At 69.2% G+C, this 49,564-nt stretch carries 57 protein-coding genes and 1 tRNA gene; 37 read left to right on the top strand and 21 right to left on the bottom strand.

Features of this window, described 5'->3' with window-relative positions; genetic code table 11:
• Positions 1-106 precede the first annotated feature (106 nt).
• A complete protein-coding gene (locus tag ACFWN2_RS43795; RefSeq protein ID WP_382436606.1) occupies positions 107-1,606 on the bottom strand; it encodes a diguanylate cyclase in 1,500 nt (499 codons plus the stop codon).
• Positions 1,607-1,650: 44 nt separating this feature from the next.
• On the bottom strand, positions 1,651-2,283 hold the full coding sequence (bluB, locus tag ACFWN2_RS43790) for a 5,6-dimethylbenzimidazole synthase (protein ID WP_382436605.1): 633 nt from the start codon (positions 2,281-2,283) through the stop codon (positions 1,651-1,653).
• Between the two features lie 84 nt (positions 2,284-2,367).
• Here bluB and ACFWN2_RS43785 point away from each other — a divergent pair, with 84 nt between their 5' ends.
• Positions 2,368-2,724 (top strand): hypothetical protein, encoded by a 357-nt coding sequence (locus ACFWN2_RS43785; RefSeq protein WP_382436604.1) that lies wholly within the window; start codon positions 2,368-2,370, stop codon positions 2,722-2,724.
• Here the strand turns inward: ACFWN2_RS43785 and rpsR are convergent.
• From rpsR to rpmB, 4 genes are read right to left on the bottom strand one after another with little or no spacing between them, the layout of a single operon-like run.
• Positions 2,672-2,902: a 30S ribosomal protein S18 gene (gene rpsR / locus ACFWN2_RS43780; protein ID WP_236220495.1), complete on the bottom strand. Its 231-nt coding sequence runs from the start codon at positions 2,900-2,902 to the stop codon at positions 2,672-2,674. The two genes, ACFWN2_RS43785 and rpsR, sit on opposite strands and share 53 nt — an antisense overlap.
• Positions 2,902-3,195, bottom strand: a complete 294-nt coding sequence (gene rpsN / locus ACFWN2_RS43775; RefSeq protein WP_382436603.1) for a 30S ribosomal protein S14 — start codon at positions 3,193-3,195, stop codon at positions 2,902-2,904. The genes rpsR and rpsN overlap by 1 nt, the downstream gene beginning before the upstream one ends.
• Positions 3,195-3,362: a 50S ribosomal protein L33 gene (rpmG, locus tag ACFWN2_RS43770; RefSeq protein ID WP_191303664.1), complete on the bottom strand. Its 168-nt coding sequence runs from the start codon at positions 3,360-3,362 to the stop codon at positions 3,195-3,197. Before rpmG ends, rpsN begins: the two co-directional genes overlap by 1 nt.
• Complete coding sequence (gene rpmB, locus ACFWN2_RS43765) at positions 3,362-3,628, bottom strand: 50S ribosomal protein L28 (RefSeq protein WP_382436602.1); 267 nt, start codon at positions 3,626-3,628, stop codon at positions 3,362-3,364. The genes rpmG and rpmB overlap by 1 nt, the downstream gene beginning before the upstream one ends.
• A gap of 14 nt (positions 3,629-3,642) precedes the next feature.
• Between rpmB and ACFWN2_RS43760 the strand changes: the two genes are divergently transcribed.
• From ACFWN2_RS43760 to rpmF, 3 genes are read left to right on the top strand one after another with little or no spacing between them, the layout of a single operon-like run.
• Positions 3,643-4,527, top strand: coding sequence for a GTP-binding protein (locus ACFWN2_RS43760; protein ID WP_382436601.1), 885 nt, complete (start codon positions 3,643-3,645; stop codon positions 4,525-4,527).
• Entirely contained in the window at positions 4,524-4,775 is a 252-nt protein-coding gene (locus ACFWN2_RS43755; protein ID WP_382436600.1) for a type B 50S ribosomal protein L31, read from the top strand. Before ACFWN2_RS43760 ends, ACFWN2_RS43755 begins: the two co-directional genes overlap by 4 nt.
• A complete protein-coding gene (gene rpmF, locus ACFWN2_RS43750; RefSeq protein WP_382436599.1) occupies positions 4,775-4,936 on the top strand; it encodes a 50S ribosomal protein L32 in 162 nt (53 codons plus the stop codon). Before ACFWN2_RS43755 ends, rpmF begins: the two co-directional genes overlap by 1 nt.
• Here the strand turns inward: rpmF and ACFWN2_RS43745 are convergent.
• The gene (locus tag ACFWN2_RS43745; protein WP_382436598.1) at positions 4,933-5,580 is read right to left on the bottom strand and encodes a histidine phosphatase family protein; all 648 of its coding nucleotides are present in this window, start codon (positions 5,578-5,580) and stop codon (positions 4,933-4,935) included. The genes rpmF and ACFWN2_RS43745 overlap by 4 nt on opposite strands.
• 74 nt (positions 5,581-5,654) lie before the next feature.
• Between ACFWN2_RS43745 and ACFWN2_RS43740 the strand changes: the two genes are divergently transcribed.
• From ACFWN2_RS43740 to lepB, 8 genes are all read left to right on the top strand, one after another.
• The gene (locus ACFWN2_RS43740; RefSeq protein WP_382436597.1) at positions 5,655-5,975 is read left to right on the top strand and encodes an EthD family reductase; all 321 of its coding nucleotides are present in this window, start codon (positions 5,655-5,657) and stop codon (positions 5,973-5,975) included.
• Complete coding sequence (locus ACFWN2_RS43735) at positions 5,972-6,793, top strand: 3-hydroxyacyl-CoA dehydrogenase family protein (RefSeq protein WP_382436596.1); 822 nt, start codon at positions 5,972-5,974, stop codon at positions 6,791-6,793. Before ACFWN2_RS43740 ends, ACFWN2_RS43735 begins: the two co-directional genes overlap by 4 nt.
• Before the next feature lie 10 nt (positions 6,794-6,803).
• Positions 6,804-7,961, top strand: a complete 1,158-nt coding sequence (eis, locus tag ACFWN2_RS43730; protein WP_382436594.1) for an enhanced intracellular survival protein Eis — start codon at positions 6,804-6,806, stop codon at positions 7,959-7,961.
• A 55-nt stretch (positions 7,962-8,016) separates the two neighbouring features.
• Positions 8,017-9,000 (top strand): nucleotidyltransferase domain-containing protein, encoded by a 984-nt coding sequence (locus ACFWN2_RS43725; RefSeq protein WP_382436593.1) that lies wholly within the window; start codon positions 8,017-8,019, stop codon positions 8,998-9,000.
• A gap of 19 nt (positions 9,001-9,019) precedes the next feature.
• Positions 9,020-9,631: a trimeric intracellular cation channel family protein gene (locus tag ACFWN2_RS43720; protein ID WP_382436592.1), complete on the top strand. Its 612-nt coding sequence runs from the start codon at positions 9,020-9,022 to the stop codon at positions 9,629-9,631.
• A 69-nt stretch (positions 9,632-9,700) separates the two neighbouring features.
• A complete protein-coding gene (locus tag ACFWN2_RS43715; RefSeq protein ID WP_382436591.1) occupies positions 9,701-10,396 on the top strand; it encodes a response regulator transcription factor in 696 nt (231 codons plus the stop codon).
• Complete coding sequence (locus ACFWN2_RS43710; RefSeq protein WP_382436590.1) at positions 10,393-11,781, top strand: sensor histidine kinase; 1,389 nt, start codon at positions 10,393-10,395, stop codon at positions 11,779-11,781. Before ACFWN2_RS43715 ends, ACFWN2_RS43710 begins: the two co-directional genes overlap by 4 nt.
• 10 nt (positions 11,782-11,791) lie before the next feature.
• Positions 11,792-12,652 carry a signal peptidase I gene (gene lepB / locus ACFWN2_RS43705; RefSeq protein ID WP_382436589.1) on the top strand — a complete coding sequence of 287 codons (861 nt, stop codon included), beginning with the start codon at positions 11,792-11,794 and terminating at the stop codon, positions 12,650-12,652.
• Positions 12,653-12,709: 57 nt separating this feature from the next.
• Here the strand turns inward: lepB and ACFWN2_RS43700 are convergent, their stop codons facing one another.
• The 3 genes from ACFWN2_RS43700 to ACFWN2_RS43690 are packed head-to-tail and all read right to left on the bottom strand — an operon-like array spanning position 12,710 to position 15,806.
• Positions 12,710-13,615 (bottom strand): carbohydrate ABC transporter permease, encoded by a 906-nt coding sequence (locus ACFWN2_RS43700; RefSeq protein WP_382436588.1) that lies wholly within the window; start codon positions 13,613-13,615, stop codon positions 12,710-12,712.
• Positions 13,612-14,565, bottom strand: a complete 954-nt coding sequence (locus ACFWN2_RS43695) for a carbohydrate ABC transporter permease (protein ID WP_382436587.1) — start codon at positions 14,563-14,565, stop codon at positions 13,612-13,614. Before ACFWN2_RS43695 ends, ACFWN2_RS43700 begins: the two co-directional genes overlap by 4 nt.
• Positions 14,562-15,806 (bottom strand): ABC transporter substrate-binding protein, encoded by a 1,245-nt coding sequence (locus ACFWN2_RS43690; protein WP_382436585.1) that lies wholly within the window; start codon positions 15,804-15,806, stop codon positions 14,562-14,564. The genes ACFWN2_RS43695 and ACFWN2_RS43690 overlap by 4 nt, the downstream gene beginning before the upstream one ends.
• Positions 15,807-16,112: 306 nt before the next feature.
• On the opposite strand from ACFWN2_RS43690, the gene ACFWN2_RS43685 reads away from it, so the two are divergent.
• From ACFWN2_RS43685 to ACFWN2_RS43670, 4 genes are read left to right on the top strand one after another with little or no spacing between them, the layout of a single operon-like run.
• Positions 16,113-18,095 carry a beta-galactosidase gene (locus ACFWN2_RS43685; protein ID WP_382436584.1) on the top strand — a complete coding sequence of 661 codons (1,983 nt, stop codon included), beginning with the start codon at positions 16,113-16,115 and terminating at the stop codon, positions 18,093-18,095.
• A gap of 1 nt (position 18,096) precedes the next feature.
• Positions 18,097-18,894, top strand: coding sequence for a DeoR/GlpR family DNA-binding transcription regulator (locus tag ACFWN2_RS43680; protein ID WP_065914902.1), 798 nt, complete (start codon positions 18,097-18,099; stop codon positions 18,892-18,894).
• The gene (gene galT / locus ACFWN2_RS43675; RefSeq protein WP_382436583.1) at positions 18,891-19,979 is read left to right on the top strand and encodes a galactose-1-phosphate uridylyltransferase; all 1,089 of its coding nucleotides are present in this window, start codon (positions 18,891-18,893) and stop codon (positions 19,977-19,979) included. The genes ACFWN2_RS43680 and galT overlap by 4 nt, the downstream gene beginning before the upstream one ends.
• A gap of 51 nt (positions 19,980-20,030) precedes the next feature.
• Positions 20,031-21,674: a trypsin-like peptidase domain-containing protein gene (locus tag ACFWN2_RS43670; RefSeq protein WP_382436582.1), complete on the top strand. Its 1,644-nt coding sequence runs from the start codon at positions 20,031-20,033 to the stop codon at positions 21,672-21,674.
• A 130-nt stretch (positions 21,675-21,804) separates the two neighbouring features.
• On the opposite strand, the gene ACFWN2_RS43665 is transcribed toward ACFWN2_RS43670, so the two are convergent.
• On the bottom strand, positions 21,805-22,221 hold the full coding sequence (locus tag ACFWN2_RS43665; protein ID WP_382436581.1) for a hypothetical protein: 417 nt from the start codon (positions 22,219-22,221) through the stop codon (positions 21,805-21,807).
• A 158-nt stretch (positions 22,222-22,379) separates the two neighbouring features.
• On the opposite strand from ACFWN2_RS43665, the gene ACFWN2_RS43660 reads away from it, so the two are divergent.
• Genes ACFWN2_RS43660 through ACFWN2_RS43645 form a run of 4 tightly spaced genes read left to right on the top strand, consistent with a single transcriptional unit; the run spans position 22,380 to position 24,625 of the window.
• On the top strand, positions 22,380-23,066 hold the full coding sequence (locus tag ACFWN2_RS43660) for a response regulator transcription factor (protein ID WP_382436580.1): 687 nt from the start codon (positions 22,380-22,382) through the stop codon (positions 23,064-23,066).
• Positions 23,067-23,089: 23 nt separating this feature from the next.
• Positions 23,090-23,950, top strand: a complete 861-nt coding sequence (locus tag ACFWN2_RS43655) for a sensor histidine kinase (protein ID WP_382436623.1) — start codon at positions 23,090-23,092, stop codon at positions 23,948-23,950.
• Between the two features lie 5 nt (positions 23,951-23,955).
• Entirely contained in the window at positions 23,956-24,456 is a 501-nt protein-coding gene (locus ACFWN2_RS43650) for a molybdenum cofactor biosynthesis protein B (protein WP_089909148.1), read from the top strand.
• Positions 24,443-24,625 (top strand): hypothetical protein, encoded by a 183-nt coding sequence (locus ACFWN2_RS43645; protein WP_382436579.1) that lies wholly within the window; start codon positions 24,443-24,445, stop codon positions 24,623-24,625. The genes ACFWN2_RS43650 and ACFWN2_RS43645 overlap by 14 nt, the downstream gene beginning before the upstream one ends.
• Positions 24,626-24,945: 320 nt before the next feature.
• On the opposite strand, the gene mscL is transcribed toward ACFWN2_RS43645, so the two are convergent.
• The 4 genes from mscL to ACFWN2_RS43625 form a co-directional block, all read right to left on the bottom strand.
• Complete coding sequence (gene mscL / locus ACFWN2_RS43640) at positions 24,946-25,383, bottom strand: large-conductance mechanosensitive channel protein MscL (RefSeq protein ID WP_382436578.1); 438 nt, start codon at positions 25,381-25,383, stop codon at positions 24,946-24,948.
• Positions 25,383-25,937 (bottom strand): SAF domain-containing protein, encoded by a 555-nt coding sequence (locus tag ACFWN2_RS43635; protein WP_382436577.1) that lies wholly within the window; start codon positions 25,935-25,937, stop codon positions 25,383-25,385. Before ACFWN2_RS43635 ends, mscL begins: the two co-directional genes overlap by 1 nt.
• A gap of 72 nt (positions 25,938-26,009) precedes the next feature.
• Complete coding sequence (locus ACFWN2_RS43630) at positions 26,010-26,339, bottom strand: FmdB family zinc ribbon protein (RefSeq protein WP_382436576.1); 330 nt, start codon at positions 26,337-26,339, stop codon at positions 26,010-26,012.
• Positions 26,340-26,433: 94 nt separating this feature from the next.
• Positions 26,434-27,000: a 5-formyltetrahydrofolate cyclo-ligase gene (locus ACFWN2_RS43625; protein ID WP_382436575.1), complete on the bottom strand. Its 567-nt coding sequence runs from the start codon at positions 26,998-27,000 to the stop codon at positions 26,434-26,436.
• Positions 27,001-27,038: 38 nt separating this feature from the next.
• Between ACFWN2_RS43625 and ACFWN2_RS43620 the strand changes: the two genes are divergently transcribed.
• The 5 genes from ACFWN2_RS43620 to ACFWN2_RS43600 all read left to right on the top strand — a co-directional run bounded on the left by ACFWN2_RS43620 (position 27,039) and on the right by ACFWN2_RS43600 (position 30,815).
• A complete protein-coding gene (locus tag ACFWN2_RS43620; RefSeq protein WP_382436574.1) occupies positions 27,039-27,923 on the top strand; it encodes a UTP--glucose-1-phosphate uridylyltransferase in 885 nt (294 codons plus the stop codon).
• Positions 27,924-27,940: 17 nt separating this feature from the next.
• A complete protein-coding gene (glp, locus tag ACFWN2_RS43615; protein WP_382436573.1) occupies positions 27,941-29,164 on the top strand; it encodes a gephyrin-like molybdotransferase Glp in 1,224 nt (407 codons plus the stop codon).
• Positions 29,161-29,814: a GNAT family N-acetyltransferase gene (locus ACFWN2_RS43610; RefSeq protein WP_382436572.1), complete on the top strand. Its 654-nt coding sequence runs from the start codon at positions 29,161-29,163 to the stop codon at positions 29,812-29,814. The genes glp and ACFWN2_RS43610 overlap by 4 nt, the downstream gene beginning before the upstream one ends.
• Positions 29,815-29,969: 155 nt before the next feature.
• Positions 29,970-30,683, top strand: a complete 714-nt coding sequence (gene glpR / locus ACFWN2_RS43605; RefSeq protein WP_382436570.1) for a gephyrin-like molybdotransferase receptor GlpR — start codon at positions 29,970-29,972, stop codon at positions 30,681-30,683.
• Between the two features lie 59 nt (positions 30,684-30,742).
• Positions 30,743-30,815, top strand: a tRNA-Ala gene (locus tag ACFWN2_RS43600).
• A gap of 73 nt (positions 30,816-30,888) precedes the next feature.
• Here ACFWN2_RS43600 and ACFWN2_RS43595 read toward each other — a convergent pair.
• Positions 30,889-31,650 carry an oxidoreductase gene (locus tag ACFWN2_RS43595; protein WP_382436569.1) on the bottom strand — a complete coding sequence of 254 codons (762 nt, stop codon included), beginning with the start codon at positions 31,648-31,650 and terminating at the stop codon, positions 30,889-30,891.
• Between the two features lie 94 nt (positions 31,651-31,744).
• Here ACFWN2_RS43595 and ACFWN2_RS43590 point away from each other — a divergent pair, with 94 nt between their 5' ends.
• The 6 genes from ACFWN2_RS43590 to ACFWN2_RS43565 all read left to right on the top strand — a co-directional run bounded on the left by ACFWN2_RS43590 (position 31,745) and on the right by ACFWN2_RS43565 (position 37,964).
• Entirely contained in the window at positions 31,745-32,326 is a 582-nt protein-coding gene (locus tag ACFWN2_RS43590; protein WP_382436568.1) for a TetR/AcrR family transcriptional regulator, read from the top strand.
• Between the two features lie 64 nt (positions 32,327-32,390).
• Entirely contained in the window at positions 32,391-33,113 is a 723-nt protein-coding gene (locus ACFWN2_RS43585) for a hypothetical protein (RefSeq protein WP_382436567.1), read from the top strand.
• 95 nt (positions 33,114-33,208) lie between these two features.
• Complete coding sequence (locus ACFWN2_RS43580; RefSeq protein ID WP_382436566.1) at positions 33,209-33,583, top strand: cupin domain-containing protein; 375 nt, start codon at positions 33,209-33,211, stop codon at positions 33,581-33,583.
• 68 nt (positions 33,584-33,651) lie between these two features.
• Positions 33,652-34,206, top strand: coding sequence for a hypothetical protein (locus ACFWN2_RS43575; protein WP_382436565.1), 555 nt, complete (start codon positions 33,652-33,654; stop codon positions 34,204-34,206).
• A 255-nt stretch (positions 34,207-34,461) separates the two neighbouring features.
• On the top strand, positions 34,462-36,474 hold the full coding sequence (locus ACFWN2_RS43570) for a protein kinase (RefSeq protein ID WP_382436563.1): 2,013 nt from the start codon (positions 34,462-34,464) through the stop codon (positions 36,472-36,474).
• 98 nt (positions 36,475-36,572) lie between these two features.
• Positions 36,573-37,964, top strand: coding sequence for a hypothetical protein (locus ACFWN2_RS43565; RefSeq protein WP_382436562.1), 1,392 nt, complete (start codon positions 36,573-36,575; stop codon positions 37,962-37,964).
• Between the two features lie 306 nt (positions 37,965-38,270).
• On the opposite strand, the gene ACFWN2_RS43560 is transcribed toward ACFWN2_RS43565, so the two are convergent.
• The gene (locus ACFWN2_RS43560; RefSeq protein WP_382436561.1) at positions 38,271-38,864 is read right to left on the bottom strand and encodes a hypothetical protein; all 594 of its coding nucleotides are present in this window, start codon (positions 38,862-38,864) and stop codon (positions 38,271-38,273) included.
• Between the two features lie 64 nt (positions 38,865-38,928).
• On the opposite strand from ACFWN2_RS43560, the gene ACFWN2_RS43555 reads away from it, so the two are divergent.
• Both ACFWN2_RS43555 and ACFWN2_RS43550 read left to right on the top strand, forming a co-directional pair.
• The gene (locus ACFWN2_RS43555) at positions 38,929-39,450 is read left to right on the top strand and encodes an RNA polymerase sigma factor (RefSeq protein ID WP_382436560.1); all 522 of its coding nucleotides are present in this window, start codon (positions 38,929-38,931) and stop codon (positions 39,448-39,450) included.
• The gene (locus ACFWN2_RS43550; protein ID WP_382436559.1) at positions 39,440-40,099 is read left to right on the top strand and encodes a hypothetical protein; all 660 of its coding nucleotides are present in this window, start codon (positions 39,440-39,442) and stop codon (positions 40,097-40,099) included. The genes ACFWN2_RS43555 and ACFWN2_RS43550 overlap by 11 nt, the downstream gene beginning before the upstream one ends.
• On the opposite strand, the gene ACFWN2_RS43545 is transcribed toward ACFWN2_RS43550, so the two are convergent.
• Entirely contained in the window at positions 40,086-41,624 is a 1,539-nt protein-coding gene (locus ACFWN2_RS43545) for a dolichyl-phosphate-mannose--protein mannosyltransferase (protein ID WP_382436558.1), read from the bottom strand. The two genes, ACFWN2_RS43550 and ACFWN2_RS43545, sit on opposite strands and share 14 nt — an antisense overlap.
• Positions 41,625-41,648: 24 nt before the next feature.
• On the opposite strand from ACFWN2_RS43545, the gene rsmI reads away from it, so the two are divergent.
• Positions 41,649-42,494, top strand: a complete 846-nt coding sequence (rsmI, locus tag ACFWN2_RS43540) for a 16S rRNA (cytidine(1402)-2'-O)-methyltransferase (RefSeq protein ID WP_382436557.1) — start codon at positions 41,649-41,651, stop codon at positions 42,492-42,494.
• On the opposite strand, the gene ACFWN2_RS43535 is transcribed toward rsmI, so the two are convergent.
• Genes ACFWN2_RS43535 through ACFWN2_RS43525 form a run of 3 tightly spaced genes read right to left on the bottom strand, consistent with a single transcriptional unit; the run spans position 42,486 to position 44,731 of the window.
• On the bottom strand, positions 42,486-43,199 hold the full coding sequence (locus ACFWN2_RS43535) for an ABC transporter permease (RefSeq protein WP_382436555.1): 714 nt from the start codon (positions 43,197-43,199) through the stop codon (positions 42,486-42,488). The two genes, rsmI and ACFWN2_RS43535, sit on opposite strands and share 9 nt — an antisense overlap.
• Positions 43,189-44,121: an ATP-binding cassette domain-containing protein gene (locus tag ACFWN2_RS43530; RefSeq protein ID WP_382436554.1), complete on the bottom strand. Its 933-nt coding sequence runs from the start codon at positions 44,119-44,121 to the stop codon at positions 43,189-43,191. The genes ACFWN2_RS43535 and ACFWN2_RS43530 overlap by 11 nt, the downstream gene beginning before the upstream one ends.
• A 58-nt stretch (positions 44,122-44,179) precedes the next feature.
• A complete protein-coding gene (locus ACFWN2_RS43525) occupies positions 44,180-44,731 on the bottom strand; it encodes a PadR family transcriptional regulator (RefSeq protein WP_382436553.1) in 552 nt (183 codons plus the stop codon).
• A 54-nt stretch (positions 44,732-44,785) separates the two neighbouring features.
• Here ACFWN2_RS43525 and metG point away from each other — a divergent pair, with 54 nt between their 5' ends.
• The 3 genes from metG (at position 44,786) to ACFWN2_RS43510 (ending at position 49,113) form a co-directional block, all read left to right on the top strand.
• The gene (gene metG / locus ACFWN2_RS43520) at positions 44,786-46,579 is read left to right on the top strand and encodes a methionine--tRNA ligase (RefSeq protein WP_382436552.1); all 1,794 of its coding nucleotides are present in this window, start codon (positions 44,786-44,788) and stop codon (positions 46,577-46,579) included.
• A 26-nt stretch (positions 46,580-46,605) separates the two neighbouring features.
• Positions 46,606-47,400: a TatD family hydrolase gene (locus ACFWN2_RS43515; protein ID WP_382436550.1), complete on the top strand. Its 795-nt coding sequence runs from the start codon at positions 46,606-46,608 to the stop codon at positions 47,398-47,400.
• A 303-nt stretch (positions 47,401-47,703) separates the two neighbouring features.
• Positions 47,704-49,113 carry a transglycosylase family protein gene (locus ACFWN2_RS43510; protein ID WP_382436549.1) on the top strand — a complete coding sequence of 470 codons (1,410 nt, stop codon included), beginning with the start codon at positions 47,704-47,706 and terminating at the stop codon, positions 49,111-49,113.
• The last annotated feature ends 451 nt before the right edge of the window (positions 49,114-49,564 follow it).

Genomic DNA, 49,564 nt, shown 5'->3' with positions numbered 1-49,564 from the left:
CGGCGCGTACACCCGCGTGCCGGCCCCACTGTTGGCCTAGCGCGGGGGCCTGATCGCATTGTACTCGAAGCCGGAGCCGCCCGCCGCGACGTCGCGGCGGACGTTTCTAGTTGCCCGACACGCTCTCGGGCACCTCGTCCACCGACGGCTCGACCTCGACCCTGTTGCGGCCGTGCCGCTTCGCCCGGTACAGCGCCATGTCGGCGGCCGCGAACAGCTGGTCCAGCTTCGCAGGCCCCGCCGCGACACCGATGCTGACAGTCGGGCGGCGCACCGCGCCGAGCACCATCGTCCAGTCGTGCCCGTCGACGGCCGCGCGGATCCGCTCCGCCACGTTCGGGCCGACGTCCCTGTTCGTCCCGGTGTCGCCCAGCAGCACCACGAACTCGTCACCGGCCCAGCGCGCCACCAGGTCGTCCGCGCGGCACTCGCGCCGCAGCAACGCCGCGATCTCGCGCAGCGCCGCATCGCCCGTCGCGTGCCCGGCGTCGTCGTTGACGTTCTTGAACCAGTCGACGTCGACCAGCACCAGCCACGGCACCCGCCCGCGGGCCGCCGTCGACTCCAGCAGTGTCGCCGCCGCGCGTTCCAGTCCGAGCCGGTTCGCCAGGCCCGTCAACGGATCGCGCGCCGCGGCCTCCTGCGCCGCCACCGCGAGCCGCTGGGCCTGCACGGCCACCCTGCGTTGTTCCAAGGCCTGACCCAGGCCCTCCTGCAACGTCTCCGTGGCCGTGCGGGAGGCCTGCATCGACCGGCGCAACGCCGCCGCCTCGCCCTCGGCGTCACCCAGGGCCTGGCAGATGTCCGCGAGCTCCGTGGAGAACCGCAGCAGCAGTGAGGTGTCGTTGATGCGTTCGGCGTTCGTCACCGCACGGGACGCGAGTGTTCGCGCCTCGTCGAGATCGTCCTGCTCGCGGCGCACGACCGCGAGAACCCAGTTGCCGACCGAGATGCCCCACAGGTCGTCGGCGTCCACCGACAGCCGCAGGGTCTCCTCGCCCATCTCCTCGGCCTTGTCCAGCTGACCGACGCCGGCGAGGGACCGTCCGCACGCACCGAGCAACGCGCGCCGGTGCCCCTCGTCCTTGACGATGCCGATGCCCTCGTCGAGGTACGCCAGGGCTTCCTCGAAGATCGCCGGTGCCGCGGCGGGAGAACCGGCGCAGGCGCGGAAGTTGAGCGAGCCGCCGAGACGTTGCAGGCACTGCGCCAGCACGTCGGTGTTGCCCGCCCGTCGCGCCACCTGGACGGACATCCGCAGCATGTCCAGCGCCGCGCGCCGGTTGCCGATGCCCTCCATCAGATAACCGAGGGAGCCCATCGTGTGGGCGACGGCCGGGCTGTCGGAACGGTCGGTGTCGAGGTCGGTCCACCCCTCGGCGGCCAGTTCCAGTGCCAGCGGTATGCGGCCGAGGCGCCACGCCATGACCGCCCGGTTGACCAGCACCGCTGATCGAACCCAGCGGTCGGCACCGGGGGACACCTTGGTGACCACCTCGTCGAAGAGGCTGTTCGCCTCCGGTACGCGGCCAGAGTTGTACAACGCGCGGACCTCAAGGTCCAGCCGCGGAATCTGGCCCGCTACCAGCGGTTCGCGCTGATCCACTCGATCATCGACTCCGTTCCGACTCGCCGAGCGGCCCGCACAGGCTACCGGGTCGGTCGCGCCCCGTACCGATCGTGGTGCAGGACGTCATCAAGGGGTAGTCGGTTGCGCCAACCGTGACGTTCCAGATCGGGCGTATCGGGCAGTGATCGAACCGGACCGACGCACAACCACGCAACCGGACGGACCCTTGTGGGGATGTCCAGCAGTCGGCGGAGCACATCTTCTCGGTAGAAGCTCACCCAGCCAACACCGAGTCCCTCTTCCGTCGCGGCGAGCCACAGGTTCTGGATGGCCAGGCACACGGAGTACAAACCCGCGTCGGCGATCGCGTGCCTGCCGAGCACCGCCGGCGAGCCCCTGTCCGGGTCGTAGGTGACGACGATGCCGAGGGACGACTCCATGACCCCCTCGACCTTGATCCGGGCGAACGTCCTCGCCTGTTCCTCGTCGAGTTGAGCCGCGAAGACGCTGCGTTCGGCCTGGACGTGGTCGCGGAACGCCCTCCGGATCGATTCATCCCGCACCAGAACGAAGTCCCACGGCTGGGAAAGGCCGACGCTGGGCGCGGCGTGCGCGGCCGTCAGCACCCTGCGCAGCACGTCGGAAGGGATTTCTTCGCCGGAGAACTCGGCGCGGGTGTCCCTGCGGCGGTGGACCACGTCGTACAGGTTCATTTGATCGATCGTGCCTCACTCGAAAGCACCAACTTCACGCTCGGGAGGTGGCGCTGATCTCACCTGAGGCGATACACCGATCGGATGCGAAGAATGAAAGGTGGTTATGGCTCCGCGCTCGGATTCGGCGGCGGAGTCGGCGTGACCACGTTCACCGGGGCCTGGCCGCTGGTCGCCCTCGTCCTGCTCGCGGCGGTCGTCGTGATCGTCTCCCTGCGGACGACCATCGTCGGTGCCGGCTTGGCGGCGTTGCAGTGCTGGGGCCTCTACGCGACCTTCTTGGTGGGTGTTCGTGGCGACCTCACGGTCGATGAACACACGACCTGGGCGCTCGCGTTGCTGGTGCAGCTCGCCGCGCTGGCTTTGCTGGCCAGCGCGGCGATCCGCGTCATCGCCCTTGTGACGGGTACGGCAGCAAGGCCATCTCCCGTGCGTTCTTGATCGCCGTGGCGACCTGGCGCTGCTGCTGCGGCGTCAGGCCGGTCACCCGGCGGGACCGGATCTTGCCCCGGTCCGAGATGAACTTGCGCAGCAGCGTGACGTCCTTCCAGTCGACGACGGCCACGCCCTCCTTCGCGAGCAGGTTGACCCTGCGCTTCAACGGCCTCTTCTCGCGCATCACCAGCTCGCCTTCGAGACTCCGGGGAGCTCACCGCGGTGGGCCATCTCCCTCAGCCGGACGCGGGACAGGCCGAACTTCCGGTTGAACGCGCGCGGCCGTCCGTCCACGGTGTCCCGGTTGCGCAACCGGGTCGGCGACGCGTCCCGCGGCAGCTTCTGCAGGCCTCGCAACGCTTCCGCGCGCGTCTCCGGGTGGCGCAGCATCTCCTTGAGCTCCGCGCGGCGTTCCGCGTACCGGGCCACGACCTCACGCCGGCGCAGGTCCGCGGCGATCTTCGACTTCTTCGCCATCAGCGCTCTTCCTTGAACTCGACGTGCCTGCGCGCCACCGGGTCGTACTTGCGCAGCACCAGGCGATCCGGGTCGTTGCGCCGGTTCTTGCGGGTCACGTAGGTGTAGCCGGTTCCCGCGGTCGACCTCATCTTGATGATCGGCCGGACGTCCGTGCTCTTGGCCATCAGACCTTCACCCCCTGGGCGCGCAGGCGGGCCACGGCGGCCTCGACGCCGAGCTTGTCGACGGTCTTGATGCCCTTCGCCGACAGCGTCAGCGTCACGAACCTGTTCAGCGACGGCACCCAGTACCGCTTGCGCTGGACGTTCGGGTTCCACCTGCGGCGCGTCTTGCGTTGGGAGTGCGAGACGCGGTTGCCGAAGCCCGGCTCCCGGCCGGTCAGCTGGCAGCGCACTGAATACCTCCAGATTGAAACGACTTTCGTTTTCATTTACGGTACCTCACATGAAAACCGTTGTCGTCATGGTGGCGGGGCTGGTCGAGCACGACGTCGCCGTGCGGGTGTGGCGCGACCGGCCCGGTTCGGTGCTCGTCCGGCACGAGGCCGCGGAGACGTGCGTGCGGCGCTGGGTCGACGGCATCGCGACCGACGTGGACCTGCTGCACAACTGCGTGTCGTGCACCGTCCGCGAAGACCTGCGGGACCTGCTCGCCGGTCTGGAGGGGCACACGGTCGTGCTGCACCTCGACCCGTTGCTGGAACCGGACGCGGTGCGGCGCAACCTCGGCGTCGACGTCGAGTGCGTGATCACCGTGCTCGACGCGGCGACCTGGCTGGACGACGCGCTGAGCGACGCGTCCATGGTCAGCGACCAGCGCACGGTGGCCCAGGTCGTCGTCGCGCAGGCCGAAGCGGCGGATGTGCTGGTGCTGAAGGGAGATGCGGACGAACGGACGTTGGCCGTGCTCGACCGGCTGGCTCCTGGCGCGCACCGCTGCACGCCCGAGACGGTCGTGGCGCGTCCGTCCACCAGGCCGCGCATGCTGCCCCTGGCACCCGAATGCGGTGTCTCGACAGCGGTCTTCACGGCGGACCGGCCGTTCCACCCCGCCCGGCTGAACGACGCGCTCGACTCGTTGCTGGACGGCACCGTTGTGCGCTCGCGCGGCCGGCTCTGGGTCGCCGACGAGCCGGACGTCGCGCTGCACCTGGAATCCGCCGGGTGCGGGCTGCACGTCGGCACGGGCGGGCCGCGCGGCGGCAAGACCACCCAGATCGTGGCGATCACCCTCGGCGAGCCGGACGCCATCACGGCGGCCTTCGAGGGCGCGCTCCTCACCGACGACGAACTGTCCTTCGTGGACTCGATCCGAAAGCTGGCGTCATGAAACCCGGAATCCACCCCGACTACCACCCCGTCGTCTTCCAGGACGCGTCCACGGGCAAGACGTTCCTGACCCGCTCGACCGCGACGTCGGCGAAGACGGTCGAGTGGGAGGACGGCAACACCTACCCGCTGCTGGTCGTCGACATCACCGCCGACTCGCACCCGTTCTGGACGGGCACGCAACGGGTCATGGACACCGCAGGCCGGGTCGAGAAGTTCAACCGCCGCTACGGAAAGCGAGAGCGCTGATGGCCGTTCCCAAGCGCAAGACGTCTCGATCCAACACCCGGCACCGCCGGTCGCAGTGGAAGGCCACCGCGCCGGACCTCGTGCGCATGCGGACGTTGGACGGCAAGGAGCTCCTCGTTCCCCGTCGTCTCGTCGCCGCCTGCAAGCGGGGACTGATCTAGTGCGGGAGCTGGACCGTTCCGTCCGGTGAGTCGCGCCACTGGTCGAAGGGGCGGTCCAGCCTCCAGCCCGTGCCGTCGTGGTCGAGCACGCGGTTCTCGCACGTGTCCGGATTGGACAGTGACTCGAACAGGTCGATGCTCCAGTCGAAGAACCTGCGGCACAGCAACCTGATCGTCAGTCCGTGCGAGACGACCAACACCGTCTTCGGGTGCTCCTCGTCCTTGTGCATCCGCACGGTCAGGCCGTCGAGGAACGCCGCCACCCGGTCGTCCACGTCCGCGCCGGACTCCCCGTTGGGCAGCCGGAAGAAGAAGTGGCCGAACGCGTGCCGCTGGTGCTTGAGCACCTCCTGCTGCACCGGGTCCTGCAGGTTGCCCCAGTCCTGCTCGCGCACCCTCGGTTCGGTGACGATCCGTTCGGCGTTGATGCCCAGCAGCTCGAACGTCCGCTTCGTGCGCGTGTACGGCGAGACGTAGGCCGCGACCGGGCCGTCGCCGATCAGCTCCTTGATCGTCGGGCCGGCGGCACGGGCCTGCTCCTCGCCCGTTCTCGTGAGCGGGAGGGCGTGGTCGGGGATGCGGCAGTAGGCGAGCTCGTCGACGTTGCCGAGGCTCTGTCCGTGGCGCAGCAGGATGATCCGCACCTCACCATCGTGCCTCAGCTCCGCGAGTGCTCTGAGCGTTACAGTGCTCGGCGAGTCGAGGAGGATGCTGTCACATGATCAAGTACATCGCGCTCTACAAGAAGCCCGCCGACCCCGAGGGCTTCGACGAGAAGTACTTCGAGACGCACCTGCCGATCGTGGAGTCGGTTCCCGGCATCGTCCGGGCCGAGGTCGCCAGGGTGCAGCGGGTGTTCCTGGGCGGATTCCTCGGTGAGACCGAGCTGCACCTGGTCGCGGAGATGTACTTCGAGTCCGAGGAGTCGTTCAAGGCCGCCCTGCAGTCGCCGGAGTGGGCCACGTCGGGCGCCAACCTCGCCGAGATCGGCGGGATGGAGCTCGTCGCGATGTTCAGCGCCGAGGTGGTCGGGAAGTGAAGGCCGTCGTCATCGGCGGCGGCACGATGGGCGCGGGCATCGCGCACCTCCTGCTCGCGCACGACCACCAGGTCTGGGTGGTCGAGGCCGACGCCGAACGGTCGCGCGCCGCGTTCGCGGGGGTCAAGGCGTCGCTGCACCGGGCGGAGGCGAAGGGCAAGCTCGGCGGTCGTGAGGCCGACGAGCTCCTGGTGAACCTGACCCTGGCCGAGCCGCCCGCCGACGCCGAGCTCGTCGTCGAGGCCGTGCCGGAGAACGTCCCGCTGAAGCAGAAGGTGCTGGGAGACGCGGCGGCGAAGTGCCCGGACGCCATCCTCGCGTCCAACACGTCGTCGCTCTCGATCGCCGACATCGCCGAGGGACTGCCCGGCGAACGCGTGCTGGGCATGCACTTCTTCAACCCGGTTCCCGTGCAGCAGCTCGTCGAGCTCGTGCACCACGAGGGTGTGGACCCGGCGAACGTGGCGAAGGCGCGAGCGCTGGCCGAGTCGATGGGCAAGACCGTCATCGAGGTGCGCGACTCGCCGGGGTTCGCGACCTCACGACTGGGCGTCGCCGTCGGCATGGAGGCGATCCGCATGGTGGAGGAGGGCGTCGCCTCCGCCGCCGACATCGACACCGGCATGAAGCTCGGCTACCGCTGGCCGATGGGACCGCTGGAGCTCACCGACCTGGTCGGGCTCGACGTCAGGCTCGCCATCGCCGAGAACCTCGCGGCGGAGCTGGGGCCGCGGTTCGAGCCGCCGCGGCTGCTGCGGGACAAGGTCGCCCGCGGTGAGCTGGGCAAGAAGTCGGGCGAGGGCTTCTTCTCCTGGTAGATAGTTGTCCGTGCGCATCCGTGAGTTCACCGAGGACGACCGCGACGCCGTGTTCCGCCTGCGCAAGGTGGCGTTCAACGGGACGCCGCCGCCAGGGCCGTTGCTGAAGCCGGGGTCGCACGGGATCCTCGCCGAGATCGACGGACGGGTCGCGGGTGCGCTGACCATCGGTGAGTTCGCGCAGTTCTACGGCGGCGCCGCGGTGCCGATGGGTGGCATCGGCGGTGTCGCCGTCGACGGGGCCTACCGGGGCCGCGGCATCGCGAACGCGTTGCTGGACGCCGCAACGACCACGATGAGGGAGCACGGCCAGCCGATCTCGGCGCTCTACCCGACCGTGCCGAACCTGTACCGCAAGCGCGGCTGGGAACGTGCGGGCGTCTTCGAGTGGGTCGAGCTGCCGATGGACAGGCTGCTGTCGGTGCCGAAGCCCTCCGAGCGGATCGAGTCGCGCCCGGCGGTCGAGAGCGACCTGCCCGCGCTGCACGAGTGCTACCTGGAGGTGGCGCGGACGGTCGACGGCATGGCCGACCGGCGCCCGCCGCGGATCGAGCTCGACAAGGTCCTGGAAATGGACCTGGTGACCGTGCTGCCCGGCCCGAACGGCCTGCGCGGGTACCTCACCGCCACTCGCGAGTCCGGTGGCGACCTGGGGCGGCTCAAGGTCCACGACCTCATCGGCGTCGACGTCGAGGCCCAGCTGACCCTGCTCGCGTCGCTGGCGTCGTGGGCGGGCCTGCTCGAAGCGGTCGACCTGCGGATCACCGACCCGGCGACGGTGAACCTGCTGGGCGGCACGCCGTTGCGGTACTCGGTGTGGACCTCGACGTGGATGCAGCGGGTCGTCGACCTGCCCGCCGCCGTGGCCGCGCGGGGCTGGCCGCGCCTGGCCGACGTCGCGGTGGACCTGGAGGTCGTCGACGAGCACGCGCCGTGGCACGCGGGTCCGCAGCGCCTCGTCGTGCAGGACGGCGCGGTGCGCGTCGAACCCGGCGGCACGGGCGCGGTGCGGATGCACGCGCGGGCGCTCGGGCCGTGGTTCTCCGGCGCGCAGACCACGCACGCGTTGCGGCGCGGTGGATTGCTGGAGGGCGACCCGGCCGACGCGGCGGTGCTGGACCAGCTCACCGGCGCTGCCGGCACCCCTCGCCTCGCCGACTTCTTCTGACGGCCGCAGCGCGTCCTTGTTCACCCGATCGGCGTCTTCACGTAAGAATGACCGTGTGGCGGGGGACCAGGACGAGGTCAGGCATGCCTACGGCGACAACATGGGTTGGCGTCTGAAGGGCTACGCGAAGCGGCACAGCGGGCCACCGGTCAGCGTGCGCGAGCTGTCCAGGGCGGAGTTCCTGGCGATCAGACCGCTGTTCGACTGCGACGACAACCCGTGGCTCGTGGACCTCAACGAGGTGATCCCGCAGATCCGGCCGTTCGTCGAGGAGGTGCTCGGCCGGCTCAGCCCCGACGAGGACTACTACGTCACCGGCCACCCGCTGGACTGGGACAAGGACCCGGTGCAGGTTGCCAGGGACCTGCTCGACACGCACTACCCGCTCGCCAGGGCAGCGTTCCTCGGCGGCAGCGTCGCGACGGGGACCTACACGGCGAACTCCGACCTGGACATGATCGTGATCGTCGACGACCTGCCCGGCGCGTTCCGCGAGACGCTGCGGCACCGCGGCTGGCCCGTCGAGCTGTTCTGTCACACGATCGAGTCCTTCCAGGACTTCGTGGCCCGAGACACCGAGGGCCGACGGCCTCCGTTGCTGCACATGTGCGCCGAGGGTTTTCTCATGCTCGACGCCGACGGCACGGGGCAACGCATGCGGGCCGAGGCGCGCGTTCTGCTCGACGCCGGGCCTCCACTCGCGACGGTCACCGAGCTGGAGGACCGTCGCTACGGCACCACGGACCTGCTCGAAGACCTGATCGGCGCGCGGGACGAGGACGAACGGCTGTTCGTCGCGGCACGGCTGCTGACCTGCGCGGGCGAGCTGGCGCTGGTCGTGCAGAACCGGTGGCTCGGGCACGGGAAGTGGCTGCTGCGGCGGCTGCGCGACGCCAAGGAGGACGAGCTGGTCGACTCCTACCGGGCGCTGGTGCGGGGCGAGGGCGCCGAGCGGTTCATCGCCGTCGTCGAGGCCGTGCTGGAGTCCGCGGGCGGGCGCATGGAGGCCGGTTACCGCCGGGCAGCGCCGCCCCGATGACCAACTATTCTCTTCGTTCGTGCTGCTCATCGTCCTGGAGCTGATCGGTATCGCGGTCTTCGCCGCCTCCGGAGCGGTGGCGGCGGTCCGCGCGCGCCTCGACGTGTTCGGCGTGATCATCCTGGCCCTCACCACCGCGCTGGGCGGCGGCATCATCCGCGACGTGCTGCTCGGCGTGCACCCGCCGACGAGCCTGCGGAACTGGCCGTACCTGCTGGTCGCCGGCGGGACGGGCCTGATCGTCTTCTGGTTCCACCCGCAGGTCGCGAAGCTGCGCCGCAGCGTGCTGCTGCTGGACGCCGTGGGCCTCGGCCTGTTCGTCACGTCCGGCACGTCGACCGCCCTCGCGCTCGGCGCCACCCCCTACGCGGCATGCCTGATCGGAATGACCACAGGTATCGGCGGTGGTGCGATGCGCGATCTCCTCCTCCGAGAGATCCCGTTGGTCCTCAGGAGAGAGATCTACGCCGTGGCGGCGCTGTCCGGTGCGGTCGTCGTCGCGGTGGGCGAATGGGCGCGTTTGCCGAAAGGCCTGGTGGCGCTCACAGGTGCGTTGCTGATCATCACCATCCGGCTGATCGCGCTCTGGCGGAAGTGGAACGCGCCTGTCGCGAGGGGCCTCGAAGGCTAACGCCGAACTCACACCCGCAGTTAGGGCCCTTCTCAGGCACTTCTCAGATCCCTCGGCAAGACTGCCCCCATGCGCATCCTCGTTGTCGACGACGATCGGGCGGTCCGGGAGTCACTCCGCCGCTCGCTCCAGTTCAACGGCTACCAGGTCGAGACTGCCGGAGACGGCATGCAGGCACTGGAGTCGGTGACCGCCGCGAGGCCGGACGCGATGGTGCTCGACGTGATGATGCCCCGCCTCGACGGCCTGGAGGTGTGCCGCAGGCTGCGCAGCACCGGCGACGACCTGCCGATCCTCGTGCTGACCGCGCGGGACGCCGTGAGCGACAGGGTGTCCGGTCTGGACGCCGGTGCCGACGACTACCTGCCCAAGCCGTTCGCGCTGGAGGAGCTCCTGGCCCGGTTGCGCGCCCTGCTCCGCCGCGCCGCCCACGACGACGACGCCGCCAAGCAGTCCGCCGCCGCGCTCAAGTTCTCCGACCTGGAGCTGGACCCGTCCACGCGCGACGTCCGCCGAGGAGAACGCCCGATCAGCCTCACCCGCACCGAGTTCGCGCTGCTCGAGCTCCTGCTGGCGCACCCGCGCCAGGTGCTCACCCGCAGCCGCATCCTGGAGGACGTGTGGGGATACGACTTCCCGACCTCGGGCAACGCACTAGAGGTCTACGTGGGGTATCTGCGCCGCAAGACGGAGCTGGAGGGCGAGCCGAGGCTGATCCACACGGTGCGCGGGGTGGGCTACGTCCTGCGGGAGACCCCTCCGTGATCGCAGAACCCCAGGGACGCCTCCAGCGGGCGTCGCTGCGGGCTCGGGTCACGTGGCTCGCGGCGTTCTGCGTCGCCGGGGCGGTCGCGTTGGTGTCCCTCGGCGCGTACATGGTCGTGCGCAAGAGCACGTACGACGCGCTCGACGACGGCCTGCGCCAGCGTGCCGCCACGGTCGCGAACGGCAAGAAGGTCAGCTCGCCCGACGAGCTCGCGAACTACCCGGCGGCGTTCCTCGCGGCCGGCGACGTGAAGATGGGCGTGCTGCTGTCGGACACCGGGAAGCTCACCTACCCGAGGGAGTCCGAGCCGCCGCCCACCGTCCCGGAGGCCTGGGACGTCGCGGACGGCGAGCGGCCCGAGTTCATCTGGACCGACCACAAGACCGAGACGCGCGTGATCGCGGTCAGGTACCAGCCCGACCAGGCGATCATCATCGCCCAGTCGATGGCGCCCCAGCGCACGACCTTGGCGAAGCTCAGCGTCGTCCTGCTGCTGATCGGCGGGGCCGGTGTGCTGCTCGCGGCCATCGCGGGCACGGCCGTCGCCCGCACGAGCCTCAGGCCGGTGCAGCGGCTCACGGAGGCCACCGAACGCGTCGCGAACACCGGTGACCTGACGCCGATCCCGGTGTCGGGCGACGACGAGCTCGCGCGGCTCACGCACAGCTTCAACGCGATGCTCGGCGCCGTCGCCGAGTCGCAGGAACGGCAACGCCGCCTGGTCGCCGACGCGGGCCACGAGCTGCGCACCCCGTTGACCTCGATGCGCACGAACCTGGAGCTGCTGCTCGCCTCGGAACGCCCGGACTCCCCGACGTTGTCGCAGGAGGACAAGACGGAGATCCAGGCCGACGTGCGCGCGCAGATCGACGAGCTGACCACGTTGATCGGCGACCTGGTCGAACTGGCCCGCGAGGACGCCCCGCAGGTCGTCCACGAGCCGGTCGACCTCGTAGAGGTGGTCGAACGGTCCCTCGACCGCGCCCGCCGCCGCGCCTCCAGCGCCGTGACGTTCGACGTGCAGCTGCAGCCGTGGACACTTCTGGGTGATTCGAGCGCGTTGGAACGCGCGGTGCTGAACCTCCTCGACAACGCGGTGAAGTTCAGCCCCTCGGGTTCGTCGGTGCGGCTGAACCTCCGCCAGGTGGGCGACGGCAGTGCTGTCGTGGAGGTCGCGGACGCGGGCCCCGGCATCGCGGACGCCGATCTACCTCACGTTTTCGAGCGGTTCTACCGCTCGTCCGAGGCGCGGACCCTGCCGGGTTCGGGCCTGGGACTCGCCATCGTCAAACAGGTGGCGCAACGGCACGGCGGCACGGCTACCGCGGGCCGAGCGCCCGAGGGCGGTGCCCTGTTCACGTTGCGCCTACCCGGACGTCCGTAAGGTGGGGCGTGTGAGTCATCGCGTGAACGACGATTCTTCGTCGACCTGGGAGACGACCCCCTCCTCAGGAGACGGCCCCGCTGAACCCACGACGCGCTTCTCGACGTCCGGTTCGCGGTCTTCGTCCTCTTCCAAGTACGAGGGCCGTTCCTCCTACGACGAGGACGGCGCGCCGAGGTTCTCCAAGAAGAAGGCGAAGAAGAAGCAGCCGTTCTGGAAAGAGCTGCTGGTCATCTTCAGCGTCGCGCTGCTGCTGACCGTCGTCATCCAGACGTTCGTCGCGCGCGTGTTCGTCATCCCGTCGGCCTCGATGGAGACGACGCTGCACGGCTGCACGGGCTGCGTGAACGACAAGGTGCTGGTCGAGAAGATCACGTACCTGTTCAACGACCCGCGCCCCGGCGACGTCATCGTCTTCCGCGGCCCGCCGAACTGGACCGGCGGCAAGGAGCCCCCGAACTTCGTGGTCGGCACCCTCCAGGACCTCGGTTCGATGGTGAACCTCTCCGAGCCCAGCGGCACGGACTTCATCAAGCGCGTCATCGCCGTCGGCGGCCAGACCGTCGAGTGCTGCGACGACCAGGGCCGCGTGATGGTCGACGGCAAGCCCCTGGACGAGCCGTACCTGAACTTCGGCGGCGGCCCGCGCCAGCAGGACTCGTTCGAGAAGGTCACCGTCCCCGCGGGCAAGCTGTGGGTGATGGGCGACAACCGCAACAACTCGTCGGACTCGCGCAAGCACGGCGACCCGACGCCGGCCGACGGCGCCATCCCGATCGACAACGTGGTGGGCAAGGCCCGCGTCATCGTGATCCCGGTGGGGCGTTGGGGCGGCATTTCGGACTTCAACCCGCAGACCGGCGGGAAGTAGCCGCAAGCACGCGAAAGGGGCGAGGACCACGCGGTCCTCGCCCCTTCGCGTTGGTCCTCAGCCCTTCGTCGACCCCAGCGTCAGTCCGCCGACGAACTGCCGCTGCAACACGAAGAACACGACCAGGGTGGGCAGCGCGACCAGGAGAGAGCCCGCTGCGATCAGGTTGTTGTCGGTGAAGAACGTGCCCTTGAGGTTCTGCAGGGCCGACGTCACCGGCATCTTGTCGCCGTCCTGGATCAGCACCAACGCCCACAGGAAGTCGTTGTAGATCCAGGTGAACTCCAGCGTCGCCAGCGCGGCGAGCACCGGCCGGCACAACGGCAGCGTCAGCTGCCAGTACTGCCGGAACACCGAGGCGCCGTCGACGCGGGCGGCCTCGGTGAGCTCGTACGGGATGGTCTTCATGTAGTTCGACAGCACGAACGTGCAGAAGCCCATCTGGAACGCGATGTGGATCAGGATGACGCCGAGCGGCGAGTCGATCAGGGACTCGCTCTCCGACATCCACGCCGGCAGCTCGATCAGCCGGTAGAGCCGCCACAGCGGCGTCACGATCACTTGCTGCGGCAACAGGTTTCCGGCGGTGAACAGCATCAGCAGCGCGATGTTGAACCGGAAGCTGAAGCGGGACACCCCGAACGCCACCATCGACGCCAGCACCAGCGTCAGGATCAGCGCCGGCACGGTGATCAGGAACGTGTTCCAGTAGAAGTGCGGCAGGTCGCCGATCTCCCACGCCTTGGCGAAGTTGTCGAGCGTCAGCGACTTCGCCACGGAGAAGTAGCCGTTCACCGACGTGTCGTCGTACGTCCGCAGCGACGCGTAGACCGCCCACAGCAACGGGGTCAGCGTCATCAGGCACGTCAGGATCAGGAACACGTGCAGCGCGATGCGGGCGGGTGTCACCGTGCGCTTCGTGGGAGGTACCGGCTTCGAGGGCCGTTCCAGCGTGGCCGTCACGTCCGGTTCTCCTTGCTGAACACCTGGTACAGGTAGGGGATGATGACGCCGAGCGAGATCGTCAGCAGGATCACGGCGACCGCGGAGCCGCGGCCGATGCGTGACGCCTCACCGATGATGTTGTCGGTCACCAGCACCGACAGCAGCTCCAAGCCGTTGCGCCCCTTGTTGATGACGTACACGATGTCGAACGCGCGCAGCGCCTCGATCACCGTCACCACGGCGACCACGATGTTCACGGGCTTCATCACCGGGAACGTGACGCGGAAGAACGTCTGCGCGGACGAGGCCCCGTCCAGTGCCGCGGCCTCTTTCAGGGCCGGGTCCACGGACTTCAGGCCCGCCAAGTACAGCAGCATGATGTAGCCGGTGTGCCGCCACGCCGCCGCGACGAGCACCGCGTAGAGGTTGATGTCCGAGTCGCCGATCCAGTCGACCGGTTTGTCGAGTCCCAGCACCGAGTTCAGCAGGCCGCCGTCCGGCGTGTAGATCAGCTGCCAGATGAAGCCGACCAGCGCGAGCGACAGGACCATCGGCATGTACAGCGCGCTCTGGTAGATCCGGCTGAACCGGAGTTCGCGGTCGAGCAGCACGGCGAGCAGCAGGCCCGCCGTCGTCGGCACGACCAGCAGGAACAGCAGCCAGATCAGGTTGTGCTGCACCGCGGGCCAGAACCGCGGGTACTCGCTGAAGATCTCGACGTAGTTGCTGACACCGATCCACTCGATGTCCTCGAAGCCGCCGATGCCGTTCCACCTGCTGAACGACAACGCGACCGAGCCCAGCGTCGGGATCCACACGAACAGCAGGTGCACGACCGTGGGGATGCCGAGCATGAGCGCCAGCACGAGCTTGTCCGTGCCGGCGAGGGCCGTGGCACGCTTTCCACGCCGACGAGGCGGCGGCCCGCTGGGGGCCACCGCCTTCGGCTTCTCCTGCACCGCGGTCACTTGAAGATGTTCTTCGCCTGGTCAGCCATGCCCTTGAGCACGGAGTCGACGGAGTTCGGGTCCTTGATGAACTCGATCAGGCCGTTGGTGGCCGCCTCGCTCGCGAAGCCGGGGTCGGTGTCGCGGTCGAGGAACTGCGTGATGTGCTTGGCGTTCTTGATGGTGTCCGCCACCTTCTTCTGCAGCGGGCTGTAGCTCGCCTGGTCCGCCTTCTGGTTGGTCGCGACCGCGGTCGGGTCGGCCTTCAGGTAGGCGAGCTGCGGCTCGGCGGAGGACAGGTACTCCAGCAGCTTCAGGCCACCGTCCGAGTTGGACGGCTTCTTCGCGAGCATGTAGCCGTCGATCGGCGCCTCGACCGTGTCGGTGCCGTGCGTCGGGTTGATCTCCGGGAACGGGAAGAAGTCGAGGTCCGCCTTGTCCGCCTCCGGGAACTGCTGGCCGACGAACGCGCCGAGCAGGTACATGCCGGACTTCTTCTGCTGCAACGTCTGCGCGGCTTCCTGCCACTCGCGGCCCAGGGCGTTCTCCTGGTGGAACGGCAGCAGCCGCTTCCAGGTGTCGAACACGTCCTTGACCCGCTTGTCCTGCCAGTCTTCCTTGCCCGCCAGCAGGTCCACGTGGAACTGGTAGCCGTTGATGCGGAAGTTCAACTGGTCGAACGTGCCCATGGCCGGCCAGCCCTGCTTCTGGGCGAAGGCGATCGGGATCAGGCCGTCGGCCTTCATCTTCGTGGAGAGCGCGACCAGTTCGTCGAGCGTCTTCGGGACGGCGTAGCCCTTCTCCTGCCACACGCTCTTTCGGTAGAACATGCCCCACGCGTACTGGGTGAACGGCACGAAGTACTGCTTGCCGTCCGTGCCCGTCGAGGCCTGCTTGAGCGCGTCGGAGTAGTTGCCGCCGATCTTGCCCCACAGGTCGCTGAGGTCGCCGGTGAGACCCTGGTCGGCGAAGAACCGCATGCGGTAGCCGGCGAACCACGCGAGCACGTCGTCCGGCTTGCCCTGCAGGTAGTTGTTGATCTGCTCCTGGTACTGCTCGTGCTGCTTGGTGTTGATCGTGACGGACAGCCCGCCGGACTGCGTCTCGAAGGCCTTGACCGCGGCCGTGATCGCGTCCTTCGGCACCTGGTCGGACAGGTTGTTGCCGAACGTGACGACCTTGGAGTCGCCGCCGGAGCCAGAGCCGCCACCGCACGCCGAGAGAAGACCACTGGTCGCGGCGACGCCGGCACCGGCCAGCATGACTCGCAGCATCGTTCGCCGACCGAAGTTCGGTAACGGAGTGGAACCAGGTGTCTGCAGAACCATCATCGCTCCTACGGGTGACACACGCTCGTGCGAACCGAACAGGACTCAAACAAAGTTGCGCACAATGTGGTCCGAGTCATACACCGTGTCAAGCCCCGTTACGCAGCTGTTAAACCTGTGCACAGCGCGGTTCGGGGCTTTTCCCGGTACTTGTCCCGGTCGACCGCCCCACAGACCTCAACGCGAAGTTGTGTTTGCTTGTGTTGACGTTGGGGGTTGTCGTCGGCCACGCTTGCGGCCGTGACGACTTGGCCGACAGACCTGCCAGGCCTCGGCTGGGGGGCTGACTACAACCCCGAGCAGTGGCCCGAACACGTCTGGACCGAGGACGTCGAGCTCATGCGCCGGGCCGGGGTGACCATGGTCAGCCTCGGGATCTTCAGCTGGGCGAAGATCGAGGTGAGCAAGGGCGAGTACCGGTTCGACTGGCTCGACCGCGTGATGGACCTGCTGCACGCCGGCGGCATCCGCGTCGACCTCGCGACCGCGACCGCCGCGCCCCCGCCGTGGCTGACCACCGAGTACCCGGAGATGCTGCCCGTTCGCGCGGACGGCGTGCGGCTCTCACACGGCTCACGGCAGGCGTACTGCCCGTCGTCGCCGATCTACCGCGACCGGGCGACCGCGCTGGCCGCCGAGATGGCCTCGCACTACCGCGACCACCCCGCTCTGGCCGCCTGGCACGTCGGCAACGAGTACGCGTGCCACGTGAAGCGCTGCTACTGCGACACGTGCGCCGCCTCGTTCCGCGAGTGGCTGGCGGGCCGCTACACGCTCGACCAGCTCAACGACGCGTGGTCGACCGCGTTCTGGAGCCAGGGCTACACCGACCTCGCGCAGGTCCTGCCGCCGCGCGTCACGCCGACGTTCCAGAACCCCGCGCACGTGCTCGACTACGACAGGTTCTCCGACGACGCGATCCTGGAGCTGTACAAGGCCGAGCGTGACGTGCTGCGCATGATCACGCCCGGTGTGCCGGTCACCACGAACTTCATGGTCAACTGGACGTTCGGCGACCTCGACTACTGGAAGTGGGCGCGCGAGGTCGACTTCGTCTCCAACGACCACTACACCGAGGCCCAGTCGCCCGACCGGCACGTCGAGCTCGCGATGTCCGCGGACCTGGTGCGCGGCCTGGCGGGCGGCAAACCGTGGCTGCTCATGGAGAACTCGACGTCCGCGGTGAACTGGCAGCGGCGCAACATCGCCAAGCTGCCCGGCGAACAGCGGCGGCACTCGTTCCAGAACATCGCCCGCGGCGCGGACGGCACGTTGTTCTTCCAGTGGCGGCAGTCGCGCGGCGGCAGCGAGCGCTACCACTCGGCGATGGTTCCGCACGCCGGCGCGGACACCAAGGTGTACCGCGAGGTCTGCGAGGTCGGCGCCGAGTACGCGAAGCTCGCGGACGTCGTCGGCTCCACTGTGGACGCCTCCGTCGCGGTCCTGTTCGACTTCCAGTCCGGCTGGGCGCTGCGCCAGGACGCGCACCCGACGCAGGACTTCGACTACTGGCAGCACGTTCTCGGGTACTACAAGGCGCTGTGGCAGGCCGGTGTCACGGTCGACTTCGTGGCGCCGGGCACGAACCTCTCGAAGTACTCGCTGGTCGTCGTACCGGCGTTCTACGCGGTGTCCGACGCCCACGCCGCGGTCGTCGCGGACTACGTGGCGGGCGGCGGACACGTCGTCGTCACGTACCTGTCCGGTGTCGCCGACCAGTACACGCGAGTGCGACTGGGCGGGTACCCCGGAGCGTTCCGCGACGTGCTCGGCGTGTGGTCCGAGGAGTTCTTCCCGCTGCGGCAGGACGAGACGGTCTCGTTGAGCGACGGCTCGACCGCCTCGTTGTGGACGGAGCACCTCCACACGCGCACCGCTGACACCGTTGTCTCCTACGTGGACGGGCCGTTGCCGGGGGTGCCGGCGGTGACGCGCAACACGTTCGGCAACGGTGTCGCGTGGTACGTGGCGTGTGATCTTGACGGCGGTGGTCTGAGCCGAACGGTGGAAAACGCGCTTTCCGGTGCGGGCGTTGGGGTGTCGGCTTCGCCGATTGAGCTCGTGCGGCGCAAGGGCGACGTATCGTTCCTCTTCGCCGTCAACCACACCGACACCGACGCGCGGATCGAGGCGTCCGGTGTCGACGTGTTGTCCGGCACTCAGGTCTCCGGGCACCTCACCGTGCGAGCCGGGGACGTGGTCGTCCTCAGGGAAGAGGTGTGAGGTGCTGGCACGTCAGCGGCAAGCTGTGATCATCGAAGAGGTCCGCCGCACGGGGGCGGTGCGCGTCAGCGACCTCGTCGTCCGGCTCGGCGTCTCGGACATGACCGTGCGCCGCGATCTCGACGTGCTCGCCGCGCGCGGACTGGTGGAGAAGGTCTACGGCGGCGCGACGTCCGTCGTCGGGCGCTCGACCGACGAGCCCGGCTTCGAGGCCAAGTCGGTGCGGCAGCTGCCCGAGAAGGAGGCGATCGCGGCCGCCGCCGCGGGCCTCGTGCGTCCCGGCACGGCCATCGGCCTGTCCGCCGGAACCACCACGTGGACGCTGGCCCGGTTCCTCGACGACATCCCCGACCTGACCGTCGTCACGAACTCCATCCGCGTCGCGGACGTGCTGCAGCAGAGCGGGCGCACGGACCGCACGGTCGTGCTGACCGGTGGCGTGCGCACGCCGTCCGACGCGCTGGTGGGCCCCGTGGCCGTGCAGGCGTTGCGGTCGCTGCACCTCGACGTGGTGTTCCTGGGCGTGCACGGCATGGCCGAGCGCTCCGGCTTCACCACCCCGAACCTCAACGAGAGCGAGACGGACCGCGCGCTCGTCGACGCCGCCGGCCGCGTGGTGGTGGTCGCGGACCACGAGAAGTGGGGCACCGTGGGCATTTCCACGATCGCCGACCTCGACGAGGCGCACGTCCTCGTGACGGACGAAGGTTTGCCGGACGACGCGAGGGCGATCCTCAGCGAGCAGGTCGGCGAGTTGGTTTTGGCGCACGTACCAGGAAGTGGCGAGGAGTTGGCGTGAGGCGTACCGCGGGAAAACTGGCGGACGGCCGGGAGATCATCTACTTCGACGACAGCGCTGAGGCGCCACCGCGGGTCGCGGTGGACACCCGGGACCTCCCCGAGACGCAGCCGATGTCCGAAGTCCGGCTGGACCCGTTGACCCGCGAGTGGGTCGCGATGGCGGCCCACCGCCAGACACGGACCTACAAGCCGCCGGCGGACCTCTGCCCGCTGTGCCCGTCGACGCCGGGCAGGCCCACCGAGATCCCCGAGGCCGAGTACGACGTCGTCGTGTTCGAGAACAGGTTCCCGTCGCTGGCGCAGAACGTGCCGGACGTGCCGTCCACTGTGGATGGTGAGGCGCTGTTCGTGCGCGCACCGGGCCGCGGGCGCTGCGAGGTCGTCTGCTTCACGTCGGACCACAACAAGTCGTTCGGCGAGCTCTCCGAGTCGCGCGTGCGCACCGTCGTGGACGCCTGGGCGGATCGTGTCGCCTACTTGTCAACGTTGCCAGGCGTCGAGCAGGTCTTCCCGTTCGAGAACCGCGGCGAAGAGATCGGCGTGACTCTCTCGCACCCGCACGGCCAGATCTACGCGTACCCGTTCGTGACGCCCCGCACCGAACGCATGCTCAACGCGGCCGTGGACTACTACGCCGAGCACGGGCGCCCGCTGTTCGGCGACGTCCTGGAGGCGGAGCTTCGCGCGGGCGCGCGTGTGGTGGAGGAGTCGGAGCACTGGGTCGCGTTCGTGCCCGCCGCCGCCCGCTGGCCCGTCGAGGTCGTGCTGGCACCACGGCGTCAGGTGCCCGACATCGCCGCACTGTCCTCTGTGGAGCGTGACGACTTCGCGTCGTTGTACCTGAAGGTGCTGCACCGCCTGGACGCGCTCTACGACCGGCCGTTGCCCTACATCGCGGCCTGGCACCAGGCACCCGTCAACGCCGGTCGCGAGGAGATGTGGCTGCACCTGCAGGTCTTCTCCGTCCTGCGGACGAAGGACAAGCTCAAGTACCTCGCGGGCTCCGAGTCCGGCGAGGCCGTGTGGATCAACGACGTGACGCCGGAACAGATCGCGGAACGGCTCCGGGGAACACACAAGTAGCTCCCAGGCTGGTTTAAGGGTTCTCTCAGGACCACACCCGAGACTATGGGCATGACCGAGAGCAACCAGCCAGCGCAGCAGCCGGACCAGCCAGACTCCGTGCCGACGAGCGCCGGTCAGACAGACTCCGGCGCGCGGGAGCAGGGCCCGTCGTCGCCGGAACCCGGCCAGCCGGATCCTTTGCAGGGGGGATCCGGCCAGGCTGGGGCATCCGTTCAGGCCGGTGCGGCTGGTCAGACCGGTGCGCCCGCCGCGCCCGCGGGACTGGGCGACGTTCCTGCCTCCTTCACTTCGGCCCAGCCGCAGGTGTCCTCACCTGACGCGGGCCAGGCGCAGCTCGGCGGGTCCGGACCCGGCCAGCAGCTTCCACCTTCAGGGTCCGGCCAACCTCACCCGCTCGGCCTCGGCGCGACGACCGCGCAGTTCGGCGCGGAACCGCCTGCGGGCCCGTTCGGGGCGCAGCAGCCTCCTGGGACGCCTTCCGGCCCGTTCGGCGCGCAGCAGCCCGCCGGACCGCACTCCGGTTCGTTCGCCGAGCAGCCCAACCCGTTCGCCGCCCCCGGCGCGCAGACGGGCCAGTACTACCTCCCGCCCGGCATGCAGCAGCCCGCCCCACCGCGCCCCAAGGGCCGCGGCAAGGTCGTGGCGGGCGTCGCCGCCCTCGTACTCCTCGTAGGCGGGCTCTCCGGCGGTCTCGGCGGCTACCTGGGCTACAACTTCGCGAACGACTCGTCGTCCGTGAGCTCGCTCGACTCGCCCCGCCCGGCCTCGCAGACCTCGAACGCCCCCGCGGGCTCGGTCGAGGACGTGGCGAACAAGCTGCTGCCGTCCGTCGTCCAGATCCAGGTCACGACCCGATCAGGCGCCGGTGAGGGTTCCGGCTTCATCATCTCCGGCAACGGCCAGATCGTGACGAACAACCACGTCATCGAGGGCGCCGCGTCCGGCGGTGACATCAAGGTCGTCTTCCAGGACGGCAGGACCGCGTCCGCCAAGATCCTCGGCCGCGACCCGAGCTCCGACATCGCCGTCATCCAGGCCGACGGCGTCTCGAACCTCCCGGTCGTGCAGCTCGGCAACTCCGGCGACATGAAGACCGGCCAGGGCGTCGTCGCGATCGGCTCGCCGTTCGAACTGTCCGGCACCGTCACCTCCGGCATCGTCAGCTCGCTCAACCGCCCGGTCTCGGCCGGCGGTGAGCGCGGCACGAACTCGCAGGCGACGGTCCTCAACGCCATCCAGACCGACGCCGCGATCAACCCCGGCAACTCGGGCGGACCGCTGGTCAACATGCAGGGCCAGGTCGTCGGCATCAACTCCGCGATCTACAGCCCGAGCCAGGGACAGGGCCAGGCCGGCTCCGTCGGCATCGGCTTCGCGATCCCGATGGACCAGGCCCGCCGCACGATCGACGAGATCGTGAAGAGCGGCAAGCCGAAGCAGACCGTCCTGGGCGTGAAGGTCGAGTCGACCGAGCAGGGCGCCAGGATCTCCGAGATCACCGCGGGAGGCGCTGCCGAGAAGGCGGGGCTCAAGGCCGGTGACGTGATCACGAAGTTCGGCGACCGCCGGATCGACGAGTCGGACACGCTCGTCGCCGCCGTCCGGTCGAAGGCTCCCGGCGACAAGGTCACGATCACGCTGTCCGACAACAAGACCGTGGAAGCCACCCTCGACGGTGTCGAGGTGGGATAGGTCGGGGGACGCTCGGGTTCTGGCAGCCGCCGCGCCGGAACCCGAGCGTGACGACCAACCCCGGGGAGGCCCGGACCTGTGCGCACCTGCCCCGCACACAGGTCCGGGCCTCTTCACGTTCCCGGCACCGTCAGCCGCAGGAGGCGCTGCCCCACTCGGTGTAGCCGCCGCCCCGGTTCTGCATGAACACGCGGACGCAGATGGGGTTCGAGTCGTCCCAGTACGCGCCGTCGTTGACCTTCGTCCAGCCGTCGATGCACATCCACGAGTCGTTGTTCTTGATCCGCAGGTCGAACGACCGCTGGCGCCACCACTCCGTGTAGCCCACCTGGCACTTGTCGCCGTCCGGCAGTGCGACCGTCTTCAGGTTGACCGGACCGCGGTCGCAGTAGTTGAAGTTCCACTTGCCCGACGACCCGCCACCGCGGGTGAAGCAGGCCTGCGCGGACGCCTCGTCCGCGGGCTGCGGTGCGGCACCGGCCGACGGGTTGATCCCCATGAAAGCGAACGCCACGAACGCGCCCGCGACTGCGAGAACTTTCTTCATCTGAGCATCCCCCAGGATTGCCGTTTGATGTTGCGCGGCGAACCTAGGATCGAGATGCATCGGTCGTCAATGGAATCGGCTCGTTTCGGGGAACAGTTGCCCATTACGAGGTGCTGACGGATCCGGCCGGCGCGCCGCCGGTGACCTACCGTGGTGACGTGGTGGAACGGGTGCTGGTCGTCGACGACGACACGACGGTGCGCGATGTCGTGCGCCGCTACCTAGAACACGCCGGGTACGAGGTCGAGCTCGCCGGTGACGGGGAACAGGCGCTGCGGTCGATGGCCGCGCAGGAGCCGGACATCGTGGTGCTGGACCTGATGCTGCCCGGCATCGACGGTCTTGAGGTGGCGCGCAGGATCCGCCAGCGCGGCAGCACGCCCGTCGTCATGCTGACGGCGCTGGGCGAGGAGGAAGACCGCATCGCCGGGCTGCAGATCGGCGCGGACGACTACGTGACGAAGCCCTTCAGCCCTCGTGAGCTGGCGTTGCGCGTGTCGTCGGTGCTGCGGCGGGCGCATCGGCCGTTCGAGCCGCGGGTGGTGCGGGACGGGAACCTCGTGCTGGACGTGGCCGCGCACACCGCGACGCTGGACGGGCAGCCGTTGCAGCTGACGACCCGCGAGTTCGACCTGCTGGCGTTCTTCATCGGCAACGCCGGCAAGGCGTTCGGGCGGGCGGAGCTGCTGGAGCGGGTGTGGGGCTGGCAGTTCGGCGACCAGTCGACGGTGACCGTCCACGTGCGACGGTTGCGGGAGAAGATCGAGGACGACCCGGCGAAGCCGCGCAGGCTGAGCACGGTGTGGGGCGTCGGCTACAGGTACGACCCGTGTTCGATCGACTGAGCCGCCTGTCGCTGACCACCGTGATGACCGTGATGGTCATCGTGCCGGTGGTGGCCACCATCGCCGGTGTGCTCGTGGTCAGCGGGTTCATGTTCACGCCGATGCTCAACGCCACGCTCATGGCGTGCGCGGTGGTCGGGCTGGTCACCGTGCCGTTCTCGATCATGCTGGGCCGTGCGATCGCGCGGCGCACCATGTGGGAGCAGGAGGCGGAGGCGGCGCGGCGGCAGCTGGTGGCGTGGATCAGCCACGACCTGCGGACGCCGCTGGCCGGGATCCGGGCGATGACGGAGGCGCTGGAGGACGGCGTCGTCTCCGAACCCGGCGAGGTCGCCGTCTACGCCAAGCAGATCGCGCTGGAGGCCGACCACCTCTCGAAGCTCGTCGACGACCTGTTCCAGCTCTCGCGGATCACCGCGGGCGCGCTGAACCTGCCGATGCACGACGTGTCGCTGGCCGACGTGGTCAGCGACGTGGTCGCCGCGTCACGCCCGGTCGCGTCGCGCGAGGGCGTCGAGCTGCGCGCGGACGCCCGCGCCTGGCCCGTCGTGCGCGGGTCCGATCCGGAACTGATGCGTGTCGTGCGCAACCTTGTGTCCAACGCCATCCGCCACACACCGGAGGGCGGCACGGTCGCCGTCCAGGTCGATGTGGACGGACCCGACGCGGTGGTGCGAGTGGACGACGCGTGCGGCGGCATACCGGATGACGTGCTGCCACAGGTCTTCGAAGTGGGCTTCCGCGGCTCGTCCGCGCGCAACCCGTCCGGCGCCGGGCTGGGGCTTTCCATCGCGCGTGGCCTCGCCGAGGCGCACCACGGGCGGATCGGCGTCGAGAACCACGGTCCTGGCTGCCGCTTCGAAGTCAGACTCCCGCTACGGTGATCGGTATGGAACGCAGCGCGCAGCGCCTTGGCCGCGCTTTGGTCGTGATCGTGGACGACCGGGTGGCGCACGGCGAGCAGGACGACAACTCCGGGCCTCTCGTCACCGAACTTCTGGAAGAAGTGGGCTTCATCGTCGACGGCACCGTCGCGGTCGAGGGCGAGGTGGTCGACATCCGGGCCGCACTCAACACGGCCGTCATCGGTGGCGTCGACCTCGTGGTCACCGTGGGCGGCACAGGCGTGTCCCCGCGCGACGTGACCCCCGACGCCACGCAGGGCGTGCTCGACCGCCCGATCCACGGCATCGCCGAGGCACTCCGCGCCTCCGGTCTTGCCGCGGGCGCGGTCGACGCGGGCATCTCGCGCGGCCTCGCCGGTGTCTCCGGCAGCACGCTCGTCGTGAACCTCGCGGGCTCGCGCTCCGCGGTCCGCGACGGCATGGCGACGCTGTCGGCGTTGGTGCCCTACGTGATCGAGCAGCTGAGCGGTCTTGACGAAGAGTGATTCACCGAAGCCGGCCGACGACGACGCCGTTGCGCGTCGTCGCCGGTTGGCCGAGGTGTTCGGCGACGTGCTGCCGGAGACGACGTCGGACGAGCGCGGGGGTTCGGGCGGCGCGGAGGACCGTGAGGCCTGGTACCGCGAGAACCGGCCGCCGCATCACGGCGGCTGACGCGGCTGGCGGGTGACGTGGCCGAGAGCGGACGCGGGTGGTGACCGGCGAGGTTGGTCACGGACACGGCTGATGGCCGTCGTGGTTGGTGGGCGCAGCGCCTTGGTGGCTGACGTGGCCGGTGGCCTGCAGTGTCGAGCCCTCGGGCTCCGCTGGTGCGGCCAAGAGCCCGGATGTGCTGTCGGCTTCGCTGGTGTGCGGCTGAGGCTTCGACGTGCCGTGCTGCGGCCGTGAGCGTGGCCGGCTAGGCCAGACAAAGCGCGCGGGTCCGTTGTGGAGCTACGGGCGCGCGCTTCGTCTCGGCGGGGACGGTCGGAGAATCAGATCGCTGGACCGCGGCGGTCCGGCGCCGTGGACTGCGGCTGGTTGTTCTGCTGTGCGGCGAGCAGGTCGCGGATCTCCTTGAGCAGCTCGACGTCGGTGGGCTCGGACGGGCCCGCCTCGATGCCCTTCTCCCGGCGTTCCTTGATCTTGTTCATCGGCAGCACGAAGATGAAGTAGACGACGGCCGCGACGATCGCGAAGTTGATGATCGCGGTGATCAGGGCGCCCAGGTCGATCTTCGTCTTCTCGTTCGCCTCGATGAGCTTGAACGCGAGACCTTCGACGTTGTTGCCGCCGAACAGCGCCACCAGCGGGTTGATGATGTTCGTGGTGAACGCGGTGACGATCGCACCGAACGCGGCGCCGATGACCACGGCCACGGCCAGGTCGACGACGTTTCCGCGCATCAGAAAGTCTTTGAATCCCTTCAGCATCAGCGGAGAGTAACGGCTAATGCATGATCCAGTGACATCGCGGCCACACGAGTTGCATTAAGTCTCGGCAACGTGAGGACGACGACTTGGCCGTGCGTCTCCCGCACCGCCGCGTTCTCCGCCACCACCTCGCCGGACGACGACACCACGTCGACCCTGCCGCCTGGCCTGACGACGGCGGCCAGGCCCTGGTCAGCCACGCGGACGGCCACCGACGCGTGGTCGGCGGCCACGTCGGAGAGGTCGAAGTCGGTCAGCGGGACGCCTGCCCGCGCTGGGGACGACAGCGCGCGGCCCACCACGGCGTCGGAGCCGGGGAACGAGCCGGGCAGGGGTGCGGCGAGGGAGACGACCCGGACGTCGGAGGCTGTCAGAGGGGTGCCGGCGGGCAGGTCACGTGAGGCGACGACGGCGGGATGGCCCACGTCCGGCCAGAAGAACGTCGACACGGCTACCAGGGCGAGGCCCAGGGCCAGGACGCGGCGCCACGTGGGAGAAGGGCGGCGGCGCGACAGGGAGCGGAGTCGGTCGAGGACGGACGTGGAAAGGGTCATGCCTCCGACCGTAGGGCGGTCGGAGGCATGTCAAGCGGGGTTCAGCCGCAAGTTGTGGACAACTCGCGATCTTCAGGAGGCCGCGGCCGCCGGGGCGCTCGACGACTTCGAGTCCGAAGAGGAAGAAGCCGACGACGAGGTGGACTTGGTGTCCGAGGACTTCGCGTCCGAGGACGAGGACTTCGTCTCGGAGGACGACGACGCGGACGTGCTCTTCGACGAGCCCGAACGGCTGTCCGTGCGGTAGAAACCGCTGCCCTTGAACACGACGCCGACGGCGCCGAACAGCTTGCGCAGCTTGCCCGAGCACTCCGGGCACTCGGTGAGGGAGGAGTCGCTGAACGACTGCACAGCCTCGAACCGGTGCTCACACGCGGTGCAGGCGTACTGGTACGTAGGCACTGGGTCTGCTCCTAGCTCTGGCACTCGACCGTTGTGAGTGCCAACACGATTTTCGCTCAGGACCTTCCCGGAGCGCAAACACCCCCGGTCAAAGTCACAGCCACCGCAGCCCGACCGAGGGTGTCAGAACGCCGTTCATCCGCACGTCGTGGGGCTCGCCGGGCACCTCCGACAGCACCTCGCAGTCCCGCACGACGCCGACCAGAGGCGCCTTGACCAGCGGCAACGAGCGGTCGTAGTGCCCCTGCCCCTTTCCGATCCGCACCCCGGACACCGAGACCGCCAGCGCGGGCACCAGCACCAGCGAGGCTCCAGCGATCGCCGAGGCGCCGAGCCGGGGACCGGTCGGTTCCAGCAGCCTGAAGCCGGCGGGCGCCAGCCCCGAGGCTCCCTCGAACACCGCCCAGTCCAACGGCGACGCGCCCGTCACGACCGGCAGCAGCACCCGGCACCGCAGCCCGTCGAGCCACGAGGCGTCACCGGGCTCCGACCCGACCGGCAGAAAAGCGCACACCGTCTGATCAGGTGAAAGATCCAGCGCGGCGACGTGCGCGGCCAACGCGGCGGCCTCCAGCGCGCGGACCTCGGGGGACAGGGAACGCCGCGCGGCCAGCAACCGTGAACGCAGTGTGGCCTTCCGGTCACGAAGATCGGACGTCATGGTGGGTATCCCTCGGTATGTCGTTAGCATCGCTGCCCATGAGCAGCGCCTTCCACACCGCTATCGTGCCCGCGGCCGGTCTGGGCACCCGTTTCCTCCCCACGACCAAAGCCGTGCCGAAGGAACTGCTGCCCCTGGTCGACACCCCCGCCATCGAGTACGTGGCGCGCGAGGCGGCCGAGGCCGGTGCGAAGAAGCTGGTCATCGTGACGTCGCCGACCAAGGCCTCGGTCGCGAACTACTTCGACGAGAACCCCGACCTCGAGGAGTCGCTGACCGCCAAGGGCAAGACCGAGCTGGTCGAGAAGATCCAGCGGGCGCCGAAGCTGATCAAGGCCGAGACCGCGATCCAGGAGCAGGCGCTCGGACTCGGCCACGCCGTCGGGTGCGCCGAGGGCAACCTGACCGGCGAGGACGAGGCCGTCGCGGTGCTGCTGCCGGACGACATCATCCTGCCGAACGACGCCCTCCAGAAGATGGCCAAGGTCCGCGAGGAGAAGGGCGGCAGCGTCCTGCTGGCGTTCGACATCCCGCGCGAGCAGATCTCCGCGTACGGCGTGTTCGACGTCCGCGACACCGGCAGCGACGACGTCAAGCAGGTCGTCGGCATGGTCGAGAAGCCGAAGCCGGAGGACGCGCCGTCGACGTTCGCGGCGGCCGGCCGGTACCTCCTCGACCGGGCGATCTTCGACGCCCTGAAGCGCATCACGCCGGGCGCCGGCGGCGAGCTGCAGCTCACCGACGCCATCGCGCTGCTGATCAACGAGGGTCACCCCGTGCACGTCGTCGTCCACCGCGGCGGGCGACACGACCTCGGCAATCCCGCCGGATTCCTGCGGGCTGCGGTTGACTTCGCACTCAACACCCCGGAGTACGGACCCGATCTGCGCGAGTGGTTGCGGGAACGCCTCGACAACTCCTGAGCGCGAGGACCAATCACATGAGGTCAGTTGACGAGCAGCTCGCTCGGGTGATCGCGGCCGCGGTGCGGCCCGCACCCGTGCGAGTCGCGATCTCCGAGTCGCAGGGCCTCCTCTGCGCGGAGGAGGTCGTCGCGGAACGCGCGTTGCCCGGCTTCGACCAGGCCGCCGTGGACGGGTACGCGGTGCGCAGCGTCGACGTGTCCGGTGCGAACGCGAGCCCGGTGCAGCTGCCGGTCGTGGGCGAGATCCCGGCCGGCTCCCGGCAGCCGCGGCGGCTGCAGCCCGGCCAGGCCGTCCGGATCGCCACGGGCGCCCCGCTGCCGACGCTGGCGGACGCGGTCGTGCCGCTCGGCTACACCGACGGCCACCAGGCCAAGGTGACGGTCAACCGCAGCGTGCCGTCCGCCGGGTTCGTCCGCCGCACCGGCGAGGACGTCCAGACGGGCGACGTCGCCGTGCGCCGCGGCGCGTCCATCGGTGCTGCTCAGGTGGGTCTTCTGGCCGCTGTCGGGCGCAACAAGGTGCTGGTGCACCCACGGCCGCGCGTCTCGGTCATCTCGCTCGGCGAGGAGCTCGTCGACGTCGACCGCACGCCCGGCCAGGGCCAGGTCTACGACGTGAACTCGTACGCGCTGGCCGCCGCCGCACGCGACGCGGGCGCCGAGGTCAGCAGGGTCGGCATCATGTCCGCCGACCCGCGCCGGCTGCGCGAGGTGATCGAGGGCAGGCTGCTGCTCTCCGAGATCGTCGTCATCGCCGGTGGCGTGGGCGGCACGATCGGCGACGAGGTCAGGGCGGCCATCACGGAGCTCGGTGACATGGACGTCAGCCGCGTCGCGATGCACCCCGGCTCCGCTCAGGGCTTCGGCAGGCTCGGCCCCGACGCCGTGCCGACGTTCCTGCTGCCGGCGAACCCGATGAGCGCGCTCGTGGTGTTCGAGGTGCTGGTCAGGCCCCTGATCAGGGCCGCGCTGGGCAAGAAGAACCCGTACCGCCGCGCGGTGTCGGCACGCCTGCTGTCGCCGCTGCAGTCGACGAAGGGCCGCCGGGGCTTCCTGCGCGGCCAGCTGCTGCGCGACGCGGACAACGGCGAGTACCTGGTGCAGCCGCTCGGCACGTCCGGGTCGCACCTGCTCGCATCACTGGCCGAGGCCAACTGCCTGATCATGGTCGACGAGGACGTCACCGAGGTCTCCGTCGGCGAAGAGGTGCTGGTCAGCTTCCTAGCGCAGCGTGGATGAGCGTTTTCGCCGATCTGGGCAGACACCCCGGCTGGCCCGTCCGGCTGGGGCCTCTCCAGGTGCGCGCGGGAACCGTCGAGCTGCGCGGCCCGCGCCTGTTCGACGGGTCGCGCTGGTCGAAGCTCCGCATCCGCGACCGCGCCTACCTGGAGCAGTGGGAGCCCACGGCGCAGGAGGGCTGGGACGAGCGCAACGCGGCGTGGTCCTGGCCCGCCCAGTGGTCGTCGTTGCGCGGCATGGCCAGGCGCGGCACCACGCTGCCGTTCATGATCCTGGTGGACGGCGAGGTCGCAGGGCAGATCACCGTCGGCAACATCGTGCGCGGCTCGCTGCTGTCCGCGTGGATCGGCTACTGGGTCGCCGCTGACCGGGCGGGAGGCGGCGTCGCCACGGCCGCTGTGGCCCTGCTCACGGACCACGCCTTCCGCGACGCCGGTCTGCACCGGCTTGAGGCCACTGTGCGTCCCGAGAACGGCGCCTCGATCCGTGTGCTCACGAAGTCCGGCTATCGCGAAGAGGGTCTCTTCAAGCGTTATCTGGATGTTGCAGGACAGTGGCGCGACCATCTCTGCTTCGCGCTCACGACCGAAGAGGTCCCGGATGGCCTAGTGCGCCGTTTGATCGCACGCGGAGAGGCCCGTCTTCCCTGACGATTGCTTCCGTTTGTCCTAATCACTTCACCCAAAAGTGGGTGATAGACCACACTTTCGTACGCACGGCAGTCGGCGAGCCTCCGACACAGGTGTGACTGTTGTGACTAGCGTGGTGACAGCACCACGCGTGGGCCGGGGGAGGTGAACGGGGAATGCCGAGTTCGCTGATCATCGTTGCGCTGGTCATAGCCTGGCTCGTGGTCCTCGTCCCCATGATGGCCCGCAAGCGCCAGGAGAGTGCGCGCAGTGTGGGGGAGGAGTACGACGCCATGCCGGACGCCGAGTACGACGACATCCACGACATCGACGACGACTACTTCGACGAGGAGGAGTACGTCGAGCGCCCGTTCCGGCGTGGTCGCGGTGGCTACGACCCGGAGACCGCCGCGCTGGTCGCGCAGGCCAAGTACGCGTTCCGCCGCAGAGTGGTGGCGCTCCTGCTGGTCGCCGCCGTGGCGTCGGGAATCGTCGCCGGGGTCTTCTTCGCGAAGCTCTGGTACGGCCACGCCGCGCTCGACCTGGTCCTCGTCGGTTACCTCACGTACCTGCGCCGGCAGGTGCGGATCGAGGAGGAGATCCGCGCGCGCCGCCTGGCCCGCCTGCAGCAGGTGCGCCGCCGCCGTGCGACGGGTCCGCAGCAGCAGGAGGCTCCCGCCGCCGACCCCGAGCCCGTGCAGGTCGCCGAGGAGGCCGAGACCACCAGGGTCGAGGTCGTCGAGGACAGGCCCGCGCTGCCGCCGTTGCCGCGCTTCGAGCACCACGTGCGTCCGGGCACCATTCCGGTCGACTCCGACGACGAGGACCCGGTCTTCGTGGAGCTCGACGGAGTGGAGTCGTTGAGGTACCGGGGCGCTGTCGGGGCGTAGGTGGGGGTGGTGAAAACACCCCCTCCGGGACTGCTATAGTTCTCTTCGTAAGACAGCAAGGGGCTGTAGCACAGTTGGTAGCGCGTCTCGTTCGCATCGAGAAGGTCAGGGGTTCGATTCCCCTCAGCTCCACTCAAAACGAAAAGGCCACCCGGATTCCGGGTGGCCTTTTCGTTTCTGCGCGGCCGTCGTCGAAATGGCGGAGTCAGACGGTCTTGATCGCGCCGCCGTCGACGACGAGGTCCGCGCCGGTGATCCAGGCCGCCTCGTCTCCGAGCAGGAACGCGATGGCGGCCGCGACCTCCTCGGGCTCGCCCATGCGGCCAAGTGTCACGCCCATGTCGGTGGGCGCCACGTGGTTCAGCACCTCGTCCCTGGTGGCGCCGGACTGGGCGACCATCCAGTCGACGGTCCCGCCCTCGTCCGTCCAGCCGGGGGTGCGCACGGGGCCGGGGGACACGGTGTTCACCCGCACGCCCCGCGCGGCGAACTCCTCCGACAGGGCCTTGGTCAGGTTCGACATCGAGGCCTTGTGGGCGGAGTAGTCGACGACTCCCGTGAACGGCAGGCGTGCGTTGATCGAGGACACGTTGACGATCGCGCCGCCGCCGGCGAGCAGGTCGGGCAGCAGTGCCCGGCTGAGCCGGACCGCGGACATCACGTTGATCGCGAACCCGGCTTCCCACTGTTCGTCGCTCACGTCGAGGAACGAGGCGCGGAAGCCGTACTGGCCGACGTTGTTCACCAGGGCGGACACCCTGCCGCGTTCGCGGGCGGCCTCGGCCAGCAGCTGGACGCCCTCGGCGGTGGCCAGGTCGGCCTGCACGACCGTGAGGTCGTCCGTTCGCTCCGGTGACGCCGAGCGCGACCCGGTGACGACCTCGTAGCCGTCCTTGAGCAGGCGTTGGACGACAGCGGCGCCGATCCCCTTGGTTCCCCCGCTGACCACGGCGACGTTGTTCGGCATGACACTCCTCGGCTAGTTCGGGAGCGATCGCTCCCCATCTGTCTCGACCGTAGTACGGGAGCGATCGATCCACAACTCGTGGTTAGGATGAGACATGCCACGTCCCCGTCAGTTCGACGACCACGACGCAGTCCGGAAGGCGACGGAAGTGTTCCGCCGCCAGGGCTATCACGGCACGTCCACGCGGGACCTGGGAGCCGCGATGGGCCTGAACCCGTCGAGTCTGTACCGGGCCTACGGCGACAAGCACGCGCTGTTCCTGCGGGCGCTGGACGACTACCAGGCCGGTCAGGACCAGAGCACCGCGGAGATCACCACCGGCTCCGGCAGCGTGCGCTCCGTGCTGCGCCGGTGGCTGGTGCACATGATCAACGACGAACAGGACCACGCCTGGGGATGCCTGATGGTGAACACCGCCGCCGAACTGGGCACCGGCGACACGTCGGCCGGCAAGCGGGTGCACGCGGCGTTCGACGGCAACACCGCCGCGATCGCGGACCTGCTCAGGAAGGCCGTCGCCGAGGGCGAGATCACGCGCGAGATCGACGTCCAGGGCTGGTCCGAACTCCTCTTCACCACCGTCGTCGGCCTGCGGGTGCGGGACAGGGCCGGGCAACCCCTCGACCGGCTGATCGAGGCCGTCGACACGGCCCTCGACGCCATCTGGGGCCGGTAGCGGAAACGCGTTCGGCCTTCGTCGCGCGGCCGGATACCTTGTGCGCGTGAACATCCTTGGGGGATTGAAAGCTCTGTTCGTCGTGGGGACGGCTCTGACCGCCGTCGGGTGCTCGCCGGGTCAGGCGGACCAGCCCGCGGCGCCGCAGGAGAAGCACTTCGACGTCTCGGGCTGGGGGAAGCTGAAGCCCGGAATGTCCAAACAGGACGCACTCGCCACCGGTGAGCTCGCGGCCACGGGCGCCGGCAAGACCGACAACTGCGAGGACTACCGCTACAGGGACGCGCCCGCCGCCGACCCGAAGCAGGTGGCCGACGACGACGCGCTCGAGCAGAAGATCGTTGAAGCGCAGAAGGAAGCGGACGCGGCCAAGGCGGCGATCGGGCCGGAGCCAGGGCCGAACGCGGGTGCCGCCGAGTACGCCGCGTCGGCGGAGCGGCTCGCGGCGTCGGCCGAGGCGAGCAACAAGGTGGTGCAGCTGACCGTGGAGTCCACGAAGCGCATCGCGGACCGGGCCGAAGCGCGTGAGGCCAACGGTGGCGTGTTGTTCGCCGGGGACCAGATCAAGATGATCCTGCCCCCGCCGGGCGCGACTGCGGCGAAGGACCTCGGCAAGGGCGCCACGGTCGACCAGGTCAAGGCGGCGTTCCCGAACGCCACCGGCACCGACCACAAGATGTTCGAGGTGCCGGTGCCCGACCGGAAGGGCTTCGTGCTGAGCTTCCACTTCGCCGACGGGAAGCTCGTGTCGTTCCTGCTGTTCAACACCGAGGCCGCGTGCGGCTGAGCTGAGCGATTCCAGGCCGTCCGTCGTAATGCGGACGGCACTTTCGTCTATATAACGGCCGTAAGCTCGTTCGGCTCCCGCGAAAGGCTGTACCCATGAGCGACGCGCCACAGGACAAGGTCACGGTCCTGTCCGCCGAAGCCCTAGCCCAGCTGAAGGCGTTCCCGCTGCACGGCGACGAACGGCTGCAGAACAGGCTGCTGTGGAAGTCCCCCAGCGGCGACACGATCGTCGGGCTGATCCAGATGGCGCCGGGCGCACGCGACGTCGGCCACAACCACCCGTCGGCGACGCAGCACACGTGGGTCGTCGACGGCACCGTCAGCATCGGCGGTGTGGAGGCGACGGCGGGCTCGTACGCGTTCGTGCCGCCGGGCGTCGACCACGAGACGGTCGCGGGCGATGAGCCGGTCACGATGTTCTACGTCTACCAGCCGTTCGCGCCGGAACACGACCACGACCACGACTAATTGCGTGCTCACCCATCTATGGGGTGAAGTTGGGTGAAGAACGCGGCGTCCACAAATAGTTTTCTCTCATGAGATCTGTGGTCGCCGCGTTATTACTCGTGGCCGTCACCTCCAGCGGTGCAGCGGCGTCGACCGAAGCCCACGCCGCCCGGTGCACGGCCGCCCGTCCCGTCGTCTCCAGCACGGAGACAGCAGTAGAAGCGCGCGTTCTCACCGGCTGCACGGCCGGTGAGCTCGTCGTCTTCCGGGCGACCATGACCCTGCGCGCGCACGGCACCTCCTGCACCGCGGTCTCCGAGGAGCTCGAAGCGGACCCGGCCACCGAGCCGCAGTGGATCCGCGCCCGGCTGGAACTGGAGTGCGCACCCGGTGAGAAGGGCGAGCTCGGCTCGCGGATCACCGTCGAGATGCGCGACGGCCAGAACACCCGCCCCGTCACCTACGGCCTGGGCGACTCCTACGTCGAGCGCGACCCGGCCGCGCGGCACCGGTGGGCCGTCGAGTTCATCGCGGGGCTGGGCGACCTGCCCGCGGCACCCGATCCGGTGGTGAGGACCGCCGGTGGATCAGCGGGCCACGGCAGCTCCCGCACCGTCTCCGACCACCGCGTTCACGCCGGCTGAGGCCGTTTCTCCACCCGTTCGCCGGGTGTCCGTTCGTGCTGCCGTCGATAACGAATCGTGCACCGCTGACGACTTCGGTCAACGGAGCCGTCCATCGCAACGTGTAAGAGCCAAGAGGCCCAACGCGCGGTGGACGGGGGGACGACGCGGTGATCATGGAAAGGGTTGCTGTGGGATCAACCGCAGACCAATCACGCACCGTAGGCTGAGAAGGCACCTAGGCTGGGGGTGATCTCGAAAGGGGTGGTGTGAGTCGTGGGGCTCGCTGAGTCCTTGCTCACGTGGCTGCACGGCTTCGTGGGTGCGAGTGTCTGCCCCGGTGACTGGGTGTGGACCACCACGGCGCTCGGTGCGGTGCTCGGGTTGTTCCCGACGATCGGGGCGCTGCTGTCCATCGCGGTGCGCCGCGTGGTCGGCAACTCCTACGGTCCCGTCACCGGTGCCATCTTCACCGTGCTCGGCGTCGCCAGCTGTCTGGTGCTGCCGTGGTTGATCATGCGCGGAACCGTGCAGGGGCTGGCCGGTCGCGACATCATCGGGGCCGACTCCCTGGACGAGGCGACCTGCTTCGGCACGTTCTCGCAGGGCGCCTACCTCATCAACGCCCCTTCGGTCCTGGGCGTGATCAAGCAGCCGACGGCGCAGCCGCTGTTCCTGGCCGCCGCCGGTGTCACGGTGGCGCTCGCGCTGCTGTGCCTGCTGTTCGTGATGCTGCAGTCGGGTTCGGCGTTCCGGCTCGGGCCGAACTGGCCGCGCCGGGTGTTCTGGCCGATGTTCCTGGTACTGCTCGTGACGACGTCGGCATTCCCCGTGACCCTTGTGGGCCATGTGCTCCTCGGGTTTCTGCCAATTGCTGTAATCGGGTCAATCGTCGTGCGGATTTTCGGGTTGACTACCGCCATGCTGAACCGCCCCGGCCGCGATCGGTCCCAGGACCGCAACTCGCAGAACCAGCCACCGCAGCCGGTGGCGCGCACGCCGCAGCCCCAGAACAACCAGCTCCCGCAGGGCCAGCCGCAGAAGAAGGCCGCGACCAAGCCGATCAACGCCTCGGCGCACCAGCCTCCGCACAACCCGCCGCAGCACTCGCAGAACTCACCGCAGAACCCGCCGCCGTACCAGCCGGCGCAGGTGCCGAAGTACCAGCCGGCGCCGATGAACCGGCCGATGCGCCCGGTGACCCAGCCGCAGCCGCAGCCCTCGGGCCACCCGCAGAACCAGCCGCCGCCGCGGCAGTACCCGCCGACCCGCGTCGCTGAGGTGCTGCCCCAGCCCAAGGCCCCGGCTCCGCAGCCGTCGAACCCGGCGGTGCTCGCGGACACGCCTGGCCCGCTGCCGTTCGGTCCCGGCGCGGCGAACGCCGAGTCGCCCGCGCCCGTGCAGAAGTCGGGCAAGGTCTGGAACCCCGGCAACGGCCGGTTCCGCCGCGTCCGCCAGCTCGGTTCCGGCGGTTTCGGCACGGTCTGGCTGGCCGTCGACGAGCAGCTCGACCGCACGGTCGCGGTGAAGCTCGCGCACGCGCCGGACAACGAGACCGAGGCGCGCATGCTCCGCGAGGCGCGTGCGTTGGCCGCGGTCCGGCACCCGAACTGCGTGCGCGTGTTCGACATCGTGCAGGACCCGGACGGCCTGGCCCTGGTGATGGAGTACATCGAGGGCGCGTCGCTGTCCGAGACGGTGCTGAAGAACGGTCTGATCGACGACAAGCTCGCCGCCCGCCTGTGGCTGAACATGGCCGACGCGCTGGCGGCGGCGCACGACCGCGGCGTCCTGCACCGCGACGTGAAGCCGTCCAACGTGATCGTGGACGGCCAGGGCACCGCGCACCTGATCGACTTCGGCATCGCCCGCTCCAAGGGCGACAGCACCCTCACCGCCACCGGCATGATGGTCGGCACCCCGGACTTCCTCGCCCCGGAGACGGCACGAGGTGAGACGGCGTCCCCGGCGTCCGACTCGTGGCAGCTGGCGGCGACCGTGTCGTACGCGTTGACGGGTCACCCGCCGCGCGGCTCCCGCGAGAACCCGATCTCCTCGCTGATGGCCGCCGCCCAGGGCGAACCGATCACCAAGCTGCCGCAGAACAGCGCGCACGCCCGGCTCCTGCTCGCGGCGATGGACCCGGAACCGAAGCGCCGTCCGTCGCTCGCCCAGGTGCGCGGTCAGCTGTCGCAGTTCCTCGACCAGCAGGGCATGAGCAAGGAAGGCCCGGTCACGAAGATGATCAGCAAGCCGACGCCGCCGCCCACGAGGCACATGCCGATGTAGGCGATCCGGGTGAACCCTCGCAGGGTGGCTAACGGTCGAAAAGGGCAAAACGACGACAGCGTTGTTTCCTGACCGCAAAGCCGCCATGCGAGGGAACCATGACCGCTGAAGAGAGTTGGCATGCCGCACGCCTGATTCCGACCTCGGGGATCAACGGTGCCGAAGAACAGGAACGACGAGCGACGTCGGCGTTGCTGGCCGTCATGTCGGCGGTCCGCGAGTTCGGCCGGGCGCTGACCCAGCCGCTGGGCGCCCCCGCCGCCGCGGTGCAGACCTTCATCGAGGTCCCGTTCGAGCTCGACGGCCGCAAGCTCATCCCCGACGGGCTGGTCAGGGTGACGCGCGGGCAGAGGTCGTGGACCGCCCTGGTCGAGGTGAAGACCGGGTCCAACGAGCTCCAGGTCGAGCAGCTGGAGAACTACCTCGACGTCGCGCGGGAGTTCGGGTTCGACGCCGTCATCACGATCTCGAACGAGATCTCGCCGCTGCCCGGTCAGCACCCGACGCCGGTGGACCGCAAGAAGCTCAAGAAGGTGGCGCTGCACCACTGGTCGTGGAGCGAGGTGCTCTGCGAGGCCGTGATGCAGAAGGAGCACCGGGGTGTGGCCGACCCCGAGCAGGCGTGGATCCTCGGTGAGCTGATCAGGTACCTCGAACATCCGCGGTCAGGGGCGATGGCGTTCGAGGACATGGGGCAGTCGTGGGTTCCGCTGCGTGACGCGGTGGAGGCCCGCACGCTGCGGGCGACCGACAAGACCGCACCCGACGTCGTGCTGCGGTTCGAGGCGCTGCTCCGGTTCGCCGGACTGCAGCTCGGCCGTCGCCTCGGCACGGACGTCACGCCCGCGTTGTCCCGCAAGGACCTCGCCGAGCCGCAGGTCCGCCTCTCCCGCCAGCTCGGGCAACTGGTGGCGGAGGGCAGGCTGGCCGGCGGGATCCGCATCCCCGACACCGTCGGCACGCTGCACGTGGTCGCGGACCTGCGCGCCGGCAGGGTCATCTGCGGTGTCGACGTGGAGGGCCCGAGGGAGGGACGTGCGACGACGCGGGTCAACTGGTTGCTGCGGCAGCTGAAGAACGCGCCGGACTCGGTTCGGCTGGAGGCGTTCGTGGCGCACGGCAGGGGAGCGGGTGCGTCGGAACTGCTGGGCGCCGCCCGCGCGAATCCCGCGCTGCTCATCGCGGACCCGCAGAAGGAGATCCGAGGGTTCCGGGTGGAGATCTCGGTGCCGATGGGCTCGAAGCGCGGTACCGGGCGCAACTCGTTCATCGACTCGGTGCTGAACGCGGTGTCGTCGTTCTACGAGGAGATCGTGCAGAACCTCAAGCCGTGGTCCGCCACGCCGCCGAAGATCCGGGCGGAGGCCGCGTTCGTGCCGCCCGCGGACGTCCCGGTGGCGCTCGTGTCGACGGCGCCCTCGTCCCAGGACGGACCGGAGCTCCACGCTCCGCAACCGATGCCCGTGCAGGAGGTCCCGGTCGACGCTTAGGGCCTGTGTCGAAGTCCGGTCCGCGATAGCCGGGCCCGAGGCGGCCCCTGGCGGCACGGCCGGAACGCCCACGTACAACACCGGTACGCGGCCGTTCCGGCCGCACCACCAGGAACCGCCTCAAGCGCGACTCTCATCGAACCGGACTTCGACACAGGCCCTAGGCGAACCGGGTGAACGTCGAACCGGTCGGTAACGGTGCTTCATCGTTCAACGACCTAGGTCGTGGTCCACCCGGAAGCCTCGGCATCTCACGGGATGCCACGCGAAGAGTGGTGAGGCGGTTTCCGCCGATCGCCTCACCACTCACCTTCTGGCAGCAGGCCGCAACCTCTTGCGCAGCAGCAGGAACACCCCCGCCGCGCCGGCGACGACCAGCCCCGCGATCCACACGGGCAAGGGCTTTCCCGACGGCTCCACCGCGGCGGCCGGTTCGGGTGCGGCGGAGACCGCTGTGGTCGGCAGAGGCGGTGCGATCTCCTGCCACGGCGACGGGCCGTCCACCGTCCCCTGCACCATCTGCGGGTCCACCGGCTTGATCAGCAACGTGCCCGGCACCGTCAGCGTGCCCAGCGGGTGGTCGGGGAAGATCCCCTGCACGCCGAACACCTCGTACGTGCCGGCGGGCAGGCTGAACGTCACGGCGTAGTGCGCGGGTTCGCCCAGCCGGACGCCGACGAACACCCGCTCGTTCGTGCCGTCGCGGAACCGCAGGCCGGTCTTGTCGAGGTTGCCGGCGAACGGGTGGGTGCCGTGTTGCAGCACCCAGTAGCCGACCGTGTGGGTCACCGAGGGCTGGATCGACGGCACCGGGTCGACGTACGTGACGGCCCACGCGCCCGCGTGCGCGTTGGGTGCGCCGATCAGCAGGAACGCGCACATCAGCAAGAGAATTCTCATGACGCGGATACACCGGGAACCGACTCGGGGTTCCCGGTGTAGAGAGGGCATCACGGACGACGCGGTGGCACGGGCGATCGCAGGTGACCAGGCGGCCTACGGCGAGCTGGTCGCCCGCCACACCGCGCTCGCGCACCGGACGGCCTACCTGCTCGGGGCGGGTGCGGACGCCGGTGACGTGGTGCAGGAGGCGTTCGTGAAGGCCTACCGGAAGCTCGGCACGTTCAAGGAGGGCCTCGACTTCAAGCCGTGGCTGCTCAAGATCGTCGCCAACGAGACCAAGAACCTGCACCGCGGCAGGCGCCGGCGCAACCTGGTGGAGCTCAGGCTCGCGACCATCACGGAGACCGTCGACCACGACGACCCCGGCACGCTCGTGGACGACTCCCGCGCGAAGCTCCTCAAGGCCGTGCAGAGCCTGAACGAGCACGACCGACAGGTCGTCACGTGCCGGTACCTGCTGGACCTGAGCGAAGCCGAGACCGCCCAGACCCTCGGCCTCGCCAAGGGAACCGTGAAGTCACGGCTGTCCCGCGCGCTCGCCAAGCTGCGCCCGATGCTGGAGGAGGTGGCCCATGACCGATGATCACACCGAGGCCGCCCTCCGCGACCTCGCCGTGCACCTCCACGTCCCGGAGCCGCCGGACGTCACGGCGGCGGTGCTCACCAGGATCAACGCGCCGCGCAGGAGAAACCGCTGGCTCCAGGCGGTCATCGCGGCTGTCACGGCGTTCGCGATCGCGTTCGCGGTGTCCCCGGCGGTGCGGGCGGGCGTGCAGCAGCTGCTGGAGTTCGCCGGCGTCGAGTTCCGCACCGAGGCGCCGCAGTCGGTCGCTCCACCGCTGCCCAGTCAGGACGTGGCGCTCGACCAGGCTCGCAGGCAGATGCCGTTCGAGATCCACCTGCCGCAGGCCCTCGGCACGCCCGACAGGGTCACCGTCCACGAAGGACGGTTCGTCACGCTGCACTACGGCGACCTGAGGCTCGACCAGTTCGACGGCACGATCAGCTCGACCGTCGGCAAGCTCGTCCACGGCGAGGGCGTCGAGCAGATCAACGACAAGATCTGGATCCCGTACCCGCACGTGTTCTTCTACATCGACCGCGACGGCGCGTGGCACACCGAGGAGCCGCAGAAGGCAGGGCAAACCCTGCTCTGGCAACGAGGTCAGGTCACCATGAGACTCGAAGGCGACCTGACCAGGGACCGGGCGCTGGAGATCAGCGCCAGCTAGGCAGCCACAGCTGCTGCTGCCACATCTCCGGTGTGATCGGGTTGCCGTTCAGGATCGGCCACAGCCACACGAAGTTCGCCACCACGATGCCCACGTACAACGCCACGACCAGCAGCCCGGTGCCACGGCGTTCGGAACCGGCCGTCCGGCGGCCCAGGATCTCGCCCAGCGCCAGCACGATCAGCAGCACCAGGAACGGCGCCATCGGCGTGACGTAGAAGAAGTACATCTGCCGGTCGAGGTTGAGGAACCAGGGCAGCAGGCCCGCGGCGTAGCCGACCAGGACGCCGGCGTAGCGCCAGTCCATGCGGCCGATCGTGCGGAACAGGGCCCAGCCGATCACCGGGAACGCGAGCCACCACATCGCGGGCGTGCCGATGAGCATGATCGCGCCGAGGCACGACGCCGCGCCGCAGCCCGTGACGGAGTTGTCGTAGTAGTAGAGCATCGGACGCAGGCCCATCGGCCACGTCCACGGCTTCGACTCCCACGGGTGCCGGTTGGTCTCCGAGGTGACCAGCTCGACGTGGAACTTGTAGACGTTCTTCGCGTTGTACCAGAGCGACTGCAGGACGTCCGGGATGTACGAGACGTCCTGGACCTTGCCTCCGACCACGTGCCGGTCGATGCCGGTCTCGCTCGCCATCCACGGGAACCACGTCGCGATGTACACGAGCACGGGGATCGCGACCAGACCGCCGAGCGACGGCAGCACGTCCTTCGCCAGCGCGCCCAGCCACGGTTCCTCGACGCCGGCCGCACGGCGGGCCAGCGCGCTCCACAGCACGGTCAGCAGACCGAACGCCGCGATGTACCAGATGCCCGACCACTTGATGCCGCACGCCGCACCGAGCATCACGCCCGCGCCGAAGCGCCACCAGCGGAAGCCCAGCCACGGCCCGAACGCCGAGTTGTTGATGAACCCCTCGCGCACGGCCACGGCCAGGCGCGCGCGCACCTGTTCGCGGTCGACGACCAGACAGCCGAACGCGGCGACCACGAACAGCGCCAGGAAGATGTCGAGCATGCCCATCCGCGACTGGACGTGCGAGACGCCGTCCGCGATGAGCAGGACGCCGGCCAGCGCGCCCAGCAGGTCCGAACGGGTCAGGCGGCGCGCGATCCGGATGATCAGCAGGATCGTGATCGCGCCCGCGAGCGCCGAGGCGAACCGCCAGCCGATGCCGTCGTAGCCGAAGAGCTCCTGGCCGATCGCCATCAGCTGCTTCGCGAGCGGCGGGTGGACGATCAGCTCGTAGCCGGGGTTGTCCTCGTAACCGCCGTTGCGCAGCACCTGCGCCGTCTGCGGCACGTAATGCTTCTCGTCGAAGATCGGCGTGCCCTTGTCCGTCGGATACCCGACGTTCCAGAAGCGCACGACGGCACCGATCAGCGTCACGACGGCCGTCATGAGCCATCCGCGCAACCGGTCTCCGGACGGAGGCGGGTCGAGCGCGGCCGCACGATCCGTGCGCGGCTCCTCGACGACGACGGGCGCCTCTCCTGGCTGCACGAGGACTGTCACGCCGCCGATCGTAGGGTGAAGCTTGTGAGTCCTGTATCCGGTTCAGGCCGTCTCGTCCTGGCAGCCACCCCACTCGGGGACATCCGCGACGCCTCCGCGCGCCTGATCGAGGCCCTGGAGACGGCGGACGTCATCGCCGCCGAGGACACCCGCAGGCTGCACAGCCTGGCGGCGGCGTTGCAGGTCAAGCCGTCCGGCAAGGTGATCAGCTTCTACGACCAGAACGAGGTCGGGCGCCTTCCCGGACTGCTCGAATCGCTGCACGGCGGCCAGACCGTGCTGCTCGTGACGGACGCCGGAATGCCGTCCGTTTCCGACCCCGGCTACCGGCTCGTCGCCGCGTGCGTCGAGCAGGACCTCACGGTCACGTGCCTGCCGGGGCCGTCCGCGGTCACGACGGCGCTGGCGCTGTCCGGCCTGCCGAGCGACAGGTTCGCGTTCGACGGCTTCCCGCCGCGCAAGTCCGGCGAGCGCAAGCGCTGGTTCGCCCCTCTGACCACCGAACAGCGCACCGTCGTCTTCTTCGAGGCACCCCACCGGCTCGCGGACACGTTGCAGGACGCCGTCGAAGTGCTGGGGCCTGACCGCCGCGCCGCCGTGTGCCGCGAGCTGACGAAGAAGTACGAGGAGGTCGTGCGCGGAACCCTCGGTGAGCTCGCCGAGTGGGCCGTGGAAGGCGCACGCGGCGAGATCACCGTGGTGCTCGGTCCCGCTCCCGTGGCGGACACGCCGGACCTCGACACGCTCGTCGCCGAGGTGAGGCAGCGCGTCGCCGACGGGGAGCGGATGAAGTCGGCCGCCGCGGAGGTCGCGGAGGCGGCAGGGATCAGCAAGAAGACCCTCTACGACGCGGCGATCAAGTCAAGCTGACTCCTTGTTGAACGTCCGCACGCCGTAGAACACGCCGACCAGCACCAACGCCACCACCGAGATCAGCCCGTAGAGCGCCGAACCGGGGTTGAAGATCGACCGCTCGGCGTCGACCACGTGCGCCAGCGGGTTGATCCGCGACAGCCAGTAGAGCCACTGCGGGCCGTTCGACATGGGCAGCAGCACGCCACTGAGAAGCATCAACGGCACGATGGTCGCTGACAGCACAGAGGCGAAGACGTACTCCAGCTTCACCTTCAACGCGATCGCGTACGACACGGATCCAATGGCGATGCCCAGCAACGCCACCAGTCCGAGCCCGAGCAGCATCTGACCCGCCGAGGCCCTGAACCCGAACAGCATCGCGGCCAGCATGATCAGCAGGCTCTGCACGACCAGCAGCACCACGTCCTTGCCGACCCGCCCGACGAGCAGCGCGACCCGGCTGACCGGGGTGACCCGCAGCCGTTCCATCACGCCCGTGCGGACCTCGGGCAGCAGCGAGAAGCCCGCGTAGGCCGTCCCGAACAACGCCATCTGCACCAGCAGGCCCGGCACGAACCACTGCCAGCCGGTGTCGCCGAGCAGCGGACCGAACAGGCCGAGGTAGAGCAACGGCTGGGCGAGCCCGAACACGATCGCGACCGGGTTGCGCAGCACCGGCAGCATCACGCGCGAGAACACGAGCCAGGTGTCACGCAGCACTGGTTTCCTCCCTCAACGAGCGACCGGTCATGGTCAGGAACACGTCGTCGAGCGTCGGCCGGTGCACCTGGACGGAGTGCAGCTCGACGCCGATGTTGTCGAGGTCCTTGAGCAACGACGGCAACGCGCGGTCGCCGTTCGGGATGCGGAAGCTGACCTTCTCGCCGTCGACAGCGGCGTTCTCGAACTTCGTGGCGACGAGCGTCGCCTGGGGCGTGCCGAGCACGACGAGGTCGCCGGAGACGCGGTGCTTCAGCTCGTCCGGTGAGCCCTCGCCGACGATCGAGCCGTGGTCGATGACCAGCAGCCGGTCGCTCAGGAAGTCGGCCTCGTCCAGGTAGTGCGTGGTCAGGAAGACCGTGACGCCGTCGGTCCTGAGCTGCTTGATGTGGTCCCACAGGTTGCGGCGGCTCTGCGGGTCGAGCGCCGTGGACGGTTCGTCCAGGAACAGCAGGCGCGGGTCGTGCAGCATGCCCATCGCGATGTCGAGCCGGCGTTGCTGGCCGCCCGAGAGCGTCACGATCCCGCGCTTCTCCAGGCCCTGGAGGTCGAACCGGTCAAGCAGTCCTGCCACCTTCGTGCGGGCCTCGTGCTTGGAGAGGCCGTAGAAGCGGGCCTGGAACTCCAGCTCGTCACCGACGCGCTGGTCCAGGCCGCCGCCGCCCTTCTGACCGACGTAGCCGATGTTGCGGCGCACGCCCGCGGGGTCGGTCAGCAGGTCGTGCCCGGCGATCACCGCCCCGCCCGCGCTTGGCCGCAGCAGCGTCGTGAGCATGCGCAACGTCGTGGACTTGCCGGCGCCGTTCGGGCCGAGGAACCCGACGAGCTCGCCCTCGGCGACGTCGAAGTCAACCCCGCGCACGGCGTCCACAGGACCGGCCTTGGTGGTGAAGCGGCGCGCGAGGCCGCGTGCCTCGATCATGCTCGAACCCCCTCTAGTCAACTTTGACTAGAGGCTAGCGGGAACTAATCAAGTTTGACTAGTCCCTCAGGTCGTAGGCACCGGCCTCCAGCCGTTCGATCAACTCCCGAGTCCAGCGCACCTGGCCTTCGAGGTGGACGAGCCACAGTCGAAACAGCTCGCTGACGTGCGCGGGCTTGCCCATGTCCGGCATCGACTCGACGCCGTGCCTGGTGGGCGTGAGCTGGCCTTCGAGGCCAGCCAGCCGGTTCTTCAGCAGCACGACCGCCTGCCTGCGGGGGACGAGGTTGAGCATCGCGACGCCCGCGGAGACCTCGTCGTTGCCCGCGGCCGGGTTCGCGAGCGCGTGGCCGAGCAGGTCGTCCAGCTCGTGCTCACCGGCGGGCGTGATCTTGTAGGTGGTGCGGGCGGGGCCCTCGCCGGACTCGACGCCGACCGGCTCCAGCAGTCCGTCCTTGGCCAGCGCCTTCAGCGCGTGGTAGATCGAACCCGGCTGCACGTTGGCCCAGCTGTCCGCCGACCACGACTTGAGCTCGCGGCGCACCACGTAACCGTGCGCCTCGCCGACGAGCTTGACCACGCCGAGCACCAGCATCCTGGTCGCGGACAATCCGACCTCCCACTCGGTGAAAACCCCCTGGCACCGCCTCCGTAGGCTATGTCCATGAGTGCCTCCGTACTGACCGCGGTGGCCTGGCCTTATGCAAACGGCCCCAGGCACATCGGTCACGTCTCCGGTTTCGGTGTCCCGTCCGACGTCTTCTCCCGCTACATGCGGATGTCCGGACACCGGGTGCTCATGGTCAGCGGCACGGACGAGCACGGCACACCCATCCAGGTGCAGGCCGAGAAGGAGGGCCTGACGGCCCGCGAGCTCGCCGACAAGTACAACCGCGTCATCGCCGGTGACCTGCAGGGCCTCGGCCTGTCCTACGACCTCTTCACCCGCACCACCACCGGCAACCACTACCAGGTGGTGCAGGACCTGTTCTCCGCGCTGTGGAAGAACGGCTACGTCATCCCCAAGGTCGAGATGGGCGCCATCAGCCCGTCGACCGGCAGGACGCTGCCCGACCGCTTCATCGAGGGCACCTGCCCGATCTGCGGGTACGACGGCGCGCGCGGCGACCAGTGCGACAACTGCGGCAACCAGCTCGACCCGATCGACCTGAAGAACCCGCGGTCCCGGATCAACGGCGAGACGCCGAAGTTCATCGAGACCGAGCACCTGTTCCTCGACCTGCCCTCGTTCATCGAGTCGCTGGGCTCGTGGATGGGCACGCGCTCCGAGTGGCGTCCGAACGTGCTCAAGTTCTCGCAGAACCTGATCAAGGACCTGCGGCCGCGCGCCATCACCCGCGACCTCGACTGGGGTGTGCCGATCCCGCTCGACGGGTGGAGCGACCAGCCGATGAAGCGGTTCTACGTGTGGTTCGACGCGGTCATCGGGTACCTGAGCGCGTCCGTGGAGTGGGCCCGTCGTTCCGGAAACCCGGACGCGTGGCAGGAGTTCTGGACGGGTGACGCCCAGGGCTACTACTTCATGGGCAAGGACAACATCGTCTTCCACTCGCTCATCTGGCCGTCGCTGCTGCTCGGGCAGAACGGCGCGGGCGACAAGGGCGGCGAGGCCGGCCGGTTCGGCACGCTGAACCTGCCGACCGAGGTCGTGTCGTCGGAGTACCTGACGATGAGCGGCTCGAAGTTCTCCACGTCGCGCGGCACCGTGATCTACGTCGGCGACTTCCTGAAGGAGTTCGGGCCGGACGCGCTGCGGTACTTCATCTCCGTCGCGGGCCCCGAGAACCAGGACACGGACTTCACCTGGGAGGAGTTCGTCCGCCGGACGAACTTCGAGCTGGCGAACGAGTGGGGCAACCTGGTCAACCGCTCGGTCTCGATGGCGCACAAGAACGTCGGCGCCATCCCGAAGGCCACCGCTCTGACGCCTGCCGACCACGAGCTGCTCGCGCAGTCCAAGGCGGCGTTCGACACGGTCGGTGCGCACCTGCGCCGCTCGCGGTTCAAGCAGGCCTCCGGCGAGGCGATGCGCGTGATCTCGCTGGCGAACAAGTACCTGTCCGACCAGGAGCCGTGGAAGCTCAAGGACGACCCGGACCGCCGCGACTCGGTGCTGCACACGGCGTTGCAGGTCGTGCAGGACGCGAACACGCTCATGACGCCGTTCCTGCCGCACTCGGCGCAGAAGGTGCACGAGGCGTTGGGCGGCACGGGCGTGTGGGCCGCACAGCCGCAGATGAACGAGGTCACCGACCTCGACATCCCCGAGCGCTCGTACCCGGTGCTGACCGGTGACTACGCCGGTGAGCAGGCCAAGTGGGAGTCCACGCCGCTGGAGGTGGGCCGGCCGTTGCAGAAGCCGTCCCCGCTCTTCACGAAGCTGGACGCGAAGCTGGGCGAGGTCGGGCCCGAGTGGGCTCCGATCGTCACCGACTAGTGGCGGACAAGCGCGAACGACCGCCGGTGCCGGAAGCTCTTCCGGCACCGGTGATCGACGCCCACACCCATCTCGACGCGTGTGGAGCCTCGAACGCGGCGGACGTGGCGGTCCTGCTCGACCGGGCGGAGGCCGCCGGCGTCTCGCACGTGATCACCGTGGCGGACGACCTGGCCGCCGCTCAGTGGGCCGCCGAGGCGTCCACTTGGGACCCGCGGGTCTACGCGGCGGTGGCCGTGCACCCGACGCGCACCGCTTCGTTCGGTGACGCGGAGAAGTCCGAACTGGAGCGTCTCGCTTCCATGGATCGTGTGGTCGCGATCGGCGAGACCGGTCTGGACTACTACTGGGACTACTCGCCGCCGGCCGCCCAGCACGAGGCTTTCCGTTGGCACATCGACCTTTCCAAGCGCGTCGGGAAGCCGTTGATGATCCACGACAGGGACGCGCACGAGGACATCCTCAAGATCTTGTCCTCGGAAGGCGCACCGTCCACTGTGGTGTTCCACTGCTTCTCCGGCGACGCCGACTTCGCCCGCCGGTGCGTCGACGCGGGGTACGTGCTGTCGTTCGCGGGCCCGGTGACGTTCAAGAACGCGCGCGCTCTGCGGGAAGCGGCCCAACTCGTGCCCCAGGACCAGCTCCTGGTGGAGACGGACGCGCCGTTCCTGACGCCTCATCCGTTCCGGGGGCGTCCGAACGAACCCTATTGTGTGAATTACACAGTTCGGGATCTCGCTACGCTGCGTGGCGAAGATCTTTCTGAACTCTGCGCCGCTGTCACCCGTACTGCTCAACGAGTGTTCGGGCTTGACCACTGAAATGCGACGTAGAGCGAACGGAGTACAGGGTTCCTCCCCCCATGGGGTGACTGACGTCACAACATCGGTGGGGGTGTTTGCGCAACGTGCCTCACCCCGTTACTGTCCCGTGACCGTGCCACCTGAGCCGATGTTGTCGGTTCGGAGCACGCCCGCAGTCGGGGCGGGACCGAAGCCAGAAGCGCGAAGAAGCGAGACCACGTAGGAGGAGTTGCCGGGAATTTCGAGTTCCAACTCGAATGATCTTGTCAACGCCAACTGTGCGGTGGCCTCAAAGCTTCCGCAATGGAGGTATCGACCCTGATGTCTGGTAGCGACAGAACTGCCGCTCCGTACGACTTCAACGACGACACCGACTGGTTCACGCCGGTCGGCGGCACCGCCGTTGGCGTCGTTGACCCCCACCCGAGCTTTCCCGCCGGTGCGCTGACCATCACGCCCGCGGACGTGCTCGAGGTGCTCGGCCCGGATGCGGACGACCTGCTCGCTTCCGCGAACGTCGACGTCGACGAGCTGATCCGTCTCATCAACGCCGAGACGACGATCATGCCGCCCCTCGTCCTCCCGTCGGAGGAAGAGGAACAGCGCGACCCGCAGGTCGTCGTCAAGGCCGCCTCGACGTGGAAGCGCCGCTTCCTCAAGGGCGCGGTCGCGGCCGTCCTCGTGTCGATCTCCGGCGGCGGCGTGACCGCGATGGCGATGGACAAGTCGCTGACGGTCGAGGTCGACGGCGCACTGCAGACCGTCCACTCGTACGAAGGCACGGTCGGCGAGGTCCTGGCGGAGGAAGGCATCGTCGTCGGTGAGCACGACGCCCTGTCCCCGTCGCTGAACGCCCCGATCTCCGACGGCGGCAAGATCAGCCTCGACCGCGGCCGCCTGCTCAAGACGAGCGTCGACGGCCAGGCCCGCGAGGACTGGGTCCGCTCGATCACCGTCGAGGAAGCCGCGAAGCAGCTCGGCGTGCCGCTCGAAGGCGCGTGGATGTCGATGCCCGGCTCGCACGACATCCCCCTCGAAGGCATGAACCTCGAGGTCAAGACCAGCAAGCTCGTCAAGCTGTTCGACGGCGCGAACCCGGTCCGCGAGATCAAGACCACCGCCCTGACCGTCGACGAGCTCCTCAAGGCCGAGAACCTCACCCTCGGCCCGGAGGACGCGGTCTCGTCCGGCACGGACGTCAAGATCGCGACCGGCGCCGAGGTCTACATCTCCCGCACCGGCGTCACGGTCATCAACGTGAACGAGCCGGTCGCCCCGCCGGTCGAGAAGACCAACGACCCGAACATGAACGCGGGCGAGCAGAAGGTCACCGACCCCGGCGCCCCCGGCGAGCAGACCTCGCAGTACCGCGTGACGGTGAAGAACGGCAAGGAGATCAGCCGCGAGAAGATCGGCGGCAAGGTCACCAAGGAGCCGAAGCCGAAGAAGATCACCGTCGGCACCAAGCCCCTCCCCGACGGCGAGGTGTGGGACCGCCTGGCCAAGTGCGAGGCGGGCGGCAACTGGGCCATCAACACCGGCAACGGCTACTACGGCGGCCTCCAGTTCTCGGCCAGCACCTGGGCAGCGCACGGCGGCACCGCCTTCGCGCAGCTCCCGCACCAGGCCACCCGCGAGCAGCAGATCGCCATCGCCACCAAGCTCCGCGACCGCGCAGGCGGCACGTACGGCGCCTGGCCAGGCTGCCGCGCGAAGCTCGGCCTGCCGTAAACGCTCTCCCTCTCCGTCCCCAGACCGAGGCCGTCCTGGTACGCCAGGGCGGCCTTCGTCGTCTCCGGGCGGGGGCGCTGCGGGGCGGCGGGGTGTGTGGCGGCGGGGTGTGGGGCGGCGGGGCGGGAGAGGTTGGGTGCGGAGAGGTTGGGTGCGGAGAGGTTGGGTGCGGAGAGGTTGGGTGCGGAGAGGTTGGGTGCGGAGAGGTTGGGGGAGCGCACCCGCCACGGTGACGCGGGGAAGGCGTGTCGGCACCCCGGCGGGGCAGGGCCGGGTGAGGCAGGGGCTGGGTGGGGCAGGGCTGGCGGCGCGGGGAAGGCGTGTAGGCACCCCGGCGGCGCAGGGCTGGGTGGAGCAGGGCTGGGCGGCGCGGGGCTGGGCGGCGCGGGGCTGGGCGGCGCGGGGCTGGGCGGCGCGGGGCTGGGCGGCGCGGGGCTGGGCGGCGCGGGGC

This window comes from Lentzea sp. NPDC058436, from assembly GCF_042721515.1.
In the GTDB taxonomy this organism is placed as follows: domain Bacteria; phylum Actinomycetota; class Actinomycetes; order Mycobacteriales; family Pseudonocardiaceae; genus Lentzea.
The sequence above is the reverse complement of the archived record's forward strand: the minus strand, read 5'-3'. Positions and strand labels throughout refer to the sequence as shown.

Coding starts and splice junctions, on each gene's coding strand:
- ACFWN2_RS43590 (WP_382436568.1), top strand. CDS start 31,745: ATGCCACGTCCCCGTCAGTTCGACGACCACGACGCAGTCCGGAAGGCG.
- rpsN (WP_382436603.1), bottom strand. CDS start 3,195: ATGGCGAAGAAGTCGAAGATCGCCGCGGACCTGCGCCGGCGTGAGGTC.
- ACFWN2_RS43625 (WP_382436575.1), bottom strand. CDS start 27,000: ATGACGTCCGATCTTCGTGACCGGAAGGCCACACTGCGTTCACGGTTG.
- ACFWN2_RS43650 (WP_089909148.1), top strand. CDS start 23,956: ATGGAACGCAGCGCGCAGCGCCTTGGCCGCGCTTTGGTCGTGATCGTG.
- ACFWN2_RS43560 (WP_382436561.1), bottom strand. CDS start 38,864: ATGAGAATTCTCTTGCTGATGTGCGCGTTCCTGCTGATCGGCGCACCC.
- ACFWN2_RS43635 (WP_382436577.1), bottom strand. CDS start 25,937: ATGACCCTTTCCACGTCCGTCCTCGACCGACTCCGCTCCCTGTCGCGC.
- glp (WP_382436573.1), top strand. CDS start 27,941: ATGAGGTCAGTTGACGAGCAGCTCGCTCGGGTGATCGCGGCCGCGGTG.
- ACFWN2_RS43510 (WP_382436549.1), top strand. CDS start 47,704: ATGTCTGGTAGCGACAGAACTGCCGCTCCGTACGACTTCAACGACGAC.
- ACFWN2_RS43665 (WP_382436581.1), bottom strand. CDS start 22,221: ATGAAGAAAGTTCTCGCAGTCGCGGGCGCGTTCGTGGCGTTCGCTTTC.
- ACFWN2_RS43740 (WP_382436597.1), top strand. CDS start 5,655: ATGATCAAGTACATCGCGCTCTACAAGAAGCCCGCCGACCCCGAGGGC.
- ACFWN2_RS43785 (WP_382436604.1), top strand. CDS start 2,368: ATGCGAAGAATGAAAGGTGGTTATGGCTCCGCGCTCGGATTCGGCGGC.
- rpsR (WP_236220495.1), bottom strand. CDS start 2,902: ATGCGCGAGAAGAGGCCGTTGAAGCGCAGGGTCAACCTGCTCGCGAAG.
- ACFWN2_RS43690 (WP_382436585.1), bottom strand. CDS start 15,806: ATGCTGGCCGGTGCCGGCGTCGCCGCGACCAGTGGTCTTCTCTCGGCG.
- rpmF (WP_382436599.1), top strand. CDS start 4,775: ATGGCCGTTCCCAAGCGCAAGACGTCTCGATCCAACACCCGGCACCGC.
- rpmB (WP_382436602.1), bottom strand. CDS start 3,628: ATGAAAACGAAAGTCGTTTCAATCTGGAGGTATTCAGTGCGCTGCCAG.
- ACFWN2_RS43595 (WP_382436569.1), bottom strand. CDS start 31,650: ATGCCGAACAACGTCGCCGTGGTCAGCGGGGGAACCAAGGGGATCGGC.
- ACFWN2_RS43550 (WP_382436559.1), top strand. CDS start 39,440: ATGACCGATGATCACACCGAGGCCGCCCTCCGCGACCTCGCCGTGCAC.
- ACFWN2_RS43530 (WP_382436554.1), bottom strand. CDS start 44,121: ATGATCGAGGCACGCGGCCTCGCGCGCCGCTTCACCACCAAGGCCGGT.
- rpmG (WP_191303664.1), bottom strand. CDS start 3,362: ATGGCCAAGAGCACGGACGTCCGGCCGATCATCAAGATGAGGTCGACC.
- ACFWN2_RS43575 (WP_382436565.1), top strand. CDS start 33,652: ATGAGATCTGTGGTCGCCGCGTTATTACTCGTGGCCGTCACCTCCAGC.
- metG (WP_382436552.1), top strand. CDS start 44,786: ATGAGTGCCTCCGTACTGACCGCGGTGGCCTGGCCTTATGCAAACGGC.
- ACFWN2_RS43610 (WP_382436572.1), top strand. CDS start 29,161: ATGAGCGTTTTCGCCGATCTGGGCAGACACCCCGGCTGGCCCGTCCGG.
- glpR (WP_382436570.1), top strand. CDS start 29,970: ATGCCGAGTTCGCTGATCATCGTTGCGCTGGTCATAGCCTGGCTCGTG.
- mscL (WP_382436578.1), bottom strand. CDS start 25,383: ATGCTGAAGGGATTCAAAGACTTTCTGATGCGCGGAAACGTCGTCGAC.
- bluB (WP_382436605.1), bottom strand. CDS start 2,283: ATGAACCTGTACGACGTGGTCCACCGCCGCAGGGACACCCGCGCCGAG.
- ACFWN2_RS43655 (WP_382436623.1), top strand. CDS start 23,090: ATGACCGTGATGGTCATCGTGCCGGTGGTGGCCACCATCGCCGGTGTG.
- ACFWN2_RS43580 (WP_382436566.1), top strand. CDS start 33,209: ATGAGCGACGCGCCACAGGACAAGGTCACGGTCCTGTCCGCCGAAGCC.
- ACFWN2_RS43715 (WP_382436591.1), top strand. CDS start 9,701: ATGCGCATCCTCGTTGTCGACGACGATCGGGCGGTCCGGGAGTCACTC.
- ACFWN2_RS43565 (WP_382436562.1), top strand. CDS start 36,573: ATGACCGCTGAAGAGAGTTGGCATGCCGCACGCCTGATTCCGACCTCG.
- ACFWN2_RS43620 (WP_382436574.1), top strand. CDS start 27,039: ATGAGCAGCGCCTTCCACACCGCTATCGTGCCCGCGGCCGGTCTGGGC.
- ACFWN2_RS43760 (WP_382436601.1), top strand. CDS start 3,643: ATGAAAACCGTTGTCGTCATGGTGGCGGGGCTGGTCGAGCACGACGTC.
- ACFWN2_RS43755 (WP_382436600.1), top strand. CDS start 4,524: ATGAAACCCGGAATCCACCCCGACTACCACCCCGTCGTCTTCCAGGAC.
- ACFWN2_RS43670 (WP_382436582.1), top strand. CDS start 20,031: ATGACCGAGAGCAACCAGCCAGCGCAGCAGCCGGACCAGCCAGACTCC.